Below are 57,671 nucleotides of genomic sequence, written 5' to 3' on the forward strand. Positions count from 1 at the left end.
TTGTAGTTCTTGTAACGGCTTATTCAGCATGTCTACTAAATCTCCGATAGTTTGTGTTTTGTCTTCTATAAATGTTTTTATTATTTTTTCTAAAACTTTTACCCCAAACTCATTAAAGTGTAGTATACTATCATACATAAGAAAGCACCATCCTTTTGTTAAATTTGTTTTCGCAAACTTATATTATCACAAAAGGGTGCTTTCTTTTTTTATTTTTTTCCTACAATAACTTTACGCTAACTAAAATGATTCTATATTATAAATCGCAATATTAAATGTCGCATTAAATTTGTTGAGTTATACCAGTATAATTTTGTAAATCGTATATGATGATACTATTATACATTAATGCTATTAAGAATATAATACACTGCCACTGCACTACATTCATTTCTTAATTGTAGTGCAAATACTAATGCTAAAACAAGGCATATAGTAACAGTAATAATCTATCATCAAACATCTTTGTTTGTATATCAGTGCCCTTAATAATATGCTATCTTTTATAAAATTTTTCAACTACACCTTGATTTCCATTTTATCAATAAAAAGCTATACTTTTTTTACTAAATATCCTTATACTCAATATATATGAAATGTGATTTTTATACAAACAAATGAACCGTCCCCTTGTTTGTACTATCGCTTGCTCTTATTACATCAATCAAGGTCTTTCTTTCTCTTTCACCTGAAATCACAGTAATAGTTTCAACCTTACTACTATATTTAATAGCTTGTTCATATTCTGAGTAATTTCTAACTACTAGGAATCTCTTCATCCCTTCTACCCCCTTATATAACTTATCTACCTTATTTGCCATAACTGAACTGACTCTTGATTAAAACTTTCTGAAATTACTCTTATACTATCTTTTACATCCTCATAAACATTTTGAGAAAACCTAGACATATCTTCATATACTGTAATCCCTGAGTAATTTTCCGACATGCTATAGACTACCTTATCTCCAAATACATAACATTTTCCATGAACTAATTTTTCATTGATGCTATTTAATACCCCAAATAAATAACTTTTACAATGTATCTCTAGGTGATTACATACTACTTCCATTTCAATTCGCTTCTTATCTATGTCAATTACACAGATATACTCATAATCAAAATCTATAGCCTTGGCTTGGATTGACAAAGAATCATAGAAACAACTATGAAAATCTCCCGTCCAATCTACTACTGTATGCATAGCTCCTAGAATCTCATAATCTCTATAATGTTTTGTCAAGCTACTAACATCCTTGTTATGTTTGATTATTTCTTCTAACCTCTTTGAATATCCCATTGTTTCATAACCTCCCATACATTATTAAAATTTCTCCTCTACCTTTATTAGTCCCTTAGCCTCCATATATGCATATATATGATTACATGTGTCAAATTTCTATTTTTTGATACATACAGTATTTGTGCATAAAAATAAGGCGCCTTAGTTACAAGACACCTTAATAAATCCTGCTTAATAGCAAGAAAATTTATTTGATTATAATGCTGCTAATATTTATTAACCACCAACCAACACCGCCACCAATAATGAATATTACAAACAATATAATTAAAGGTGTCGAAACTTTCTATCAACATCTATTATTATACTATCATCTCAATCATTTTTGCTGACCTATCCATAAATTGTAACATTATTGTAATATTAATAAATATATCTATAAAAAGTCAAAGAATAGAGATACCATTAAGTCTTAGCATATATATTCATGCACAATTAATTCCATATCGCCTAATAAGAATTATACGCAATAGTTGGACTACAAATTGGAATTTGTGAACTTCGTGTTATGCTCATAATAGTTAGTGCCTAAATTTCGAATGTTTCTTTTTATACAAAATATAAAATAGAGAATAAATAGGTATTACTAAAAGCAAAATCAAATAAAAATCACGAGTTGCTGAGTATGAGGTAGCATTAAATCCTGTAATCATAACATGACTTACAAAGTAAGAAACAGGAACAATTAGAATCTTTACTATAATAGCTTTAACCTTTTCTCTCTTTCTGAATATTAGAAAGAATACTACCAAAACAAATGTAATTAACATGTCAAGAGTAATATAGTAATTCAAAAACAATCGTGGCAAGGTAATAACACCGCCATTAGAAATTGGATTTTTACCATATATTACTTTATCCTCTTCTCCTCCGTTAGACACATAATAAATCGTGTTCACTTCTTCATTATTTGGGTTTACTGTAATGGTTTGGGATTTTGTAGCGTCAATAATTTCATTCCATGCTGTATTATAAATACTAATATTATATATTCCTTGCTCACTTTGTGTTAGTTCATATTCTCCAACAAAAGAAAGCGTTACACTGTTATTATTCTCATCTACAGTAATAATCTCAGATGATTGAGTATAGGGTATATATTCAGGTGCAGTTAGATATGCAAATGATAATATTACAACGATGGCTGAAATAGTTGCTGAGAGCATTGCAGTAAATACTCGTTTTTTCTTTATATCTAAACCTATTTTTTTCAGAAATGCTATGTCATCTTTTTCAGTTATAACAACTGTAGGTGTTTCTAAATCGGATTTTAATAATGAAAGTTCCTTTTTACAGTCATTACAATTCAGCAGATGTTCTTCAACAAGTTTCTTTGTGTCTTCGCTGACAATGTTATCAGCATATAAAGGCAAAATATCCTTTACAATGTTGCAATTTATTTTATTCACTATGATTTCCCTCCATTTGTTCTAATATTTGTTTTTTAGCTCGGTAATAAGTAACCCTCGCCCAACTTTCAGTTTTGGTAAAAATTAAGCTTATTTTGTTAAAAGATAGACTGCCGAAAAATCTTAACATAAAAACTTCTTTATAAGGTTCGCTCATATTGTGCAAAATTTTTAGTATCAAAATAGATTGTTCTTTTAATATCAAATTATCCAAAACATTAGTTTTACCATCCACATTGTCCTCAAGCTCGTAAGGCGAGAAAATTTTTTGGCGATTATACTCTGTATAATATGTGTTTCGTGCTATGGTAAAAAGCCAGGCTTTAATATCTTTTCGTCCGTCAAATGTATGAATGTTCTTTATCGCTTTTAAAAATGTGTCTTGTGTAATATCTTCGGCAACGGCTTTATTTTGTGATAAACCATACAGAAATGTATATACATCTTTGAAATACAATTTATATACTTGTTCAAATTCCAAAGTCAAATCCTCCTTTCACCTCACTAACTAATGAAATATGATTTCGTTACAAAGTTTTTAAAAAAAGTTGCCTACAAATGCAGACAACTATACTAAGGGGTATATAATCTTCTCTACAAATTCCTATTTATCAGTATGATAAACAATTATTTGTCCATAATTTTTTATTAATGAACATAAATCTACCAATGTGCTATAGCATCTAGAATATTTATTTCGTACTTTATATCAAATATGATTATTTATATTATATATCTTATCACAAACCCCCTTAAAATTAAAAAGGTACTTTTCCTGTCTTTAGTTCCTTGGTTATTCCTTTTTCCTTTTCTTTTCGTGTTGGTATGCCTAAAAATTGCTCTTTTACTTGATTTCTACATTGTTTTCTATTACTTATCTGTGATATTATAGGATTTATAAGCTTTGTCGAAGTATCTATATTCTCAAGATAAAAAATATTATTGCATATGGGGCACTTTAGTTCAATCCTACCAACTACCCCTCTTTTAATTAGTCCTATTGCTTTTTTACAATGAGAACAGTATATTGAATCAAAATCATTTCTATTTAGTGTTACTTTTTTATTGGAATTCATAATTATCTACCTCTTATAATATTAATAATCAACACCCGCTATAAATACATCCTCATTTGATGATTCATATTCTTCTTGCAGGTCAAGTTGGAGATATAATACTTTCTCATACCATGCCTTATAAATCTAACTTCTCTCCTAAGGTTTTAGCATCTTCTAAATCTATTTCATAGTTACATTTAAGTATTACTAGATGCAAAGTATCATCATATTGGTTTCTAATCATCATATCAGCCTTTTTAATTTCCTTTTCTATATATTCTACTTGTATCTCTAATAATTCTTGCTCTATATAAGGTTTCATATGTAATCCTTCTTTCTGGTCTTTTTTATTTATCTATCGCAACTTAAGTATCTTACCCTATATTAATACCTCTGTTTCTAATTATTTATGTCCACCTTATACTCATGTCTCATTTTCTACTTTATTTTAGATACATTTAAAAAGCTATCTCTTTTTCCTATAAAGAGATAGCTTTCATCTAAGCATATTATTTAGTTATTCTCTTTAACAACACACAGCACTCAATGTGCACCGTAAACCCAAACATATCCACAGGTTGGACTTCTTCTACTCTATACCCGTTTTGTGATAGGTATTTTAAATCTCTTGCTAGTGTTGCTGGGTTGCAGGATACATACACTACTTTTTTTGGCTGCATCTGTATTATTGTGTCTAGTACTGATTGTTCACAGCCTTTTCTTGGTGGGTCTAGTACTACTACGTCTGCTTTTATACCTTGTGAATATAGCCTAGGAAATATTTCTTCTGCTGCTGCTGCATAAAATTCTGCGTTGTTTATGTTGTTTAATTTTGCGTTTTCTTTTGCGTCTTGTATTGCTTCTTTTACTATTTCTATTCCGTATACTTTTTTTGCTTTTCTTGCTAGAAACAATGAAATCGTTCCTATTCCACAGTATATGTCAAATACCGTTTCTTCTCCTTTAAGCTCTGTATATTCTAATGCTTTTTGGTATAGTACTTTCGTCTGCATAGGATTTACTTGGAAGAATGATAGTGGTGATATTTTGAATTTTAAGTCTTCTATGTAATCAGTTATTTTGTCCTGTCCGTATAGTGTTATGCATTTTTCTCCTAGTATTACGTTACTCCTTTTGTTGTTTATGTTCTGAATTATACTCTTTACATTTGGTATTTTTTTGCACATTTCTATAAATTCTTTTTTGTTTGGCAGCTTTTCGCCTTTTGTTATTATTACTATCATTAAGTCTCCTGTTTTAAAGGATGTTTTCGTTAATATGTGCCTTACTATTCCTTTCCTTGTTCTTTGGTCATATGGTTTTATATTATATTTCTCCATATACTGCCTGAATACTTTTAAAACTTCGTCGTTTATATCATGCTGTATTATACAGCTTTCTGTATCTACTATCTGCTGACTTCCTCTTTTGTAAAAGCCTATTTTAAATTTGCCATTGCTATAACCTACAGGGAATTGCGCTTTGTTTCTGTATCTTGTTATTTGCTCCATTCCTAACGTGTCGTTAACCTTTACATCTTCTAATCCACCTATTCTCATTAAATCATTTTTTACTCTATTTGTTTTCATTTTTAGCTGTGCATTGTAGTCCATGTTTTGAAGCTGACATCCTCCGCAAATATCTGCTTTATCACATATTGGTTCTGTTCTATATTCTGAAGGTTTTATAATCTTTTCTACTTCTGCTACTGCATAGTTCTTTTTTATTAATACTATCTTTGCTAGTACTTCATCATTTGTTATTGCGCCGTTAACAAATACTGCAAAATTATCTATTCTACTAAAGCCTTGACCTAAATGGTTCATATCTATTATTTTTATTTCATGTAACTCATTAGTTTTTACTGGTATATCCAAATTATGTGCTCCTTCCAAAAAAAATATATAATTTGTGTTTATTTATGGCATATTCTGGTGTAAAATATATATAAGCTAGTCTTTATCCCTGATTATTCATATAACTTTGAATAATATGCTGTAAGTTTCTGAATTAGAAGATTTCAGTGAATTCGAAGGCATACCGAGTTGGTATGTCAAGAATTTAATGGATATCTTATAATCAGAAGGATGCAGTAGAGTATTTAATTTTCTATGAATAATCTGGGTTTATATAGAACATGTTTTTACTAAATTTTACATAGTTGTTTTATATCCCATTGGAAATTGTGAATTTTTGAAATCATTTCCATTATATAGTGGTAAAATTCTATCTTTCTATATATTTAATAAAAGCTCTTGTTCCTCTACAACATGTTTCATACTTATTTTTATACTTAAGTATATTTTAATTCACTGATAATATTTATACAAGATAATTAGGAGTGATTTGATTGTTTAGGTCAATTAAAAATATATTCATTATTATACTCATTGGTTTTCTAGGTACTGGAATTTCCATCAGATATAGTCCTATTGCATCTATTGATATAGACAATATTAATGAACCTTTGTCTAAAAGCTTTGTCTCACTTGAATGCGATTATATAAATCAAAAAATCATTAATCCTCATACTATATTTATTTCTTATAAATCTGAAGATATTGAAAAATTAAGTTTCTATGACGATTACATACTTAATGGTAAAATATACAAGAATGATAAGTTCTATAAATCTGTCAATTTTACTAAGGTAAATGGAAAGAAACCATTTGACATTGTTGTTTCTCCAGATAAACCATATCAGTTAAGTATTGATTTGTCTAAAGAAAAAATGATGCTTCCTGATGGAGAATATAAATTAGTTATTACTACTAATGCTATAGGTCATAAATATACTTGTAATTCAATTGATTTAAGTCTTAAATACAAAAGTACTTCTCCCTATGTAAAGGCCTTAAATAAAATACCTGATCAAAGTCTTAAAGCTATGACATTGTATTACTGTAGTAAAGATAATAGCATTGAACAATTAATCCCTATTACTAGGTTTAAAAGTGTAAAGCGAAATATATTTAATTCTACTTTAAAGGAACTGCAATTGCCGCCAAGTCTTAGTACCGGTCTTAGTAATATATCTCCTATAAGCAAATTTAATTATATTACCAATAAAAATGGTATCACATATATAGATTTACCATCAATAGAAACTATATACACTAATCCTAAAACAGCTGCAAAAGCTATGAATTCATTCATGAAAACTGTTGGAACACTACCCAATGTAGGAAGAATAAAGTTTTTAGTAGATTATAATAAGGCTGATACTTTTTTTAATGGCAAAAAAATAAATAATTCTATACAGTACAATATATACAACAAAGCTTATCTAGCTTATGATAGTGGTAAAAGATATTTTCTAGTTGATTGTGATGTTCTTTCTATAAATAATTCTGATGATATTAATACAAAAGCTCAAAAGATTTTTAAAACTATGCAGAATTATGAATATCATGGAATGTTAAATGTTATTCCTAAGAATGTTAAACTTGTTGATAGTTCTTTTAATGATAGTATACTTACTCTAAATTTTAGCAAAGAATTCTTAACAGCTCATGATGGAAATGAAAATTTAAAAACTATGATGATAGATTCTATATTGTTTTCTTTTACTAGTATTAAAGATGTAAAATATATTTCTGTTAAGGTTAATAATAATTCTATTGATAGTTTTAATGGATATAATTTTGAAAAGCCTATAGCTAGACCTTTGTATATTAATCCTGAAACATCTGATTGATAGTTACGAGTTTTGTCGCTTACTACTTTCTTCTTAATTAGTAAGCGCTTTTGTTTCTGCTAAAAAAAAACTCAGCTATCGCTGAGCGCAAAAAAATACCAAAATCAGTTGCCCTTTTTTTCAAAAACATATTTCTTAATTATAACCAATTATAATATATTTATTCTTATATTCAAAACTTTTTTTATTTATTTCGAAAAATTTTCTGAAACTCTCTTCATCATCTTTCTAATTGGTAAATCATAAGGACACCTTGGTTCACATGAACCGCACTCAATACAGTCATGTGCAGTCTTATCTAATCCATTAAATCTTTCTTTAGCCCAATCTTCTAAATCATATTTTGTAAGATATGCTTCTAGTATAAATTGTGATGGTATATCTATACCTTGTGGACAGGGTGCACAATAACCGCAGCGTCTACAAAACTCTGTTCCTAATTCTTTAGCTTCTGTCATTATTACTTGTCTTTCTTCGTCTGTTAAAGGTCTTAAATCATTAGCTACTGCTGTATTTGCTCTTATATGTTCTACTTTATCCATTCCTGGTATAACTGTTGAAACATTAGTATTTTCTAGTATATATCTTATTGAATATTCTACATTTCTTATTGCTCCACCAGCAACGGGCTTCATTACTATTACTCCTATGTTAAGTTCTTTTGCTCTTTTAAATATTCCCTCCGCTTGTGGTTCTACCGGATTATATGGAAATTGTATAGTTGCAAATTCGCCTGTTTCTACTGCATCTTCTAATATCGCTAATGTATGACTTGTTATTCCTATTGCTTTAATCTTACCTTGTGCTCTAGCCTCTTTTAATGCTCTTAATGCTCCACTTGATGACATTACTTGCTCATATGCTTCTACTGTCTTTACGTTATGCATTTGGTATAAATCTATTGTATCAATATTTAGTTTTTTAAGGCTAATATCTATATCCTTCTTCATTGCTTCATATGTTCTAGCTGGAGATTTGGTTGCTATATACCAATTTTCTCTACCAGTTTCTTTTATACCATATCCTATTAATTCTTCGCTTCTTCCATAAGCTCTTGCAGTGTCTATGAAATTTATTCCATTTTGTTTTGAGGCTTTTATTAGTTCTACTGCTTTTTTTTCATCAACTTTTTGAATAGGTATTCCTCCAAAACCAACAGCTGAAACATCAAAGTTTGTTCTTCCTAGTTTTCTCAATTGCATACTAATACCTCCAAAAATTTATATTACCTTTATCAAGCATTTTATTAAATTTTATTCTTATAAAATTCTTATATAAAACTCTTGTAAAAGGTATTACTAAACTAAATCCAGCTATGTCTGTAATTATTCCGGGAGTAATTAAGAATGCTCCTCCTACTAAAACACATAGTCCATCTATCAAATTTTCCGCTGGCATGTGACCACAACTTAATTCATATTTAATTTTTGATATTATTGCTTTCCCTTCACTTTTAGCTAAATATGCTCCAACTACCCCTGTGATTATCACTATTAGAAATGTCGTTAATGCACTCGTAGCTTCAGCAACCTTTAACAATATATAAAGCTCAGCCAAAGGCACTACTGTAAAAAGCAAAATGAGCTTACCTAACATTTTCAATCCTCCTAATTTAATTACTCTAATGATACAGACTTGATTAATTTATCCCATATATTCGGGAATTGTTTCTTTAAATTTATTGGTCTTAGTTTTTTATCAACAAATGCATGTTCTGTATGTCCTAAAGCTAATGTATTACCATTACATCTAACTTCATAATTTAAAACCACTCTTACTCCTCTTACTTTAGTTAATTTTGTTTTTATACATATTTCATCATCATATTTTGCCGGCTGTAGATATTTACATCCTACATCTATAACTGGTAACAATACTCCTATTTCTTCTAATTCTCTATAGTACACTCCTATTTCTCTTAAAAATTCAGTCCTGCCAATATCAAACCAAATAAAATAATTTGAATGGTAAACTATACCCATTTGATCTGTTTCTTCATATCTAACTCTAAACTTAGTCTCTTTAATCATATGTATATCCCCCATTAAAATTCTTTTTTTGAACAACTATTTCACCATAATATTATATCAATTTTTAGAGTAGATATCCATTGGATAAATATTTAAGTTTAGAAAGATTAGAATAAAATCTTCGATTATAACAACGGAAGCAATTACGTAGTAATTGTAACACACCGTTTCAACAAGGCGAAAAATTTCACATTGCCTTTCTTGCAAATCTAATCGGTGCCAGCCACCTATAGAGGTTAGAGGACATCTTGCGCCTTGTTATAACAACAGAAGCAATTGCGAAGTAATTGCTACACACCGTTTCAACAAGGCGAAAGATTTCACAATGTCTGTCTTGCAAGTCTAATCGGTACCCGCACCTATAGAGGTTAGAGGACATCTTGCGCCTTATTATAAACAAACTGGGATAAATCATATCCCAGTAATTAAATAAATAATAATATCTTTTTATAATATTCTTGCTGCTCCTTTAAATACTACTCCACCATTTCCATCTACTGTTACTAAATCTCCATCTTGTAATTTTTCTAAAGCATTATCTGCACCTACTATGACTGGTATTCCAAGGTTTAATCCTACTACTGCTGCATGTGAAGTAAGCCCGCCTTTTTCTGTTATTATAGCTGCCGCTTTTTCCATATATTTTACCATATCTTTATCTGTAGCTATACTAACTATAACATTTCCTTCTTCAAATTTTTCCTCTGCATCTTTTATATTTTGTATTTTGCAAACATTACCTATAGCAGAGCTTCTTCCGATTCCTGTTCCTTTAAATACTATCTCACCAACTGTGTGTATTTTAACTAAATTCGTACTTCCAGACACTCCAACTGGAACTCCAGCAGTTATAACAACTAAGTCTCCATTATTGATATATCCCTTTATTACTGCATTTGATACTGAATTTTCAATAATTTCATCTGTTGAATTACTTTCTTCTATCAGAATCGATTCAACTCCCCAAACCAAACATAGTTTTCTTCTAACTTTACTACTACTTGTTGCAGCTATTATTTGAGATTTAGGTCTAAATTTAGAAACTGCTCTTGCTGTATAACCAGAAGATGTTGCAGTTATTATAGCAGCTACTCCCAATTCTAAAGCTGTCGTACATGTAGCATGGCTTATTGCATTTGTTACTGATATAGTTCTATAAGCTTTCTTTTTTAATATTCTTTCATAATCTATTGTTGTTTCTATTTTCTTTGCTATATTTGACATAGTCTCAACTGCTTGAATTGGATATTTACCAGCTGCTGTCTCCCCTGATAACATTATTGCATCTGTTCCATCTAATATAGCATTTGCTACGTCTGTAACTTCAGCTCTTGTAGGTCTTGGATTTCTAATCATTGAATCAAGCATTTGTGTAGCTGTTATTACTGGTTTTCCTGCTTTATTACATTTCTTTATTATCATTTTTTGTACTAATGGTACATCTTCTGCTGGAATTTCTACTCCTAAGTCACCTCTAGCTACCATTATACCATCAGAAATTTCTATAATCTCGTCAATGTTATCTACGCCTTCTTGATTTTCTATCTTTGAAATAATTTCTATGTCAGATGCATTATTTGCTTCTAGTATTTCTCTTATTTTTAATACATCTGCTGACTTTCTAATGAATGAAGCAGCTATAAAATCTATATCATTTTTTATACCAAATTCAATATCATCTACATCTTTTTGAGTTATAGCGGGTAAATTAATTTTTACACCCGGTACATTAACACCTTTTTTATTTTTTATAACACCAGCATTTTTCACTACGCATAATATATCGGTAGAATTTGGTTTAGTAATAACCTCAAGTCCAACTAAACCGTCGTCTATTAGTATTGTATCCCCTACTTTAACATCATCTGTTAGCCCTTTATATGTTACAGCACATATTTGGTCATTTCCTAAAATGTCTCTTGTAGTAATCGTAAAATTTTGCCCTTCTTTTAATTCAACCACGCCATTTTCGAAATCTCCAGTCCTAATCTCAGGCCCTTTTGTGTCCAGCATAATGGCAATGGGAGTATTTTCATTTTTTCTTAATTTCTTAACCATGTCGATTCTACCTTGCTGTTCATCATGGCTGCCATGCGAAAAATTCAACCTAGCAACATTAAAGCCGCTTACAATCATACTTTTTAAAATTTCTTCCTTGTCTGTAGATGGTCCTAAAGTACATACTATCTTTGTTTTTTTCATTTAATCACTCCTATATAGAAAGTATTTTTGCAAGTTCATACATATCTTTATTAAATTTTTTATCAGTAGCTAATGCTTCATCAATATCCATTGCAAAAAGTTCATTTCCTTTAATTCCTATAACTTTTCCTGATTCATCTTTCATAAGAAGTTCTACAGCTTTTGCACCCATTCTACTAGCCATTATCCTGTCGTTTGTAGATGGACTTCCACCTCTTTGAATGTGACCAAGTACAGTTACTCTTGTTTCTATACCTGTTTTGTCTTCTATTTCTTTACCTAATTCAAAAGCATTTTGTGATCCTTCAGCAACTACACCTTCAGCTAAAACTATTATACTATGTAGTTTACCTCTATTTTTCCCTTGAAGAAGCTTTTTACATACCTCATCTATATCAAAACCTTCCTCTGGTAAAATAATACTTTCAGCTCCTCCTGCTAATCCAGCATATAAAGCAATATCACCACAATGTCTTCCCATTACTTCAATAATATTTGCTCTTCCATGTGATGTAGATGTATCTCTAATTTTACTTATTGCATCTAATACAGTATTAACAGTTGTATCGAATCCAATCGTAAAATCTGTATATGCAAGATCGTTATCTATTGTTCCAGGTAATCCTATAGTTGCAATTCCAGCTTCACTTAATTTTTTTGCTCCCCTAAATGAACCATCTCCGCCTATTACTACTAAACCTTCTATACCAAAAACATTTAATACATTAATTGCTTTTTTTCTACCTTCTTCAGTTCTAAATTCATCACATCTAGCACTTTTTAATATAGTACCTCCTCTATGAATTATATCTCCAACAGAAGACAGTGTCATTTCTGTTATATTTCCCTCTATTAATCCTTGATATCCTTTATTTATTCCCATAACTTTTAACCCATTGTATATTGCTGATCTAACAACAGCTCTTATAGCTGCGTTCATTCCTGGAGCATCTCCTCCACTAGTTAAAATGCCTATTTTTTTCATATATATACCCTCCTTACTTTTTTGCCCCTCATGGACATAACTTGTCCCACGTTGTTTTTAAAAAAACATTTATCAGTATATTTTATAAACCAAGCTCGTGAATAACATTTTGAACCTCTTCTGCTTCAAATTCAGGAGCTAATATCTTGTAAATAGTATTACTTTCATATTTACTAAATTGTTCAATTTTAACTACAAAGCCTTCTAATGTTAACTTCTTTTTTATGTCTTGAGCAGCCTCAAAACTATTTGCTAAATAAACTGCTGTCCACATTGCTTTGCCTCCCTATTTTATTATTGAGCAAGCTTTATATATAACTTTTATTATAACTGCTAATTTACAATAATAGTATATCCTATTACATATTCAATATTACTCATAATTACTTTAATTATAGCATATTTTTTTATGCAGTTAATATTTTTTTTATCAAATTCGATTATTTATATGATAATTTTACTTTAATACAACATTATCGCTTCCTAATAATGCTTTTAAGCTATCTAAACAATTAGATTCGTCTACATCTGCCCAATGTTGATTGTCTGCTTTTACTGTTTTTTTATCTTTTTCAATATATACAAAAACCGGTGTACTTCCATTATATCTTCTCAATATTCCTTTTATATCATTAAATATTTTTAAATCCATATTACTTGCAATTTTTAGATAAAGTTTTTGTTTTTTCATACCTACTAACGGTTTTATTCTATCTATAATAATTTTAGGGTCATCTGATTCATTTAAATTTAGTCTTCCTTGCATAATTACTACATTATCTTCTTTTATATGTTTTTCATATTTATCGAATATCTTTGGAAATACAATAGTTTCTATCGAACCGTACAAATCCTCTAATGTAACAAATGCCATCATATTATTGTTTTTAGTAATCATTTCTTTTGTATTAGTAATAATTCCTCCTAAAGTTACATTAATACCATCATTTAATAATGTACTCTGTTTGCCTTCTCCCAGATTTTCATTTGCCTCTCTTATTTCACTCGTATTAGTACTAGATATATTTTTTAATTCTTGTTCTATTTCAGATAATGGATGTCCACTTAAATAGACGCCTGCCATTTCCTTTTCCATTGATAACAAGTTTTTAGTATCAAATTCATTAATATTTGGCAAATTATCATCATTTACTGAAATACTACAATCAGTTATTTGATCAAAGATTGAGAATTGTCCTTCTATATTTTTCTTTCTATCATTATTGATATGAGCCATAATGCGTTCATGTACTGCCAAATATTGAGATCTGTTTCCTCCTAGTGAATCCATGGCTCCACTTCTTATTAAGCTTTCTACGGTTCTTTTATTTAATGATCCATCATCTACTCTAGAACAAAAATCAGTAAGACTCATGAATTTACCATTTGATCTTCTTTCTCTTATTATAGATTCTATAACTGAATTACCAACATTTTTTATTGCAGCTAGTCCAAAACGTATCTTACCTTTAAATACTGTAAAAGAAGCATAACTCTCGTTTATATCTGGTGGTAATATTTCAATATTAAGTCTCTTGCATTCCTGGATATATAGCGATATTGAATTTGTATTTCCCATAATACTGGTTAATAGTGCAGCCATAAATTCAATCGGGTAATAAAATTTAAGCCATGCTGTCTGGTATGCCAACAGTGCATATGCAGCTGAATGTGATTTATTAAATGCATATTTTGCAAAATCAATCATCAAGTCATATATTTTATTAGCTGTATCTTCATCTACCCCATTACTTATTGCACCACAAATTTCAACTTCTCCGTTTTCATCTTTTTTACCGTATATGAAATGTTTTCTTTCCTGTTCCATTACTTTCATTTTCTTCTTACTCATTGCTCTTCTAACAAGGTCAGACCTTCCCATAGAAAATCCACCAATATCTCTAACTATTTGCATAACTTGTTCTTGATATACCATACAACCATAAGTCACATTTAATATGTGTTCTAATTTGGGGTGTAAATATTTTATACTTTCTGGGTGGTTTTTATTTGCTATATATGTTGGTATTTGACTCATTGGTCCTGGTCTATATAGAGAGTTTGCAGCTATTATATTCTCTAAACAATCTGGTTTAAGCTCTTTTAAGAAATGTCTCATACCAGAACTTTCAAATTGAAATACTCCTAAGGTTTCACCTTTTGCAAACATTTTATATACATTTCCATCTTCATAATCGTCTTTAGTAAAACTAACTTTCACATTGTGATTAGCTTCAATTAGATCTATTGCATCTCTAATAACGGTCAGATTTCTCAAACCTAAAAAATCCATTTTTAATAAGCCTAATTCTTCAAGCTCTGTCATTGTATATTGGGTTGTTATGCAATCACCATTCTTGCTTAACGGCACATATTCATTTACTGGTAGCTTTGATATTACTACACCCGCTGCATGTGTAGATGTATGTCTAGGAAGACCTTCTACAGCTTTTGCTATATCTACAAGTCCTTTCACTTTTGTTTCACTATCATATGCTTGTTTAAATTTAGGACTCACTTCTAACGCCTTTGAAATATTCATACCTAATTCCATAGGTATAAGCTTAGCTACATAATCTACTTCACCATAGCTCATGTCAAGCGCCCTTCCTACGTCTCTTATAGCTCCTCTAGCAGCCATTGTACCGAACGTAACTATCTGAGCAACTCTATTAGCACCATACTTTCTTATAACATATTCAATAACTTCTTCTCTTCTTTCATAGCAAAAATCAATATCTATATCTGGCATAGATACTCTCTCAGGATTTAAAAATCTTTCAAATATTAGATTATACTTCATTGGATCAATATCTATTATTCCTAACACATAAGATACAACGCTTCCTGCAGCTGAACCTCTACCAGGTCCAACCATTATCCCATTATCTTTTGAAAATTTTATAAAATCCCATACTATTAAAAAATAGTCGACATAACCCATATTTTCTATAGTACTAATCTCGTACTCTAGTCTTTCCTTTAGTTCATCTGTAATTACATCATACTTCTCCTTTAAACCGTTATAACAAAGTTCTCTTAAATATTGCTTATTTGTATAACCCTCTGGTATTTCATATTGTGGCAAATGTAAAGTATTAAAATCAAATTTAACATTACATCTGTCAGCTATTGTTTTTGTGTTTTTATATGCTTCGTCAAGTTTAGGAAATAAAAGTCTCATTTCTTCTTCTGATTTTAAGTAAAACTCTTCTGTTGGAAATCTCATACGATCTTGCTCATTAACAGACTTACCTGTTTGTATGCATAGCAAAACATCGTGAACCTTTGCATCACTTTTTTCTATATAATGAACATCATTTGTAACTACCATTGGTATGTTTGTTTCTTCACTTAGCTTAATAAGTTGTTTATTTATCTTAGTTTGTTCTTCTATTCCATGATCTTGCAGTTCTAAATAATAATTATCCTTACCAAAGAAATCACTATATTTTAAAGCAATTTCTTTTGCCTTATCATAATTATCATTATTTAGGTGATATTGTACTTCTCCTGCTAAACATGCACTAAGTGCTATTATCCCGCCTTTATACTTTTCAAGTACACTAAAATCTATTCTTGGCTTGTAATAGAATCCATTTATATATCCTTCAGATACTATTTTCATTAAATTAATGTAACCCTCATTATTTTTTGCTAACAATACTAAGTGATACTGTCTTTTATCTTTAACAGGATCTTTATCAGTATATTTTCTTTTTGACACATATACTTCACATCCAATAATAGGCTTTATTCCTTTATTTTTTGCAGTTTTATAAAAATTCACTACACCAAACATATTACCATGGTCTGTTATAGCTATACTATCCATTCCCAGCTCTTTTACTTTATCTATAAGCTTATCTATTCTTGCGGCTCCATCCAACAAACTATATTCCGTATGAACATGAAGATGTGTAAAATCAGACATATTATTCCTATTCCTTTCTACTCTAAAATCAATACAATCATTTATCTTAGTTTAATTATAAAGTATTAATATTCATTTTACAATATAACTTATATAGATATTCTAATAGACAATTACAACATATTTTTACAACAATTTATTTGAATTTTTATTGTAAAAAACTTTATTATGTTCAAAAGCGGCTTAAGCCACTTTAAAAATGGTTACTCATATATTTTTTCTAATCGCATCTACTCTAAACAAACAGTAACCAATTGCTCTAGTAACTGTTTCAACCAATAAATTAACTAGGGCTCAATCTGAGGTTTCTTTGCAGGTAACTTTTAAGGAACAATTTTTTCAACGCTTCTATATTAAATGAAAAAAATTGGTTCTTTACAGGCGCCAGCAAAGATTCTCAGATTCGTGCCCCACTCCATTTGGTAATAAATCACCATTATGTAATAACTTCTTACTCACAACGCCTGCCCATAAAGAAATTAACCATTATATCCTATAGAAGCTACATGACATTTTTTGACCACGACATTGATGCCTATATTTTTTCATCTTTATATAATCAGAAAAATATAGGCATCTCCGAGTAAAAAAAATGTCTTGTATGGCTTCAACACAAAAACATTGAGTAACACTTCCCTCAAAGGTTTACCCTAGTTATTTTAACAATTTTTTGAGCTTTTGTTGCAGAATTTTTTATTATAAAAAAGAGAATTAAGTATTTTTAATATACTTTAATTCTCTTTGATTACTATCATTACACATCATTAAATGTTGCTACAATAGTTATGGTATTACTATTGATAAGATTAATTTCATAAGGTTCACTTAATTTTTTACCATCTGAATCATATACTATTTTCACTACAGGTCTTGTTGGAAAATTCTTAAAATTATTAACTACAAAACCTTTTTCTTTTGTATTGAGTATTATTCCTTTACCAATAGGATATAGTGCAATATTCTTTATAAATTTTCTAACTAGAGTATAATCAAACTGTATACCACCCATGGACATTAGATATTCAATAGCCATGCTAACTTCAACTCTTTTTCTATATACTCTATCTGTAGTAAGAGCATCATATACATCTGCTATAGATACAATCTTCACATATTCAGGTATTTCATCTCCTTTTAAACCTGTAGGATATCCTTTCCCATCATACCTTTCATGGTGCAAGAGTATTATTTCGCATACTTTATCATTAACACAATTTTGCCTTCTTATAGCTTTATATCCAAGGTTTGTATGTTCTTTGATTATATCATACTCTTTTTTAGTTAGTTGTGAAGGTTTATTTATAATTTCTTTAGGAATTAAAGCTTTCCCAACATCATGTAATATAGCTCCTGTTCCTAAATCCATAAGTTCATCTTTGCTATATCCTAAAGTTAATCCTGTTAATAAAGATAGTACTGCAACTTTTACACAATGTTCTAGGGTGTATTCATTTATAGCCCTTATTTCCATAATTTGTACGATTAGATTGTTATTATCAAACAAATCTTTTATTATTGTATTTAAAACACTTCTTATTTGCTCTATATCTATTTCCTGATAGTATGATATATTGTTCATAGTTGAATCCACTATACTAATAGCTTTTTGTATAGCTTCATCTTTTATTATATCATCTATTTCTATATCCCCTATTAAATCATTCTCTATATATATTCTCTTTATACCATGCTTTAATAATCTTTCAATGTAATTGTATTTTATCTTTGTTCCTTTGTTTATTAGTATTGTACCATTAGCAGTGAAAACCGTTTTAGCACAAACCATATCTTCTTTGATTTTATTAACCGTTAATAATCTCATGTAAGTTACCTCTAATTTTTTCAAATTGTTGGAACACAATTCATATGAGTAAAACCATTCATACTTATTAAATTTCTATAGATAAATATTGAAATCCTCTATAATTTTTATATTAATTTAATAAATAATCATAATTTAATATTTGGAATAAATACATACCTACTCATCATCAACATTATTTAAAAAATCAACTAATGTATCAATAGCTTCATTTTCATCATCACCACTAGCTATTATGGTAATTTCGTCACCATATGAAACTCCTAAAGCCATAATACCCATAATGCTTTTACCATTTATTTCCTTATTATCTCTTTTTATATATATATCACTTAAAAACTTACTTGCTCTTTGTACAAACAAAGCAGCTGGTCTAGCGTGTAAACCTACTTTATTCTTTACAACTATATTTGCTGATTTCATTTTTTCACCTCTCTCCTTAATTTATCTGCTATTCTTTCAATTCTTCTTAGTCGATGATTTACACCTGATTTCCCAATCGGCAATGTTAACATTTTCCCAAGCTCAACTAAAGTAGCATCCTTATTTTGTAATCTCAACTGAGCTATCTCAATTAAGTTTTCCGGAAGATTTTCAATGCCAATTGTATTTTGTATATATTCAATATTATTAACTTGCCTTAACGCAGCTTCAATAGTTTTATTTAAATTTGCTGTTTCACAATTAATAATCCTATTAACATTATTTCTAACGTCTTTAAACACTCGAATATTTTCTAAATTAAGAAGCGCAGTATGTGCTCCTATAATATTTAACAGATCAACGATTTTTTCAGATTCTTTTATGTATACTACATAATTTTCTTTACGTATAACTATTTTTGAATTCAAGTCATATAAGTTCATTATTTGTAGCAAATCTTTTGCGTGTTTTTCATTGCGAGTTACAAATTCTAAATGATAAGTTTTTTCCGGATCACTTAAAGAACCTCCACCTAAAAAAACTCCTCTAATATATGCTCTTTTACAGCAATCATTATGTATAATTTTTTTAGGTACATTATAATTTATGTCAAATAAGTTACTGCAATCTTTATCTACAATCCCTGTTTGTATCAAAATATTCTTTGCAATAACTTCATCATCAACCACTATTAAATAATTGTTATTCTTTTTAAGTTGTTTATTTTTTCTTACCATAACCTCTGTATGAGAATTAAAAAGAGTTTTAAGTATTATAAATAATCTTCGAGCAACGGCAGCATTTTCAGTAGATAGTTTTAAATTAATCTTTTTAAAGCCACTTAAACTTATACTACCACTCATTCTTACAAAACCTGCTATTTCAGCAATCTGACAACATTTTTTACTCAAAGGTATTCTCGCTATTTCATTTTTTGTCTTTGACGAAAATGACATTTGCATCTTCTCCTAACCAACATTATTCATAATTATTAATTCTCTAACATAATGTATATTATTTCTCTAACATTGTATTATTAAAACAATTAAGAAAAATATATTCTAAAAAAGAGTACACATTATTAATTTAACATATTATCATCTTTCTTTCAACTTATTATTAATCAAATATGTTAAAGTTAATTATAATACATTATTGGATTTATTGCCATAGTTTTAATAATAATATATACTATATATTATTAGTATAGGCTAATTATACTATATAAAATCATTTACGAAGGAAGTGTTTTTTAATGAGATTTGATAATGAATATATATTAAATTTTATGGAGAAATTACTAAATACACCTAGTCCTACAGGAGATACAGTCAAAGCAATAGATTTAGTTAAAAAGGAATTTGACAACATGGGAATTGATACATACAAGACTATAAAAGGTGCACTGGTTGCTACTATTAAGGGTAAGGATAATGATTATCAAAAAACTTTGTCAGGTCATGTAGATACATTAGGTGGTATGGTTAAGGAAATAAAATCTAATGGCAGAATAAAATTTACTAAAATTGGTGGATATGCTTTTAACTCTGTTGAAGGAGAATATATAACAATTAACACTATTAATAATAAGCAATATACAGGAACTATATTAATTAAAACAGCTTCTACTCATGTTTACGGTGAAAAAACTGGTAGTACTGAAAGAAATGAAGAAAATATGGAAATTAGATTAGATGAAATAGTAAAAAATGAAGAAGATGTTAAGAAGCTTGGTATAAATGTAGGTGATTTCATTTATTTTGATCCTAGAGTTAAAATAACTGATAGTGGATTTGTAAAATCAAGACACCTTGATGATAAAGCTGGTATTGCTGCTATCTTAGGAACTTGCAAATATTTAATTAATAACAAAATTTCTATTCCTCATACAGTAAATTTCTTTATAAGTAATTATGAAGAAGTAGGTCATGGTGCAGCGGGTTCTGTCCCTGAAAATACTAAGGAATTTGTTGCTGTTGATATGGCAGCTTTAGGAGATGGCCAAGCTTCAGATGAATACAATGTTACTATCTGTGCAAAAGACTCGAGCGGTCCTTATGATTTTGGACTTAGGAATAGATTAATCAAGCTTGCACAAGACAACAATATAGATTATAAGGTAGACATTTATCCTCATTATGGCTCAGATGCGAGTGCTGCTGTGAGAGCAGGTGGAAGATTTAAGCATGGGTTAATTGGACCAGGTGTTGATGCTTCTCATTCATTTGAAAGAACTCATGTGATTTCTTTAGAAAATACTACAAAGCTTTGCATAGCATATATCTTAGAAAAAATAGAAAATCAATAATCTATAAAGGTTATGACATAAAATTAGTCATAACCTTTGTTTTTGGTTTATTTCAATGCAATAAATATATCTACAATCATATCACTCATATCCTCTGAATTATTACGGTATAATTCAAAATCATATGTGTAAGCTCTATCTAAGTTCATATTCCAAATTTTCATCCAGCCTTCTCCAACAGCTTTTTGAACATTCCCTCTTACTGTGAATTTTGCATATTTGCCAGATGGTATTATTATTTGTGACATCTCTTCATTTAAACTATCTGATTTCTTTACTTCACAGCCAATCATGAAATTATAAGGCTTTGTATAATCTCCTTCATAATCATAGTAAATTCCCATAACATTTGGTACTGCTTTATCTAATATTTCATTGTAAATATTTTTAACATTAAATTGATTCCACATTTCAGCTATGTCTTTTACTGCTTCTCCATTATTAATAATTTTTTTTGATATACCTACAATTTTTTTCTCTTCTAAAGTTATTATTTCATAATTCATATTATTATCCTCCCTTATTTGTTATATCTTATGATAACAAACAAAAGTGAACAACTATATGTCATGTTTTCTAAAATTTTGATTGTTTTTCATTAAAAAAATCATGTGCATCTTCAAGTAAAGGATGAATTATGTTTGCAGTTTTGTATAAATAATTAATAAACACATGTACTCCTTGTTCTAATGATTCATCTAAACCTTCCTTGACTTCTTTTATATAAGGCGGTGTTCCACTTTGATCCCACATTATTTTATCTGCTATAAATACTACCATATCTAATTTTGTTGGATTAGCTTTTAATGTCGTATGACATGATATTGCATCTAATATTTCTTTGTCTTTTACTGCAAACATTAAATTAGCAATTTCTTTTGAAAGCCTCTGGTGAATTAAATTTGGAAGTTCTCTTTCTTCATTAAATATTTTCATATTCAACGATTCTGCAACTTCTATTTTCTTGTTATTAGGAATAACTGCACTTATGTCATGAAAAAAACCTGCTATCTCAGCTTTATTTTCATCAACCCCAAAAACAATAGCTAATTCTTTAGCTTTCAAACCTACTTGTTTTACATGTTCAGCTACTATATGTTTCTCATATTTTTCTAAAATCCTAACACTTTCTTCTAACATGTTGTTATCTTTTATTACATTTTCGCTAAGTTCTTTTAATAATTTATGCATTTTTTACCCCCTTGTTATATATATTTTAGTTAATTGCAAAACTCTACACTATACATAAATTCAATGTTTACAGCTATGAAGCAACCCAGTTTTTCCCCCATAAAACAGTTGTAAAAATACCAATATAGTTACTAGGAAACCATCTCATGTTTCTTTGAAAGCGTGCCTTCAAGAGTTTGTTTCTTCATCGCTCTTAAGTAAAGAACCAAAATCTACGATTTTGAGTGAATCACTTACTGCTAGGAACGCAGTGAGTAGTGAGCTTCTTATTCATTTCAAAACGGGCTCTTGCCCAGCCGTCAAAGATTATGAGATGGATCCCTCGCCCACAACTTATAAGCTAAAATAGTTAATGTTATGTACATATTATATTTAAATTTTGCTTTGCAACTAACTATTATATGTTTTTTCTTCTTAAATAAACAAAAATGCGAAACTCATCGCATCTTTGTCTAAATTTTTAGCCTTTAGTATATAAAATTTCTTTAACTATATAATAAACCATACTTTTTTTATAAATTTAATAGTTTTTTAACAAACTTAATATTAATTTACTTAACTTATCAGCATCATGCCTAATATAATTCTTCTTTATATCAACCAAATAATCTTGAATTAGTGTTATACCCAAATCTTTTAATTGTTCATTATCTTTTTCTGTTAGTATTACAGGCTTAGCTCCGTCCTTTTTATAGTATTTTAATAATACTTGATTCGGTATATTCTCAGAGTTAGCTATTACGTAATCAATAATATTAAATTGAGAATGATTTAAAATACCTTTAACATGCTTTGTTACTGTATAATTATCTGTTTCACCAGGTTGTGTCATTACATTTGAGATATAAACACATTTTGCTTTAGATTTATCTATTGCCTTTGTTATCCCTTCGATTAGCAAATTGGGTATAATACTTGTAAAAAGACTTCCCGGTCCAAGTACTACAATATCTGCATCATGTATTGCTGTTATAGCTTCCTCAGATGGCTTGCATATCTCAGGCTCTATATACATCTGCTCAATATATACTTCATTTTCCATGCAGTACTCAGGTATATATGATTCTCCTTTTATTATAACATCATTATTTAAACGTGCTTTTAGTCTAACATCTTCTAATGTCATTGGCAGAACTTTCCCTGTTACTGCTAAAACGTTATTCATTTCTTTGATAGCTAATTCAAAGTTTCCGCATATTCCATTCATTGCTGCTATAAAAAGGTTACCAAAGCTTTGATTCTTTAAATTACCTTCTGTAAATCTATATTGTAATAGCTTTTCCATCATTGGTTCTGTGTTTGCTAATGCTAATAAACAACTCCTAATATCCCCGGGTGCTAACATTCCTAAATCTTCTCTTAAAATTCCTGAACTACCACCATCATCAGCTACGGTAACTATTGCAGTTATGTTTTTAGTATAATTTTTTAACCCTCTCAACAATACCGAAAGACCTGTACCACCACCTATTACAACTATCTTAGGCTGTTCTTGCATGTTAAATTCCTCCCTATATTAGGCATATTCAAAAAATAAACTAATCATTTTACTCGTTCTTTTGAATATTTTCGTTGTTACTCAATCACTTACATACAGTCAGTATGCGCGTAATTAAGTGCCTAGAAAATAATCAAAATCACTTCGTAATTTGACTTGTTTATTTTTTTCATATGCCTTAAACTAATACTTAAGCCTTTCTTTTATAGCTGTCTCTATGGTTTATTGCTACTTTATGACCATTACTTTTTAGATATTCGTACAAATAATTAGCAATTGTAACAGATCTATGCTTGCCACCAGTACACCCTATAGCTATCATCAATTGCATCTTTCCTTCTTTTATATAAAAAGGTATTAGAAAATCTATCATATCTGTAAGTTTATCAACGAATACCTTTGTCTCATTCCACTTCATTACATAGTCTTTCACTTTTTGATCATTACCTGTCATTGGACGCAATTCATCTACGTAATGTGGATTAGGTAAAAATCTTACATCAAATACCAAATCTGCATCGATAACAATTCCGTACTTATACCCAAATGATGAAATTGATACAATAAAATTATCTACTTCTTTTCCTTCTAAAAACAATTTCTTTATTTCTTCTTTTAACATGCCCGTTGTAAAATTACTAGTATTTATAATATAGTCTGATTTCTTTTTGACTTCTTCAAGTAAATTTCTTTCTTTGTTAATACCTTCTATAATGCTGCCCTGAGGATTTAATGGGTGTGGTCTTCTAAGCTCTTTATACCTATGAACTAAAACACTATCGTCACAGTCCAAAAACAATATTTTATATTCGTAACCATCTGCTTTTAATTCATCCAGATTCTCGAATAAATCGTTGAAAAATTTGCCACCTCTTATATCTACAACTAATGCTACTTCTTTTATTCTGTCTTTTGATTGTATATATAAATCAATAAACTTAGGTATTAATGATGGAGGTAGGTTGTCCATACAATAATACCCTATATCCTCCATTATCTTCATAGCTTGACTTTTCCCAGCTCCTGATAGTCCTGTTATTATAACAAATTGCATTTAATCACTCCTTAGTCAGTCTTTCTAGCATTTATTATCTTATCAACATCCAAATTTGCTGCAATCACCCTTTTTACTGATTCATCAAAATTTCCTACTCTACTGGGATGATGTGCATCACTGCCTAAAACAAATTTAACATCATATTTTGCAGCCTTTTTAATATTTTCGACAGTTAAATGTCCATGTTTAGAATTAATTTCAAGAGCTACTTTCTTTTCAGCTGCTCCTTTTGCTAAAAGGTCTATGTCAACATCAAGTTTTGCTCCCGGATGCGTTATGAAATCTATAGGATATTTATCCATAGCCATTAAAAGTGCTTTTGTATTTAGCTGTTTCATTTTTTCATTTATCCCTTTAAAAGTCTTCGCAAATGTATTTAATATAAATACTCTATAATTATCTTTTATATTATTCATTAAAACTCCATAGTGAAAACCAACTGCTATTATGTCAAAATAATTAATCATTTCATCATCTATATCAATGTCACCATTATAACTCACAATATTAGATTCTACCCCTAATAAGATTTCTATTTCTTGATATTTTTTATTATATTCATCTATTTCTTTCCTCATCTGCTTAAGTTTACTCTTATCTAGTCCAAATCCAATATGCCCCGGTCCATGGTCACAAATAGCGATTCTGCTTAATCCTTTACTAATTGCACTTTTAACATTATCTTCAATAGTACCTTTACCATGACTGTATATTGTATGTGTATGGTAATCAGCAAATATCTTCATATTACAATTCTCCTATTATTTTGACTTCTGTTTCAAGCATTACTCCAAATTTATCATTAACAGTTTTTTGAACTATTTTTATGAGATTCATTACATCTTCTGCTGTTGCATTACCTAAATTTACTATAAATCCACAATGTTTATCTGAAACTTGGGCATCTTTAAATCTCATTCCTTTTAATCCTGCTTCTTGTATTAATCTTGATGCATAATCGCCCTCAGGTCTTTTAAATGTGCTTCCTGCACTTGGTAAATGAAGTGGCTGCTTAGTAGTTCTTTTTACTGTTAACTCATCCATGTATACTTTTATTTCTTCATAATTACCTTTTTCTAATTCAAGTTCTACTTCTAAAACTATTAAATTATCATCTTGAGCCTTACTATTTCTATACCCAAAATTCAATTCATCATTATTATATATATATAAATTCCCTTTATTATCAACACATTTTACTTTTGTTACTATTTGACTCATCTCAAATCCATATGCACCTGCATTCATAGCTACAGCTCCACCTATAGATCCTGGTATACCACTTCCGCCTTCCATGCCGGTAAGTGAGCTTTTAAGCGCTATTTTAGCTACTGTTGATAGCAATGCTCCACACTGGACTTTTATATTATTACCATTTACTTTAATATCACTAATATTTTCAGCAAGCTTTATAACTACTCCTCTTATCCCTTTATCTGTAACTAATAAATTTGTTCCATTTCCAACTATGCAAAACTCAATCCCTAACTCATTACATACTTTTAAAACTAAAATTACATCTTCTATCTTCTTAGGTAAGACTAGCACATCTGCATTCCCACCAATCCTAAAATATGTATGTTTTTTCATTGGTTCATCAAGTAAAACTTCTCCACAAAAATCTCTATTCAATAATACTTCTTTTATATCTGATACTTTCAAACAATCAACTCCCGTATATATATTAACCTATTATATATTATTAACCAAATAATGTCTATGTTCTACCTAGATACTAAAAGTATATCTTTTTTTAATAATACTTACAAGGTGTTTAAATTAATAAATTATGTATGAAAATTTTCTACAAATGAAATTTTTTTAGCAAAAGTCAAAAAAAACTTCTTACAAATTTTGTTTGTAAGAAGTTTCCCTAATACCTACTTTAATATTTATATTTAATAAATGTATACATGTCTTTCATATGGAATAGGTTTTTTTATTGTACCATAAAATTCTTCTCTACTGCTAAAATCATATCCACTTGTAATTTCATGATAGTAACCATCTTCAAACGGTAATAATTCACGCATAACTTCTGGTATTTTATAATAGTCATCATTGTAATGATGAGGAGCACAGAAAGTGTGATATTGTAAGAACCTACCATCTGCTAACCAAACAGAGATATCAAACTCATAACTTAATCCATCAGGAACTGCAGGACTAGTTACGATTATATCAGTAACTTTTGTTTTTTTGTCATAAGTTTTATAAGGCACATAGTCTATAACAACTTCATATATATCATGGCAAAAACCTGAATATATGTTACAATACCTTGCATCAGCTGGTGCTCCTACTGGGAATGCGTAAGAAGTACCTTTTGAAATAGAATAAGATGAACTACTTGCATTATTCGTTGCAAGCGTTGTACTTACTGATGTATTAACCGAACTATTAACCGCCTTAAAACTAGCTGATGTACTGGTAGTTGTACTCCACTGTACAGAAGTGCTTCTTGTATCAGTATGAGTTTCTGTTACTGTTTTTGTTTGTCCAGGATATAAGCTTAATAAAAACTCTGATTGTACTAAAGTAAGGTCAGTAGATGTACGTTTAATATGCCTTATTCTCTGCTTGTATTTATTACCATTGCTGTCTGTTTTAATTTCATATCCTGCTGTAGAATTCTCATCATAAGGTATGCCTATGTAAATATCTTCACTTTTTAACGAAGAATTTAATGGCCTTAGAAAAGAATCTGGTGAACTAGCATAAACCGAAAATGAAGAAATAACTAATAACATCATTAAAATAATTGCACACACTTTTTTCATCCTAAAACCCCCTATATGTATTATAAACAACAATTTACAATAATAATATATTGTTTAATTATATTATTATTTTTGTAATTTTGTTATTTCTTGTATATATTATATCGTTTTTGTAATAATTTTGCAACATCTTTTTCATAATATTTAATAAAAGTGTATTATTTAAAATATATAGCTATTGTTTTTATATATGTATTTATGTGTTAATTTTTGGTTTTGTAGAGATAAAAAAATAACCATTTATTATAGTAAATGGTCTTAATATTTAGTACGTAAAATTTAAACTGTCCTACGTTTCAATATATTAATGTCTACCTCATGCCTACCTGTTATATTTTTCAGAACTTCTACACTTTCTTTTATTTCTTTAGCATCTTTTGAAATATTCTTTACAGCTGTTTCAATTACATCAGTTTTATTTTTTATTAGCATATGCATACTGTGAAGTAGTTTTTCATACTGCTCTTTATGTGAAGTTTATATTTCTGCAATTATATCTATCTTATTTTCTATAAATTCAAGTTTAGTAGAATTGTCATTTACTTTTTTCTCAAGTCTTGATTGCCCCTCAAGCAGTTTTGAAAGCATGTTTTTCATCTCATTATCCAACTTTATCAACTCAAATTTGTATCCTAAATTTTGTACTGCTTATATAAAATTGTAATTTAATTACATTTTTATTGTAATATTCATTTTATTAACTTGCAAGTAACATATATTTATCTTATTGTATGTCAAAGCACCCATTGAAACTATTAATTTTCATTTTATGTATAACTTCTAATACATTTGTAACTTTTATTTCCTCTAAAGTATTAATGTTAATAACATGTATTTCCCTACTATGATCTATAACTTCATTTGCTTTTGCTAATATCACTATCAATTCATCTGTTTTATCCATGTTTAAATCAGCTATTATAAGCTTTGGAGCAGTGCCTGATACATTGGTCCAATTAAATACTCTCTCTTTATCGCCAATCTTTAATATCATGTCTTTTAATAATCCATCTTCTTCATTTTTATAGTATAGATATACATCTGCAATATCAATTTGTGATATCAAATTTCTATCATCAAACACTATTTCTCTATCATCTGTAATAAAAACATCCTTTCTTATATGTATTGCTGGTCGGACTCCTGATTGAGATGTTACTCCTATATAATAACATATATCAACATCTGCATTTAAACCTTTTGAATTAATTAACCACCAATCAAATAATGTAACATTTTGTGAAAAAAAATCATTATATTTATCAAACTCACTTTTGCTCAAGAGTCCTATTTTGTCTCTCACTGTCTTTTCTTCTTCTTTATATTTTTCACCACAGTTCCAAGTCCAGTCCTGTATTAATGCTCTTTCTTTTTCTGGAATCTTGTTTAAAAAATCTTCATTTAAATACTTTCTTATTGAACTATTTTCATAATCTTCGCATGAATTTTTATCCCACTGTCTATTACCATCATTTTCACTCATAATTAACAATCCATTTGATGGATTTAATACAATCCACTGCCTGCCAGCAAAAAATACAGCATCTCCAAATTTAAGTGTAGAAAACGACTTTGCTTTTCTAAGGTAAACTGTTCTATAATCTGATACTTTATTTAAATCATATTTGTCTCTTGCCATAACATAATAAGTATCTTCTTTTAATCCAGTAAATTCATATGAATCGTGCCATGTCAAACCTCTATCTATACTGTATTCATAATTATTGCTTCCTCCATAAGCGAATATTTTGATCGTTCCATCACTTACAAAACTATGTTCTTCTAAAATAGTGATGTTTTCAAAAAAAACACTTCCATCTTCTGATATACATAAATCACTATTTAAATGTATAACAGGTCGAACATTTAATTTTTTACTAACAGTTTCACCAAAATAAAGAAAGCATCCACACCGTCTTCTATTTAAGCTTGAAACTTCTTTTTCTGAACCATTTCCAATTGGAGTCATAGTCCATCCCCAGTAATACTTGTTTGCACACTCTAAATATGATTCACTCATTATAGTTTCTTGAAGTGTACTAAGGCATTTATATGTTAATAATCCTACCTTATCTATAACTTCCTTACTATATTCATCATTACCCTTACCACATTTCCATCCACTATCTTCAATTAATGATTGATCCTCTTTAGATATCTTATTTAAAAAATTATGATTAAGGTACCATCTTATTAAACTATACTTATATTCATTATTAGTATAATTCCATGGTCTATCTCCATCGTTATAGCTTAAAACATATGTTTCATAACCTATTTTATACCATCGTTTTTCACCGAATGTTATGTCATCACCTATTTTTACATCACTAAGATGCTTATACTCTTTTGTTTCTGCTTTATTATCCTTTGCACATGCTTTATTATTTATTGAAAATTCGCCAAACATATTATAATGCATTGGAGTTGCAAATAACTGCAAAACAATAATTCCAGCTATTAACATTGTTATTTTCTTAACTGCACTATATCTTTTCATATTTACCTCCATTAGATTTATACATTTTAAATGCTTCTATACTTATCCTTTTCAATTTTATTGAATATTCAATTTGTAGTATCTATTTCATCTAAAGTCTTAATATTAATCACATGAACCTCTTTTTCAATAACACCAAATTTGTTATTCTTATATAATGTAATAACGAATTCATAAGTTTTATCATCATCTATATCAACTAGGATAAGCTCTGGTACATATGCTCTATTTGATACATTTTCCCAATTAAGATATTTTTCTTTATCCCCTATTTTTAAAATCATTTTATTTATTAATCCATTTTCTTCATCTTTACTGTATAAATATATATCTGCACTTTCTATCTGTGCTATCAAATTCCTATCATCAAAAACGATTTCTCTGTCTTCAGTTACATACAAATCTCGTCTAATATGTATTACAGGACGAACTCCTAATTTTAATCCAGAAGGATACTCATTTACTTCAGGGTATTTTGAATCCTCATCCTCACATATCGCTAGATCAGGATTAATCAACCACCAATTAAATTTATTTATTCCATACTTTGATAATAAATCTTCACTATACATGTCATATTCACTCTTACTTAGTAAACCTATTTTATCGGTTACAAATTTATCCTCGCCACAATTCCATCTCCAATCCTGTATCAACAATTGATCTTTTTGAGAAATTTTATTTGAAAATTCTTTATTTAGATACTTTCGTACTGAGCTGTTTTCATAATCACTCGACCAATTTTTATCCCACTGCCTGTTACCATCGTTTTCACTCATCATTAATAATCCATTTGATGGATTTAATACTATCCACTGTTTATCTGCAAAAAATACTGCATCTTTAAATTTAAGAACTGAATAAAGCTTTGCTTTTTTAAGCTCTACAGTCCTTATATTAGACTCTTTGTTTTTGTCTACTTTATCCCTTGCTTTGACTGTGTATATTCCTTCTTTTAATCTAGTAAATTCATTTGATTCACTCCAACTCATACCATTATCTATGCTATATTCATAGCTACCGCTTCCTCCAAAAGCAGATAGCTTGATAATTCCATTATCTATCACCATATTATGTTCTTCATTAATGCTAATATCTTTAGAAAAAACTGTGCCATCCTTAGTTATAAATAATCCTTCATTTAAATGAATTACTGGACGAACTTCTTGTTTTGTTTCAACTTCTGTATCCTCAGAATAATATTTTTCATAACGATTATTCCATACAAAAGCTTTAACTTTATCATTACAAAAACCAAGCCCATATTCATACATATTTCTTAATGTAATCAACCATCCATAATAGTATTTACCATACTTTTTTGAATCTTCTCCAAGTTTTAATAGATTATCTAGTTCATCAATAAAAGTATCTATTTCTTCATATGTTAATAACCCTACCTTATCTGATACTTGCTTATCATCCTCATTATCCTTAAAACCACAGTTCCATGTCCAATCTTGTATCAAAGCTTGATCTTCTTTAGGAATTTTATTTAAAAAACCTTTATTGAGATATCTCCTTATTAAACTATATTTGTAATCATTATTTGCATAATTCCATGCTCTATCTCCATCATTATGACTTAAAACTATTCCACCATTTTGCGGATTATACACATACCACTCCATTCCTCCAAATTTTATTTTATTTCCAACTTTCATACTCGAAAAAGGCTTACTATTCTTGATAACTGCTTTAGTGTTTTTCGCAAAAGCTTCATTGTTGTTTACTAAAAAACTAGATGAATCATATGGTGTTGTTAATGCAAACAACTGTATTGCTACTATAGCTACCAAAGCAGTTACTATTCTTTTTAATTTGATATCGTTCATATTCTACATTTATACCTCCTTTGAATTTTCCTACTATTTTCAATATTTACATTTATTATTTCTATGAAAAATATGTATTTCCTTTTTATAATCATTAACATTTTTTAATAATTTTCTACAAAAAAAAACAGCAGCTCAAGGCTGCTGTTTTTTTTATATTCTAGTATTGCATTTCTGCCATACGTTTGTAAGTTTCAAATCTTTCTTTAGCTTCTTTTTCAGCTTTTTCAAACATTTGTCCAGCTATTTCTGGGAATGTCTTCTCAAGTGATGTATATCTTACTTCACTTCTTAAGAATGCTTGGAAATCTCCTGTTGGCTCTTTAGAATCAAGTGTAAATGGATTCTTTCCTGCATCTTTTAACTCTGGGTTAAATCTATATAAATGCCAGTAACCAGCTTCAACTGCAAGTTTCTCTTGCTCTTGTGTTTTACCCATACCAGCTTTTATACCATGGTTGATACATGGAGCGTAAGCTATGATTAATGAAGGTCCTTTGTAGCTTTCAGCTTCAGTTAATGCCTTCATGAATTGGTTCTTGTTAGATCCCATTGCTACTTGTGCTACATATACATATCCATAAGATGTTGCCATCAATCCTAAGTCTTTTTTCTTAACTTTCTTACCAGAAGCAGCAAACTTAGCAACAGCAGCTGTTGGTGTAGCTTTTGAAGACTGACCACCTGTATTAGAATATACTTCTGTATCGTATACTATTACATTTATATCTTCACCTGATGCCAATACATGATCTAATCCGCCATAACCGATATCATATGACCAACCATCTCCACCAGAAATCCATAATGATTTTTTAACTAAGAAATCTGCTTTATCAGCTATGTCTTTTAATAATTTATTAGCTTTGTCATCTCCTAAATCTTTAGAGAACCAAACAGCTAATTTAGCTTTTGCTTCTTTTGACTTGTCAGGATCATCTTTTCCTTCTAGCCATAATTTCAACGCATCTTTTAATTCAGCTGGAATATTTAATTCAACTAATTCTTTAGCTTTCGTTTCAATAAAGTCTTTCATATGCTTAACAGCTAATAACATACCATATCCAAACTCAGCATTATCTTCAAATAATGAGTTAGCCCATGCAGGTCCTTGACCTTTAGCATTTTTACAATATGGAGTAGTTGGTGCAGAACCTCCCCAAATTGATGAACAACCTGTAGCATTTGCAACTAACATTCTTTCACCGAATAATTGAGTTATTACTTTCATGTATGGAGTTTCTCCACAACCAGCACAAGCTCCTGAGAATTCAAATAATGGTTGTGCGAATTGACTACCTTTAACATTTTCTTTAGTCATTAAATCATCTTTTACAGTTACTTTATTAACTGCATAATCCCAATTAGCAACTTCTTTTTCTGTTTGAGATTCTATTGGCTTCATGATTAATGCTTTATTCTTAGAAGGACATATATCAGCACAGTTTCCGCAACCAGTACAATCTAGTGCACTAACTTGCATACGATATTGTAATCCTTCAAGACCTTTACCAATAGCTTTCTTAGTTTCAAAACCTTCAGGTGCATTTTTAACTTCTTCTTCTGTTAATAATATTGGTCTGATTGCAGCATGTGGACAAATGAATGCACATTGGTTACACTGTATACAATTATCAATTTGCCACTCTGGAACTGTAACAGCTATACCACGTTTTTCAAAAGCTGCACTTCCGTTTTCAAATGTACCATCTTCTCTTCCGTCGAAAGCACTTACAGGAAGGTTATCTCCTTCTTGTCTGTTCATTGGTCTTAATATATTTTTTATAAAATCAGGTTCTTTTACTTCTTTTGCATCTTCTACTTTTGCATCTGCCCATGAAGCTGGAACATCTATTTTAACTAATGCATCAATACCTTTATCAACTGCTGCATTATTCATATCAACAATTTTTTGACCTTTTTTGCCATAAGATTTAACTATTGCTTCTTTTAAATACTCTAAAGCTTTGTCTAATTCTATAACATCAGCAAGTTTGAAGAATGCTGCCTGCATAATCATATTTGTTCTATTTCCAAGTCCGATTTCTTGTGCAATTTGAGTTGCATTGATAGTATAGAATTCAATATCATTTTGAGCTATGTATCTCTTCAAATCTGGAGACATTTTCTCATCTAATTGATCTTGAGCCCATAGTGTATTTAATAAGAATTTACCACCTTTTTTCAAACCTTTAAGAATATCATATTTGCCAACATAAGATTGTTGTGAACATGATGCAAAATCTGCTTCACTAATTAAATATGTTGATTTGATTGGTTGCTTACCAAATCTTAAGTGAGATACTGTAACTCCACCTGATTTTTTAGAGTCATATGAAAAATATCCTTGAGCATACATATCAGTTTTGTCACCGATAATTTTAATAGCGTTTTTGTTTGCTCCAACTGTACCATCAGAACCAAGTCCCCAGAATTTACATCTGATTGTTCCTTTTGGCGCTGTAACAATATTTTCTTTAATCTCTAAAGAAGTATGAGTTACATCATCATTAATACCAACAGTAAATCCATTCTTTGGCTCAGCTTGTTTAAGATTATCATAAACTGCTTTTATTTGTGATGGTGTAGTGTCTTTTGAACCTAATCCGTAACGTCCGCCTACGATAACAGGTCTTTCTGCTTTATCATAGAACAATGTACAGATATCTTGATATAATGGTTCTCCTAATGATCCTGGTTCTTTAGTTCTATCTAATGCAGCTATTTTTTTAACTGTCTTAGGTAAAACATCAAAGAAATATTTTGCAGAGAATGGTCTATATAAACGAACTTTTATTAAACCAACTTTTTCTCCTTTAGCATTTAAGTAATCTATAGTTTCTTCAATAGTATCTGTTACTGAACCCATAGCTACTATAATATTTTCAGCATCTTCTGCTCCATAGTAGTTAAATGGTTTATATTCTCTTCCAGTAATTTCGCTCATATTCTTCATGTATCCTGCAACTATATCAGGGATGTCTGTGTAGAATTTGTTTGATGCTTCCTTAGCTTGGAAATAAATATCAGGGTTTTGAGCTGTACCTCTAGTTACAGGATGCTCTGGATTCAATGCATTATCTCTAAATCTATTAACAGCTTCAAAATCAGTTAATTTTGCGAATTCTTTATAATCAATTAATTCAATTTTTTGAATTTCATGAGATGTTCTAAATCCGTCAAAGAAATGTACAAATGGTACTCTTGTCTTAATAGATGTTAAGTGAGCAACTCCTCCGATGTCCATAACTTCTTGAACACTACCTGATGCAAGCATTGCAAAACCAGTTTGTCTAGTAGCCATTACATCAGAATGATCTCCAAAGATTGATAAAGCATGACCTGCTATTGCACGTGCACTAACATGGAATACACCTGGTAATAATTCACCAGCTATTTTATACATGTTAGGTATCATTAATAATAATCCTTGTGATGCTGTAAATGTAGTAGTTAGAGCACCAGCAGCTAATGAACCGTGTACTGCACCAGAAGCTCCACCCTCAGATTGTAATTCAGATACTTGTACCTTTTGTCCAAATATGTTTTTTCTTCCGTGAGCTGCCCATTCATCTATATGTTCAGCCATTGGAGAAGATGGTGTTATTGGAAATATTGCAGCAACATCTGTAAAAGCATAAGCAACGTAAGCTGCAGCTGTATTTCCATCCATTGTTTTCATAACCTTTGCCATGTCGTTTCCTCCTCATTTATAATTGATAATTCTTATTGATTGTTAACATATATACTAAGTATAATCAACAGTTTTAACAAAGTCAATATGATACAATTTTTTGTAAACATCAAAAAAAGTTGTAATGCCTTTAAACCTGTTAATACTGGATAATAACAGCATTTCACCTTGAAAGAACAGTAATAAAAAAAATTTTATATTATTGTACTATATTTCATTTTTCCCAATGTAATAAAAATTATTTTATCCAAGTCTAAAAATTTTAACTTACGTTTGTTATTTACTTAACAAATCTATCTTTCCCCTTTAATTTTAGATAATCTTTAAGTTTTTGTACTGAAGTATTCATTATTAGTTTCTCTGGCATATTTATATCTTCTAATACCTTTTTTACTTCATCAAAGTTACCAACATCAAGAGCAAAATGAGAGTCACTACCAATTATTATTGGTATATTATATTCTTTGCATAATTGAGCGATTTTTATACAATTATCCTTACTTCCTATCCTACTCTTTTTAAATGAACTGTTATTAATTTCAACTAATATCCCTGTTTCCTTTGCTGCTTGTACAAATTTTAATGTATCTATCTCAAATTGAGGATTACCTGGATGTACTATAACATCAACATATTTGTTTTTCATTGCATTTATTAATGTGTTAGTATTTTGTTCTCTTGTATCTGGAGCTAAACATGGTTTATGAAACCCAGCTAATACTATATCTAAATTTTTAAGTATTTCTTCTGGTACATCCAATCCACCATTTTTATCAATAATATTCGCTTCTACTCCCTTTAATATTTCAACTCCATATAACTCATCAGGAAGCACTTTTGTATTTGCTATATGATACATATGTGGTCCTCCTGGCAAAGTTGGACCATGATCTGTTATTCCAACCATTTTAAGTCCTTTATTACTTGCTTCTTTAACTATCTCCATAACAGTACTATAAGCATGGCCACTTGATATAGTATGAGTATGTGTATCTAAAACAAATTTCATAAAAATATCTCCTTTGCAATTCAAACCCAGATTATTTATAAAAAATTATGAGCAGTGAACTAAAATCTATGATTTTATGTGAATCGCTTACTCCTATGAAAAGCGGAATAGGAGATTCATTAATAAGTATTCCTTCTGGTTATAAGATACCCATTAAATGGCGGGCATACCAACTCGGTATGCCTTCGAAGGTTAACTTATATGTACCTCAGACTACGTCTGAATAAGCGATTCACACTAAATTAAAAATTAGGTTCTCTGCTCATAATTCAGAAACTTACAGCATATTATTTGCGCGTTATATGAATAATCAGGGTTAATTATATTTTTTTATTTATTAGTTAATTCATTTATTAATCTTTTGTTAAATTCTACTGCTGCATTATATCCCATGTGTTTTTGTCTATGATTCATTGCAGCAACTTCTAAAATCATAGCTACATTTCTGCCAGGTTTAATAGGTAATGTTAATTTAGTGAGCTTCGTGTTTAATATTTCCATATACTCATCATCTAACCCAAGCCTATCATATTCTTTATTTTTATTCCAATATTCTAATTCTACTATAAGATCTATAGTTTTTGAATTTCTAATAGATCCTACTCCATATAGTCTTTTTACATCTAAAATACCTATGCCTCTAATCTCTATTAAATGCTTAATAATCTCTGGTGCTCTACCTTTGAGTATTCCTTCATCTTCTTGCTTGATTTCAACAGCATCATCTGCTACTAACCTGTGACCTCTTTTAATTAATTCTAAAGCAGTTTCGCTTTTACCAACACCACTTTTACCTAATATTAACATGCCTATACCATATACTTCCACTAACACTCCATGCATTGTTATACATGGTGCTAATATATCCTCTAGATAATTTGTTAACTTGCTTATAAACTTGGTCGTAGGCATATCAGTTCTTAGAAAAGCTGTATTATGTTTCTTAGCTATATCTATTGCCTTTGAAGTAAAATTTAACCCTCTTGTCATTATAAGGGCTGGTATAGGATAACTCATAAGTTTTTCTAATCTTTGAAATTTTAATTCATTTTCAAATTCATTTAAATAATACCACTCTGCATTGCCCATTACTTGAATTCTGTCGTAGGAAAAATATTTGTAATATCCTGCTATTTGTAATCCTGGTCTATTTATATCACTTTTTGTAATTTTAGTTTCTATATTTTCTCCTTTATATAGTATTTCTAAATTTAGATCTTTAATTAATTTATTTAAATCAACTTCACCCATATTTTCCTCCTATTGCTGTTATTTAATATGCACTTGATGATGGCATAACTGCTGCAGCTATGACATATGCGAGTATACCTCCTATTCCAAGACTAAAAATCGTGAGTAAAACCCATAGTAATCTTATTATTGTTGAATCAATACTAAAATATTCTGCTATACCTCCACAAACTCCAGATACCTTTTTATCACGACTTGCTAAATATAATTTTTTACTCATATATATTCCCTCCTTTAATAATTTCTTTTCTGCCTAAAAAAATTATAAACCTCTTTTGCAGCTTTGGTATTCATACCTTTTGCATTAGCTAATTCATCGACGGATGCTTTTCTAATATTATCTATACTGCCAAATGAAGCTAACAATGACTTCTTTCTTTTTTCTCCTATACCACTTATATCATCAAGTATAGACTTAAACATTTCTTTGCCCCTTAAATTTCTATGATAACTGATAGCAAATCTATGAGCCTCATTTTGTATTTCTGTAATTAATTTAAAAACTTCACTTGATTTTTCTATGCAGATTTCTTTATTTTCATAAATTATACCTCTTGTATTATGATAATCATCTTTTACTAAGCCGCATACAGGTATATCTATATTTAAAGCTTTAAAAACTTTTTTGGCTACATTAATCTGACCTTTTCCTCCATCTACCATTATTAAATCTGGATATATTGAAAATGTTCCTTTTTTAATATCTTTTATGCTTTTTTTCTCTTTTTCTCCTCTAGAAAACCTTCTATATAAAACTTCGTACATACTATCATAATCATTAGGGCCTTCTACTGTTTTTATTTTAAATCTCTTATAGTTACTTGTTTTCTTGATTCCATTTTCAAAAACAATCATTGAAGCAACAGATTGTGTTCCCTGTATATTGGATATATCATAAGCTTCTATTCTACCTGGTGCTTCTTCAAATTTTAATAATTCTGCCAGTTCGTTTATGCCTTCTTTATTTGATTTGAACTTTTTAAGCATCTTTTCGCTATTTTGTTTTAATACTTGTATAGCATTGACTTTAACAAGCTTCATGAGTTGATTTTTTTCTCCTCTTTTTGGAGTTTTTATCGAAACCTTTTGTTCCTTTTTTTCTGATAACCAAACTTCAATTATATCTTGCTCATCAATATCTTCTTGCACTAAAATTTCTTTTGGTATATACCATGCACCTGTATAAAATTGCTTTATAAATGAATTTAATATTTCGCTGTCTGTATTATCTTGTATATTACTTAATAAATAGTGTTCTCTTCCTATTATCTTTCCTTCCCTAACAAAAAATAACTGTATACAAGCTTCATGTTCATTTTTAGCTAATCCTATTATATCCTTATCTTCTAAATCAGATGATAATACTTTTTGTTTCTCGAACATATGCTCAATTAATGCTAGTTTGTCTCTATATTTTGCTGCTTGTTCAAAATCTAAATTTGCAGCCGCCTGCTTCATATTTTTTTTAAGCATATCTATTAAAGCCCTTTTTTTACCACTTAAAAACACAAGTATTTCATCAATCATTTTCATATAATCCTCATGAGAAATTTTACCTGCGCAAGGAGCCAAGCATTTTTTTATGTGATAATTTAAACATGGTCTATTATTTAGTTTATCTTTAGTAAGCCTTTGCCTACAGTTTCTAATTGGAAATACTTTATTTATTATCTCTAATGTTACATTAACCGCTCCAGCATTTGTATATGGTCCAAAATATCTCGCTTTGTCCTTTTTAACTGTCCTCGTTTTAAATATTCTCGGATATTCTTCATTAGTTGTTACTTTAATATAAGGGTACTGTTTATCATCCTTTAATAAAATATTATATCTAGGTCTATATTCTTTTATAAAATTTGATTCAAGTATTAGTGCTTCAACTTCATTGTCTGTAAGTATATATTCAAATTCGCTTATTTTACTAACCATAACACATACTTTGAGTAACATATTTTTTGATGATTGAAAATATTGTCTAACTCTCTTTTTTAATGATATTGCTTTACCAACATATATTATTTCATTTTTATCATCCTTCATTAAATATACACCCGGATGGTCCGGTAATTTTTTAAGTTCTTGCTTTATATCAAACATACTAATCACCTTTTTATAAATAAAAATTTAACTCTATCGATTATACTTATTTTATACAATTTAAGATTATTGATTTAGTTTTAAAAACTAAAAAAGGCTTATTTACTAAACATATTAATTCTTTGTCATAATAATAATATCATATTTGAAGTATATATTAAATTTTTATATAATACAAATGAATAAGATTTTAGGAGGTTTTTTATGTTTAAAAAAACACTTTATTTTTTTCTAGCAATTACAATTACTTTATTATTTTTTACTCTAGTAGGAGGACTGATATTATCTACAAGTGAAGTTGTTTCAGAAAATATATTTGTTAACATTATTATTCCATCAACCTACTCACTAGCTTTATTAATTTTTGCAGTAAGTCTTTGTATTATTAGAAACATGGATACAAAAAAAATCATTACTCAGAATACTACTTTTTTTGTTATTAAATCAGTTAAGTTTAATCTTTATAAAAAAATATGGTTCTACTTAGTTATTACATTGATATACTTCATTCCTTTTTTAAGAGGAATTTCTTTGAAAAATCTTAATCTTACAAGAATTATCGCTTTTATTATAACAATTATCCTTTTTGAATTATTACTTAACTTTTCAAGCAAATCCGTAAAAATACACTTTTTAAGGAATGGTATTGTTATAAATGGTTTTGATTTAAGATTTGAACCACCAATAAACGCTATACAGATATGTAATGACACAGGTTCTTACAGTTACAATAATATAGAGAATTATTTTATTTTTCCTGACCATATAGAAGTATATTTAATTCTTAATCAAGGTAAATTATCTTTTAAAGCAGATTCAGAAACTATAAGAATGTTTACAGGTATAATGCAACAGAAAAAAATACCTATGAAGAAATTTTAGATAAAACTCCTATTTACTTTGTTCCTAGAAGTAAGCGAGAGTTGTACCTCATATTCATTCATATGAGTAAGCGACTCACATAAAATCATAGATTTTAGTTCCCTGCTCAAAATTAAATATTTAGGTTTTTGCTTATAAATAAAGCTCGGCTATTCACCGAGCTTTATGCTTCAAAATGTTATAATTATTCCTCTTATGTTATCGTCTTTATCCAAAACAGCACCTATACAATCTCCACATTTTAAATCCTTTATATCTAAATTCATCATTTTGTCATTTCGCTTTAAAATAATAACTATATCATCTTTTAAAACTAATGGAGATATTACTTCTCTACTGTTATCATCAAAATGTTGTTCAATACTTATTGTTTTTTTATCATAATCAACTTTTGTTATTAAACCATAAACAAAATATTCACCTTTTTTATAGTTACATTCTTCAAAATCTTTGTATGTTGTAAGTGCCACATGTTTATTCTCTTGATTCCATACTACATCTCCTATTAATTCAAATATATCTCGCACTGGAACATACAGTTTCCCATTTATCAAATATTTGTCCTTAATGTCTATAGGCTTTGCATTTATACTTAAACTAATTTTATTATCTTTCTCTATAGATACTTTCTCACTTTTTATACCATAAGCCCCATATGAGAATAATGCTAATATGAATATAAAAGCCAATGTTGTCTTTATTTTTTTATTAATCATAGTATACCTCCTAATATCATCCTTAATCGAATGCTATTAGGATTATAAACATTTTAGGTTGCTTCTATTCGTTAAAAAAAGCAAAAACTCTATAATTCATCCAATGGTTTGTTAAATATTTGAACTAAAAATAGCAACAACGTCGCAATACCAAATATTAAATATATATTATCAAGCGAAATAAATAATATAATAAATCCTACTATAGCACCACCGATAGGCGTCATAGATAAAGCAAGTGCATTGATTAGAGATATCGAACGTGGTAAATACTCACCTTCTATTTTGGTCATAATTCCAACTTTGATAGGCAAATTCAAGATTGGTATTGCTGTTCCCATTAGTATACATGAACTAATCAACGCAGGATAAAGATAGTTAGATTGATTTATTTTGCCTAACTGTGACAAAGCTACATATCCTATAGAAATCAACAAACCTGAAAGTACTATCATTTTTTTGCCAGATAATCGTTTTTTCAGTATAGGAGCAATAAATCCCCCTAGCATCATTGCTATTAAAAAAGTTACTGACATAATAGACAATACAACTGGTTTTTTCTCTAATATTGTATCAACATATGCTACTTGCAATGAATTGAAAGGCACTAAAAATAAGTTGAATATTCCAGCAAAAATACATATATTGAACACAGTCTTGTCTTTTACAACATATTTAAAACCATCTATTAAATCTTTAGAATATTGGTTGACAGCTTTTTTTACTTTTTGTAACTCCTCTTTTTCTACTTTTATAAACGAAATCATAATTCCACTAACTAAGAAAGTACCCGCGTCAATAGCTATAGCACAACCAACTCCCAATGTTCCTATAATTACACCTGCAGCTCCATATCCTACCAATTCCATGAGTGTAGCTCCCATTGAATCAGCTGACACAGCGTAATCATACTTCTTGGCTGGAACTAGTTTCTTGAAGAGTGGCATAGCAGCTGGTGATCTAAATGCCTCAAATGTTGAGTTCAAGAATGTAAATACAAATAAATGCCAAGTCTCCAAATTTCCAGTCATAAATAAAATAGCTGTGCCTAGCACAATTAATCCTCTTGCATAATCACATAAATATACAACTTTTTTCTTGTCCCAATAACTTACTACTACCCCTGTGAATATGTTAAAAACAAATGATGGTATTCCGTTAACTGCAAATAATGTAGCAAGCATTGCCGCTGAGCCAGTCAATTTAAATACCATCCAACCATAAGCTATAACGTCAATTGAATCACCAAATCTGGAAATCATTTTCGATATTAGATATTTTATGAATTCTTTTTCTCTAATAATATCTTTGTATCCAATTTTCTCTTCAACACTAGCGTTATTATTCTCTTTCACTTTTAGCCTCCTTTATTTTTAATAAGCTAACATGTTTTTTTAACCCTGATTATTTATATAACGTTAAACAATATGCTGTAAGTTTTTGAATTAGAAGCTTTCAGTGAATTAGAAGGCATACCGAGTTGGTATGTCGAGAATTTAATGGATAGCTTCTAATCATGAGCAGAGAACTAAAATCTGTGATTTTATGTGAATCGCTTATTCATTCGAAGAATGAGGTTCATTCATAAAAGGTATTTAATTTTCTATGAATAATCTGGGTTTAATTATGTCCTATATAATAAGGTATGATATTTAATATCACACCTTATTAACATTATTTAATTCTAATGATTATGTAAATATTTTAAACCTCTCCTTAAAATTACTTCACTACTTCTTCAAATTCTATTGTCACCTTGCCATTTTACAATAAAAATCTTCTTTTCCGCCCCCTTTCAATTTAAAACTCATAAAATATTCAAGCATGTATTTCACCAGTTTTACTTAAAAACTTATATTTTACTCAATTATCAACTAAATTCATCTTAATCACAATAAAATAATTTCACACTTTATTTAAAATATCATTTAATTCAATTCCCACTAATATATTTATAATAGTTATATACTATCATAAATATTTGTGAATGTGTAAGTTTTTGTTAATTTATTGTTCAATTGTAATCATAATACTTTATTTTGCCTTTATATTAGCTAGAATTAAATAATTTTCTTTACTTCCTATCTATTTGGTTGCTTTATTCAAAAAAAATTTCTTTCTGGTATATTCTAAAGACATATCTCTTTTCTAAAACAAACCTGATTTTAGATTTATTTTCAACTTTACACTATGCTCTCTTATAATTATTTTATTATTCATGCAAAATTCCATAAAAAAAGAAACACTCTTATAATTTTGTTCGTACAAAATCAACTTAGAGTGCTTCTTCTAAAAAATATTATTAACATAACAAGCTATGCTTTTGTATAGTCCTTAACTTACTAAATTCAGTATTATCTAATTTTACTTACCATTTATTACTTTACTTAAAAACTGTCCTGTATATGACTTTTTAACTTTAATTATTTCTTCAGGAGTACCTTTTGCTACTATATTTCCACCTTCGTCTCCACCTTCTGGTCCTAAATCTAATATATAATCAGCTCTTTTTATAACATCTAAATTGTGTTCTATCACTATAACCGTGTTGCCATTTTCAACTAATTTATCTAAAACCTTTATAAGCTTGTGTACATCAGCTATATGCAAACCTGTTGTTGGTTCATCTAATATATATAGTGTTCTTCCTGTACTTCTTTTACTTAGCTCTGACGCAAGTTTAATCCTCTGAGCTTCTCCTCCTGATAGTTGAGTAGATGGCTGTCCTAGTTTTATATACCCTAAACCAACTTCGTACATTGTTTGTAACTTCCTTTTGATTTTTGGTATACTATCAAAAAACTCTACTCCCTCTTCTACTGTCATATCTAATATATCAGAAATAGTTTTGCCCTTATATTTTACTTCTAATGTTTCTCTATTATATCGCTTTCCTTTACATACTTCACATGGTACATATACATCAGGTAAAAAATGCATAGATATTTTAACTATTCCATCACCTTTACATGCTTCACAACGTCCACCTTTTACATTAAAACTAAATCTGCCTTTTGCATAACCTCTCATCTTAGCTTCCTTAGTCATAGTAAATAAATCTCTTATATGATCAAACACTCCTGTATAAGTTGCTGGGTTAGACCTCGGTGTTCTACCTATAGGTGATTGATCTATGTCTATAATTTTATCTATATTCTCTAATCCTTTTATCGTTTTGTGTAATCCTGGTTTTACTTTACTGCGATTTAATTCCTTAGTTATTCCTTTGTATAGTATTTCATTAACTAAGCTACTCTTTCCTGAACCTGATACTCCAGTTACACATGTGAATAATCCTACTGGAAATTTAACATTAATATTTTTAAGGTTATTTTCCTTTGCTCCTTTTATTTCTATCCATTTACCATTTGTTTTTCTTCTTTCACTAGGTACTGTTATTTTTTTCTTTCCGCTTAGATATTGTCCGGTTATAGAATCATCTACTGCAATTATATCTTCTATTGTACCTTGTGCTACTACTTCTCCACCATGAACACCTGCTCCCGGTCCTATATCTACTATATGATCTGCACATTTCATTGTATCTTCATCATGTTCAACTACTAATAGTGTATTCCCTAAATTTGTTAAATTTCTTAAAGTTTTCAAAAGCATATCATTATCTCTTTGGTGAAGCCCAATGCTTGGTTCATCTAATACATATAAAACTCCTACTAAACTAGATCCAATTTGTGTTGCTAGTCTAATTCTTTGAGATTCTCCTCCTGAAAGTGTACCTGCACTTCTTGAAAGCGATAAATATCCTAAACCTACATCCTTTAAAAAGGTTAACCTCTTCATAATTTCTTTTACTATTTGATCTGCTATAAACATTTTCATTTCACTTAATTTAAGATTCTCAAAAAACTCTATACACTTTATAACAGATAACTGTGTTAGTTCTATTATGTTTTTATCTCCTACTGTAACAGCGAGGCTCTCAGGCTTCAATCTATTACCTTTACAAGCTTCACAAGGAATAATACTCATATATTCTTCAATTTTATCTCTCATATAATCTGAATTAGTTTCGTTATATCTTCTTTCTAGATTTACTATAACACCTTCAAAAACTCCCGTATGAGTTCTTTGTCCACTAAATTTGCTATCAAATATAAAAGATATTTTTCTATCCCCAGTACCATATAAGATTTCTTCTATAAACTTCTTAGGTGCATTTTTTATTGGCTCGTCTAAACTAAAATTGTTATCCTTTGCTATAGTTCTAATAATTTTATAATAATAAGTATCTTCACCTGTTCTACTATATGGTTCTATAGCTCCCTCATTTATTGATAACTCTTTATTTGGTATTATTAAATTTTCATCTACCTTCTTATGAATTCCAAGTCCATTACAAACAGGACACATACCGAATGGACTGTTAAAAGAAAACATTCGAGGAGCTAGTTCATCCATTGCTACACCACAGTCTACACAAGCAAATTTAGTACTAAATAAAAATTCTTCTTTATCTATAACATCTATTATTACTAATCCGTTTGCAAGTTCCATAGCTGTTTCTATTGATTCTGTCAGTCTTTTTGCTATTCCCTCTTTTATTATTAATCTGTCTATTACTACTTCTATGGAATGTTTTTTGTTTTTGTCTAGCTGTATATCATCATTTATGTCATATATAGTCCCATTTACTCTAACTCTTACATAACCCTGTTTTCTTATATCGTCTAACGTCTTTTTATGTGTTCCTTTTCTTCCTCTTACTATAGGTGATAATACTTGTATTTTAGTTCTATCTTCAAAAGCTAAAACTTGATCTACTATTTGATCTATTGTTTGTGATGTAATCTCTTTTCCACACTTTGGACAATGTGGTGTCCCTACTCTAGCAAATAACAGCCTTAAATAGTCATATATCTCTGTTACTGTTCCTACTGTTGATCTTGGGTTTCTATTTGTTGTCTTTTGATCTATAGATATTGCTGGTGAAAGACCCGCTATATACTCAACATGTGGTTTTTCCATTTGACCAAGAAATTGTCTGGCATAGGAAGAAAGACTCTCTACATATCTTCTTTGCCCTTCAGCGTAAATAGTATCAAATGCTAAAGATGATTTTCCTGAACCACTTAATCCTGTTAATACTATGAACTTATTTCTTGGCAATTCTATATCAATATTTTTAAGGTTATGCTCTTTAGCTCCTTTTATAATAAGCTTTTCCACCTGCGTTCATTCCTTTCCCTTGCTATAGGGACTAGAATCTAGTCCCTTACATTCTTAAGTTCTTCTATTTTATCTCTTAACTCAGCAGCTTTCTCAAACTCTAGTTTTTCAGCTGCTTTAATCATATCCGCCTCAAGCCTGATTATCAAATCTTTTATATCTTTAGCACTCATATCATTATCTGGATTCACGTTGTATTCTTCGATATCTTCCGCTACCTTTGTTGCTTCTATTACATCTCTTACTGATTTTTTTATAGTCATTGGAGTTATATCATGCTCTTTATTATATAGTTTTTGTAAACTCCTTCTTCTATTAGTTTCATTGATAGCCACACCCATAGAACGAGTTATTTTGTCCGCATACATAATAACCTTACCATTTGAGTTTCTAGCAGCTCTACCTATTGTCTGTATCATAGATGTCTCTGACCTGAGAAAGCCTTCTTTATCAGCATCTAGGATAGCTACAAGCGAAACCTCTGGCAGGTCTAGTCCTTCTCTTAATAAATTTATTCCAACTAAAACATCATGCTTTCCTAATCTAAAATCTCTTATAATCTCCATTCTTTCTATTGTTTTTATCTCTGAGTGTAAATACGTTACTTTTATATTTAAATCTTTAAAGTATGAAGTCAAATCTTCAGACATTTTTTTCGTTAAGGTAGTTATCAAAACCCTCTCGTTCTTATCTACTCTAATATTTATTTCTTTGACTAGATCGTCAATTTGATTCTTAGTAGGTCTAACTATGATCTCTGGATCTAATAACCCTGTAGGTCTGATTATCTGCTCTACTATATTATCAGAAGTCTCCTTTTCATAGTTGCTCGGTGTAGCACTTACGTATACTACATAATTCATATGTTTTTCAAATTCTTCAAATTTTAAGGGTCTATTATCAAGCGCTGAAGGTAATCTAAATCCGTAATCTACTAAATTTTGTTTTCTGGAGTGATCTCCGCCATACATAGCTCTTACCTGTGGCAATGTAACGTGTGATTCATCTATTATCATTAAATAATCATCAGGAAAATAATCTAATAGTGTATATGGCTTACTACCTGCTTCTCTTGCACTAATATGTCTTGAGTAGTTTTCTATGCCTTGACAATATCCCATTTCTTTTAACATTTCTATATCATAATTTGTTCTCTGTTCTAATCTCTGAGCTTCTAAAAGCTTATCTTGACTTCTTAAAACACTAAGTCTTTCTTCAAGCTCTAATTCTATTGATTTTATCGATCTATCAATTTTTTCTTTTGTAGTAGCATAATGAGAAGCAGGAAATATTGATATATGATTTCTAAGTCCTATAATTTCTCCTGTAAGTGAATTAATTTCTGTTATTCTGTCTATTTCATCCCCAAAAAATTCTACTCTTATTGCATTTTCTGATGAAGAAGCCGGAAAAATCTCAACAGTATCTCCTCTTACTCTAAATACTCCTCTTGTAAAATTAACATCATTTCTTACATATTGTATATCTATTAGCTTTTCTATAATCTCGTCTCGATCTTTTATCATGCCCGGCCTTAAAGAAATCATCAAATTTTCATAATCAAACGGGTCTCCTAAACCATAAATACATGAAACACTCGCAACTATTATTACATCTTTTCTTTCGAATAATGCTGAAGTTGCAGAGTGTCTTAGTTTTTCTATTTCTTCATTTATAGATGAATCCTTTTCTATAAAAGTGTCAGTCCCGGGTATATAAGCTTCAGGCTGATAATAATCATAAAAACTTACAAAATACTCAACTGCGCTATCTGGAAAAAACTCTTTGAATTCGCTAGCTAGTTGCGCTGCTAATGTCTTATTATGAGCTATAACGATAGTAGGTTTTTGAACTTCTTGTATAATATTTGCCATAGTAAATGTTTTACCTGAGCCTGTTACACCTAACAAGGTTTGCTTTTTTACACCGTTTAAAATTGACTGACTGAGATCTTTTATTGCTTTAGGTTGGTCTCCACGTGGAGTATAATCTGAAACAATAGAGAATTGACCCATAATATCACCTCTATAATTGTTTTGAAATCTTTTTGCTTTTTATTTGTCCATTTACTAATCTTTCAAGTTGTAACTCCTACTCACTTCGTTCCTAGCAGTAGCGATTCACACCAAATCAAAGATTTGAGTTCTCTACTTAGGAACGTTTGTTCGTAAATATTATATATTACTTATATATATATGTCAACATAATTAAATCCTGATTATTCATATAACTTTGAATAGTGTGCTGTATAATTCTGAATTAGAAGATTCCAGTGAATTCGAAGGCATACAGTTGGTATGTCGAGAATTTAATAGACATCTTATAATCAGAAAGATGCAGTAGAATATTTGATTTTCTATGAATAATCTGGGTTTACCTTAAAACAAATTAGTTCTATTTTTGAAAATATCCTATAAACCTTTGTAAAATACCGCTTTGTCCTTCAATATCCATTGTATAATGTGCATTGTCTGTTAAAATAAGTAATTCCATTTTTTTATCTTTTATATTCTTATATGTCTTTTTTACCACTTTATTTCCCTTGAATTTTATATATATAATTTCTAATTTATCATTACAATATTTCATTGCTTCTATTATTTGATTTTTGGTTATCACTCTCATATTGTTAATCATTACCAATTCGTCACCAATACTAAGTCCTAACTCTTTTCCTAAACCATTTGGTAAAACATCCAGTATTCTAACTCCCTTTTCACTTAACGTAAAAGAAGGTTCTGCTTTGTTTTGATCTTTCTGTCTTTTTAATATTATTAGCTCATGCATTAATGGACTTGATACCATTGCTAGAAACAAGAATATTGGATTTATATATGACAAAGCTATTAAAAGAATTAATATCATACTAAAAAAAACAAGACTTTTAGCAGCAGTTTTTGCTGCTATTTTTGGACTGTCTGTAATTGATAAATCGGTATATCCTAATATTGCTGCTATAGGCAAAAATATTGTCTCTGTAAAGCCTCCATAGGAAGCTACCTGCAAAGCTTGTGGTATTATAAAAAATGGAACACACCAGTATCTATATAGGCTAAAGCCACCTATCAGTTTATTTTCTCTTTCTAAGAATAAAGGCAGATACGATTTATAACCGTCAAAATAAATTAATATACCCTCTGCAAAATGCAAAATAGCTATAGTCAAAAGTACGCTTCTATATGATTGTAAGCCTGTATCTAAAAATATACCAATAATACATGCCCCTGCACCTGAATAAGCAATACATGCATATCTGGGTTTAACAAGGAAAAATAATATTGATAATACAAATGCATATTTGAAGCATGTTACGTTAAATTCTATATCAAATAAATCAAACATTATACTAATAAATACCCCAACTGCTAATCCTTTAATCAGTGCTATGAAAAAATGCTTTATATAGCTTTCTTTGACTCTACCTAGTAATCGCATCTCCTTTTTTTCTAGCCTATTGTACTGATAGAATACTAATATTGACATCAATATGTATATAGGATTAAATACTAATTTAAATATATAGCTTATTAATGATGATAAAATGTTCATATTAAATCTCCTTTTTAATGAGTTATTAAGTATTTTTTCCTTGTTTTGTTATATTAAACATTTTATTCATCACTTATACCTATGTAAACACTTACTTGTTCTTTGTAGAAGTAAAAGTTTTCTAAACAATAATTAATTTTAAGCATATAAAAATAAAGAACCTCATAGAAATATATTAATTCTGGCTTCAACTCAAAAACATTGAGCTACGCTTCCCTCAAAGACTTGCCTGACTATTTGTTGAAATTTTTCATATTTAATATAGTCAAGCTTTGTAGGTCATATATCTCACTACTTTTTGATTCAGCGATGTAAGAGATTTTTCTAACTCGGAGAAGGGCATATTTTTTCGATTTTAATAAGGTTAAAATATACCCTTCAAATGTCGTTTACGAAAAATCTCTTACCCGCTTCTATTTATTTTTTGGTATTTTCTTTAAAGTCAAGCTTTGTAAGCGTTTCAATGAAAATACTCATTTATTTTTCCTTACTCATTGGTGTAGGATCTCTCTAAGAATCTTCTACGGCTCCGTAAAGAGCTTATTTCTAAATAAATAAGAAACTCACTACTCACTACGTTCCTATGAGTAAGTGATTCACTCAAAATCTTAGATTTTGGTTCTCTACTTAAAAGCGTTGAGGAAACAAGCTCTTAAAGTCGCTCTCCGAAGAAACCTTAGAGAAATCCTAGTTACTTACTGGTTATAACTAAAAAATCTTTTTCCTGTGAAAATACAAACTTAAAGGAATCAAGCAGATATTTTATCGCTTTAATTCAAAAAGTTTCAAGTAAAACCTTCGAAGCTCCAACCTAATATGACCCCAAATACCTACTACAATAACTATTACTACCAATATACTTGCCCTCTCCATTTGGTAATGAAGCACCATCATGTAATAACTTCGTACTCACAAAGGCTTACCCTAAAGAAAACAAACTATTATATCCTTTAGAAGTCTACATGACATTTTTTAACCACGACATTGATGGTTATATTTTTTCATCTTCATCTAATCATAAAAATATAGCCATCTCCGAGTAAGAAAAAATGTCTTGTATGGCTTCAACTCAAAAACATTGATCCACACTTCCCTCAAAGGCTTACCTTAGCTATTTTAACTATTTTTTGAACTCTCATTACAAAATTAGAGTTTTTTTATTATATAAAAAACCTGCTTTGATTATTTCATCAAGACAGGTTGCTTTTAAAAATTTCATATGTAAATGTTTTTATAGAAAAAAGGTTTATTTGAAAGTTAATCTAATCTCCAATAATATTTAATCATTTCTTTAACTTCTTTTGTTTTTGTTTCTTCATACAACTGTTCTATAATTTTTTCAAAGTCAATTTGGTCATATTCTATTTCTTTATCACTTAAAGATAATTTGTCTCTTATATTTTCTAAGTCTAGCGAAAAATTCTTTATATCTTTCTCTGTAGGCATATCTTCACTGCTATTACCTAGTATTTTTATTTGCCAATCATATAAATACTCTCTATAAGCATCAAAATAATTCCCTATTTTCATTACATCATAATTTCTTTTAGGTATCATTGCTGAGATAAATTCTAAATCCTTACGTGTTTTCTCTAATTTCATCATCCTTCTATAACCATTATAGCTAACAGCATCATTAAAATCACCTATACAGTTTACTGAATATAACTTTAAATAGTAAAGATTATAACTATTGTTCATATCTATAATATCTAAGCTTTGCTTAAATTTTACTCCTAAAATACAATTAACCACTATTGATATAGCTAATGCAATACTTACATCGTCCTCGTTTCTTTATGATATTTAAATAAACTCTCTCCCCTATATCTGGATTTATTATTTTATCAGGTTCTTCTATTCTTTTTTCCATATAATAAACTCCTATTTACACGTTAAGTTATAAATCATTATCTTAACTATTTTATTTAAACCAAACTTTAAAATGTTCTTTGATATCTTCTGATTTTGTTTCATCAATTAATTGATCAACAATTCCATTAAAATCAATTTGTTCGTATGACAAACTATTATTTCCACAGTCTATAGCTAAATCAAATTTATTACTAATATTTCTAAAATCATCTAAATAGTTGTTTATTTTTATTTCATTTGGTATATTTTCAGTTCTATTAGATACAATACTACTAATCCAGTCATCTAATTCTAGAATATAAATATCAAAAAAACGCCTTGTTTTCGAATATTCATTATTATACGTCGAACGCATATTATCTGAAATAGCTTCCAGCTGATTACGTGTTTTTTCTAAAAACAACATCCTTTGATATCCATTACATTCAATAGCCTTTTCGAAGTAATAACAAGAATCAAAAATATGATTTTCTATCGCATTAAGCTTACGACTATTGTTAATTTCTATAATTTCTGAACTTTGTTTCGCTTCCACACCTAAAAGACAATTAGCTATTACTGATGTAATTAATGCAATACTCAAAATTACTATCCATCGTCCTCGTTTCTTTATTAAATTTAGATAAAATTTCTCTCCTATATCACGATTTACTATATTTGATAGCTTATTATCAGACCTACTTTCCATTGTAATATCTCCCTATTATTTATACTAAAAGCTCCATCACAAATTTCATTATATAATCATTTGTATATTTTGTAAACTGTATCCACACTAACCTTGGTTTGTTAAAATTTCTTTATTTTTTATTTTAGACAACAAAAAACCTATATCGTCTTATCAGCTAACACACCGATAACATACGATATAGGTTTCTTTCTAATTTATCTTTTTATCTAGGCACATTCATATGCCTTAATTATTATAAAACAAACTGTTTGATGCAAACTCAGGATCACATGTTACATCTATTCCTAATTTTCTAAAAGTCTGCTCATCACTTGTGCTTAAAATATTTGTTGAATGAGCCTGACAGCCTTTTAGCATTGGTAATTTTTCCATTGCTACTTGAGCCATTGTATTTGTTGCAGCACATATACTAAGTGCAATTAGTATTTCTTCACATGTTAATGCTGTAGTTTTGCTTACAAATGTTTTGGATTTAAGGTTAATAATTGGTTCAAGTATAACTGGTGATATTAAATGAATCTCGTCTGTAATATTAGCAAGATATTTTATTGAATTTAAAATCACTGCCGCTGCTGCATCCATAGTGCTTGAGCTTTTGCCTGTTAGTATTTTTCCATCAGGTAGTTCAAGAGCTACTGCTGGACATTGCTCGTTTTTGCATGATTTTTCTTTTAATTTAGCACTTCTTTCTCTAGCAGGAATAACTACCTTACGATCCTCTGCTTTTAGGTTAAGCTCTTCCATGATAAGTTTTGCTCTTTGGTAAGTATCTAAATCAGCATAGCCTTTTTTATACTCACAACCTGTATTAAAAAATCTTCTGATGATTTCTTGTTTAGAAGCTTCTTTAACTACATCATCATCAATAATACCAAAACCAACACGATTAACGCCCATATCTGTTGGTGATTTATAAACAGCTTCTTCTCCTGTAATTTTTTCAATTATTCTTTTTAGTACAGGAAATGTCTCTATGTCACGATTGTAATTTACTACTACCTCATTATACGCATCCAAGTGAAATGAATCAATCATATTAACATCTTTTAAATCAACTGTTGCTGCCTCATAAGCTATATTTAGCGGGTGTTTGAGAGGTACATTCCAAACAGGGAATGTTTCAAACTTAGAATATCCTGCCACTTTTCCAAGCTTATATTCATGATAAAGCTGGCTTAAACAAGTAGCAAGTTTACCACTTCCTGGTCCCGGAGCAGTTACAACTACTATTGGTTTTGAGGTTTCTATGTAAGGATTTTTTCCATAGCCCTCATCACTAACAATGATATCTACATCTGTAGGATATCCCTTTGTTGCACTATGAGTATATACCTTAATTCCTCTTCTCTCCAGTTTATTCATAAACACTGTTGCTGCTGGTTGATTATCATATCTGGTAATAACAACACTATTAACATCTAACTCATAATATCTAAGATCATCTATCAATCTTAGTACATCCAAATCGTAAGTTATACCAAAATCTCCACGAATTTTGTTTCTTTCTATATCTCCTGCATAAACACAAATAACAACTTCTACCTTTTCTTTTAACTTATGGAGTAACTTGATTTTCGCATTTTCATCAAAACCAGGTAGTACTCTTTTTGCATGTAAGTCATATAATAGTTTTCCTCCAAACTCCAAATAAAGTTTGTCGTAATCATTCACTCTCTCGAGTATGAATTTTGATTGTTCTTCTAAGTATTTTTTGTGATCAAAACCTATCTTCATATTAACCCTCACTTATCCTTTTATTATTCCTTGACTATTTTAACATAAAATGAACTTAATTATAATAGCATTATGCTTTTTTTTATGTTGGATCAAACTTAATTTTATTATAAGAATTTTATAATCTCATATATAATTATAACTTTTATTTGTTAATTTGTATCAATTAATATATTTCTTTTTTAAGAAAATCTTAAGAATTATATAAACCATTTATTAAGAAACAAGCGATATAATTTACACAAAGCTAATTTTGAAAGGTTGTGATACAATTATGACTATAAATAATTTCAGAGGTGATACTTAAATGAATGTGCTTATATGTGATGATGATAAGGAAATTGTTGAAGCTATATCTATTTACCTTAAAAATGAGGGATATAATATTTTAAAATCCTATAATGGATTAGAAGCATTGAAAATATTAGAAAATACTGAAATCCATCTAATAATCATGGATATTATGATGCCTCAAATGGACGGTATGAGGGCAACAAATAAAATCAGAGAAAATAAAAACATTCCAGTAATTATGCTTTCTGCAAAGCATGAAGATATAGATAAAATAATGGGTCTTAATATGGGTGCTGATGATTATATTACCAAACCTTTTAATCCACTGGAGCTTATTGCTAGGGTTAAATCCCAATTAAGAAGATATACAACTCTTGGCAGCTTTACTCCTAAGACTGGAATATATAAAACTGGTGAATTAATTGTTAATGATGAAAGTAAAGAGGTAACATTAGATGGAGAATATGTGAAGTTAACACCTATAGAATATAAGATACTTACGTTTTTAACGAAAAATGCAGGGAAAGTCTTTTCTATTGACAAAATTTACGAAAACGTATGGGATGAGCCTGCATATAACCCAGAAAATACTGTATCTGTTCACATTAGACGAATAAGAGAAAAAATCGAAATAAATCCAAAAGAGCCAAAATATTTAAAGGTGGTGTGGGGAATTGGATATAAAGTTGAAAAATATAAAGAATAATAAATTTGTTAAAATAACAATTTTTCTATTAGCTGTTGCTTTATCAACTAGCTGTTTATCAATTTTTGCTTATTTAAATAAACATACAAATAGTTCTTTTGAAGCTATTTATGAGGAAGATTATTTGCAAAGCGACTCTTTTAGGAGTACATTCACTGATTTAACATACGATTTAGAAAGACTATTAAAATATTATAAAAACGAAGAATATATAAAAAATAGTGGAACTATTGATAATAAAATAAAGGACAGTACAAATGATTATTGTACTTATTCATGGGAACTTAATAATAAGTATAGCAATTTTAAAGATAATTTTTATAGAAGTAGATCTATTGAGTATGATAGTGTATCCGAAGAAGAGATAATCACCCTGTTTGAAAAAAAATACACTAATGAAATACAGATGTATAAAAACAAATATATAGATAAAGAATTAAATAATTATTATAAATCATTAAAACAAATAAATGGCATTGACGGATTATATTATCATATGTCAAGTGGAGAATATGAACACTCTAATGTTACAAATTCTGCAAAAGAATTTTTTAAATCACAACCTGTCTATGTATTATTTGATGATAAAGGCTATGATACTTTACCTCAATTAGAATATATTTATACTTATCATTGTTTACAATCCCTTAGTTATTATCCTCAGGATGTAATGTATGCAGCATTAAGCAATGAATTTTTAAATCCTATAATAACTAAATGGAATAACGATAGGAATATGTTAACAACTGGATTTGCTATTATTTCTATTTTATTATTATTTTTTATTATCTGCATGTTCTATCTAATTTATACTGCTGGAAAACATGGTATTGATAATAAAATTCATTTATTGGCAATTGATAAATTATATGTTGATGTAAATATTATTGCTTCTATGTGCATTATTTGCCCTAGTTTTATTTTTGCTTTTGAATCTTTTGATGAACTTGGTTATAAGTTTTTTATACCACTATCAGTTTTATTAAGTATTGTAGCTATTAATTTAATACTATCTATAATTAAACATATTAAAAATAGGACTATTTTTAGTCATAACTTAATATATAAACTATTGTCATTAATATTCATATTCATAAAGAGAAATTTAAGAAATTTACTAAATAGTTTTCCAATAGCTTTTAAGATGCTTCCTACTCCAAAAAAAGCCAATGATTTAAGAAACATCATAAAAGGTGTAGATTATATTAAAAATGGTGACTTAGATTATTCTATAATAACAAAAAGTAAAGGTATTTATGGAACTCTTGCTAGTGATATTAATAATATTTCAGATGGACTTAAAGCAGCGGTTCAAAACGAACTTAAAAGTGAACGATTAAAAACAGAATTAATCACTAATGTATCTCATGATATAAGAACACCTCTTACTTCTATAATAACATATGTAGACATACTGAAAAAAGAAGGCTTAGACTCAAAAGATGCACAAAAATATTTAGATGTCTTAGATCTAAAAGCTTTAAGGTTAAAAACTTTAACTGATGATTTATTTGAAGTTTCAAAAGCATCAAGCGGTAATATCCCTGTTGATTTTGATAAGGTTGATATAACTGAACTGCTTAAACAAGTAATGGGTGAGCTTAGTAAAAAAATTGAATCTTCTGGATTAGATTTTAAATTTAATTATCCTAAAGAAAAAGTATTTATTTTGGGCGATGGTAAGCTGTTATGGCGTGTAATTGAAAACCTTATGGGTAATGTATTTAAATATGCTCTTAATAACTCAAGGGTCTATATTGATATACTTAATTTAAAAAATCATGCTTCTGTTGTTATAAAAAATATATCTGCTTATGAACTTAATATGGATACAAATGAATTGATGGAACGATTTAAGCGTGGTGATGAATCCAGAAGTAGTGAAGGAAGCGGTCTAGGATTATCTATTGCAAAAAATCTTGTAGAATTACAAAATGGTCAATTTCATATA

The 57,671-nt window shown here is 29.2% G+C and carries 48 protein-coding genes (1 of these 48 running past the window's edge); 6 read left to right on the forward strand and 42 right to left on the reverse strand.

All coding sequences use genetic code 11. The features are described 5' to 3' along the window. Window positions 1–605 precede the first annotated feature (605 nt). From AYC61_RS20910 to rlmD, 7 genes are all read right to left on the reverse strand, one after another. Window positions 606–779, reverse strand: a complete 174-nt coding sequence (locus AYC61_RS20910) for a hypothetical protein (RefSeq protein WP_156456295.1) — start codon at window positions 777–779, stop codon at window positions 606–608. Window positions 780–805: 26 nt separating this feature from the next. Next, entirely contained in the window at window positions 806–1,303 is a 498-nt protein-coding gene (locus tag AYC61_RS01600; protein ID WP_156456296.1) for a hypothetical protein, read from the reverse strand. A gap of 524 nt (window positions 1,304–1,827) precedes the next feature. After that, a complete protein-coding gene (locus tag AYC61_RS01605; protein WP_066495836.1) occupies window positions 1,828–2,715 on the reverse strand; it encodes a zf-HC2 domain-containing protein in 888 nt (295 codons plus the stop codon). After that, the gene (locus tag AYC61_RS01610) at window positions 2,708–3,196 is read right to left on the reverse strand and encodes an RNA polymerase sigma factor (protein ID WP_066495839.1); all 489 of its coding nucleotides are present in this window, start codon (window positions 3,194–3,196) and stop codon (window positions 2,708–2,710) included. The genes AYC61_RS01605 and AYC61_RS01610 overlap by 8 nt, the downstream gene beginning before the upstream one ends. Window positions 3,197–3,473: 277 nt before the next feature. Next, complete coding sequence (locus AYC61_RS01615) at window positions 3,474–3,791, reverse strand: hypothetical protein (RefSeq protein ID WP_066495842.1); 318 nt, start codon at window positions 3,789–3,791, stop codon at window positions 3,474–3,476. A gap of 118 nt (window positions 3,792–3,909) precedes the next feature. After that, window positions 3,910–4,095: a hypothetical protein gene (locus tag AYC61_RS01620; RefSeq protein ID WP_066495846.1), complete on the reverse strand. Its 186-nt coding sequence runs from the start codon at window positions 4,093–4,095 to the stop codon at window positions 3,910–3,912. A gap of 187 nt (window positions 4,096–4,282) precedes the next feature. Continuing rightward, window positions 4,283–5,650 (reverse strand): 23S rRNA (uracil(1939)-C(5))-methyltransferase RlmD, encoded by a 1,368-nt coding sequence (rlmD, locus tag AYC61_RS01625; RefSeq protein ID WP_066495856.1) that lies wholly within the window; start codon window positions 5,648–5,650, stop codon window positions 4,283–4,285. A gap of 473 nt (window positions 5,651–6,123) precedes the next feature. Between rlmD and AYC61_RS01630 the strand changes: the two genes are divergently transcribed. Further along, on the forward strand, window positions 6,124–7,470 hold the full coding sequence (locus AYC61_RS01630; protein WP_066495858.1) for a GerMN domain-containing protein: 1,347 nt from the start codon (window positions 6,124–6,126) through the stop codon (window positions 7,468–7,470). Between the two features lie 188 nt (window positions 7,471–7,658). On the opposite strand, the gene AYC61_RS01635 is transcribed toward AYC61_RS01630, so the two are convergent. The 10 genes from AYC61_RS01635 to whiA all read right to left on the reverse strand — a co-directional run bounded on the left by AYC61_RS01635 (window position 7,659) and on the right by whiA (window position 19,822). Next, a complete protein-coding gene (locus tag AYC61_RS01635) occupies window positions 7,659–8,672 on the reverse strand; it encodes an aldo/keto reductase (protein ID WP_066495860.1) in 1,014 nt (337 codons plus the stop codon). A 1-nt stretch (window position 8,673) separates the two neighbouring features. Further along, window positions 8,674–9,066 (reverse strand): FxsA family protein, encoded by a 393-nt coding sequence (locus AYC61_RS01640; RefSeq protein ID WP_066495862.1) that lies wholly within the window; start codon window positions 9,064–9,066, stop codon window positions 8,674–8,676. Window positions 9,067–9,086: 20 nt separating this feature from the next. Beyond that, window positions 9,087–9,500 carry an acyl-CoA thioesterase gene (locus tag AYC61_RS01645; RefSeq protein ID WP_202906780.1) on the reverse strand — a complete coding sequence of 138 codons (414 nt, stop codon included), beginning with the start codon at window positions 9,498–9,500 and terminating at the stop codon, window positions 9,087–9,089. 447 nt (window positions 9,501–9,947) lie between these two features. Beyond that, window positions 9,948–11,702, reverse strand: a complete 1,755-nt coding sequence (gene pyk / locus AYC61_RS01650) for a pyruvate kinase (protein WP_066495872.1) — start codon at window positions 11,700–11,702, stop codon at window positions 9,948–9,950. A 10-nt stretch (window positions 11,703–11,712) separates the two neighbouring features. Then, window positions 11,713–12,687, reverse strand: a complete 975-nt coding sequence (gene pfkA / locus AYC61_RS01655; protein ID WP_066495874.1) for a 6-phosphofructokinase — start codon at window positions 12,685–12,687, stop codon at window positions 11,713–11,715. Window positions 12,688–12,769: 82 nt separating this feature from the next. Continuing rightward, window positions 12,770–12,961, reverse strand: coding sequence for a hypothetical protein (locus tag AYC61_RS01660; protein WP_066495875.1), 192 nt, complete (start codon window positions 12,959–12,961; stop codon window positions 12,770–12,772). A gap of 183 nt (window positions 12,962–13,144) precedes the next feature. After that, entirely contained in the window at window positions 13,145–16,621 is a 3,477-nt protein-coding gene (locus tag AYC61_RS01665; RefSeq protein WP_066495884.1) for a DNA polymerase III subunit alpha, read from the reverse strand. A 754-nt stretch (window positions 16,622–17,375) separates the two neighbouring features. After that, complete coding sequence (locus AYC61_RS01670) at window positions 17,376–18,443, reverse strand: HD-GYP domain-containing protein (protein WP_066495886.1); 1,068 nt, start codon at window positions 18,441–18,443, stop codon at window positions 17,376–17,378. Between the two features lie 159 nt (window positions 18,444–18,602). Continuing rightward, on the reverse strand, window positions 18,603–18,866 hold the full coding sequence (locus AYC61_RS01675) for an HPr family phosphocarrier protein (protein ID WP_066495888.1): 264 nt from the start codon (window positions 18,864–18,866) through the stop codon (window positions 18,603–18,605). Beyond that, entirely contained in the window at window positions 18,863–19,822 is a 960-nt protein-coding gene (whiA, locus tag AYC61_RS01680; protein WP_066495889.1) for a DNA-binding protein WhiA, read from the reverse strand. The genes AYC61_RS01675 and whiA overlap by 4 nt, the downstream gene beginning before the upstream one ends. Before the next feature lie 299 nt (window positions 19,823–20,121). On the opposite strand from whiA, the gene AYC61_RS01685 reads away from it, so the two are divergent. Then, complete coding sequence (locus AYC61_RS01685; protein ID WP_066495891.1) at window positions 20,122–21,174, forward strand: M42 family metallopeptidase; 1,053 nt, start codon at window positions 20,122–20,124, stop codon at window positions 21,172–21,174. Window positions 21,175–21,221: 47 nt separating this feature from the next. On the opposite strand, the gene AYC61_RS01690 is transcribed toward AYC61_RS01685, so the two are convergent. From AYC61_RS01690 to AYC61_RS01740, 13 genes are all read right to left on the reverse strand, one after another. After that, window positions 21,222–21,680 carry a GyrI-like domain-containing protein gene (locus tag AYC61_RS01690; protein WP_066495895.1) on the reverse strand — a complete coding sequence of 153 codons (459 nt, stop codon included), beginning with the start codon at window positions 21,678–21,680 and terminating at the stop codon, window positions 21,222–21,224. A gap of 70 nt (window positions 21,681–21,750) precedes the next feature. Next, window positions 21,751–22,365 carry a bis(5'-nucleosyl)-tetraphosphatase (symmetrical) YqeK gene (gene yqeK / locus AYC61_RS01695; RefSeq protein ID WP_082759731.1) on the reverse strand — a complete coding sequence of 205 codons (615 nt, stop codon included), beginning with the start codon at window positions 22,363–22,365 and terminating at the stop codon, window positions 21,751–21,753. A 520-nt stretch (window positions 22,366–22,885) separates the two neighbouring features. Next, entirely contained in the window at window positions 22,886–23,863 is a 978-nt protein-coding gene (locus tag AYC61_RS01700; RefSeq protein WP_082759732.1) for a gluconeogenesis factor YvcK family protein, read from the reverse strand. Window positions 23,864–24,053: 190 nt separating this feature from the next. After that, entirely contained in the window at window positions 24,054–24,917 is an 864-nt protein-coding gene (rapZ, locus tag AYC61_RS01705; protein WP_066495899.1) for an RNase adapter RapZ, read from the reverse strand. A gap of 11 nt (window positions 24,918–24,928) precedes the next feature. Then, entirely contained in the window at window positions 24,929–25,666 is a 738-nt protein-coding gene (locus tag AYC61_RS01710; RefSeq protein ID WP_066495902.1) for a PHP domain-containing protein, read from the reverse strand. A 1-nt stretch (window position 25,667) separates the two neighbouring features. Continuing rightward, window positions 25,668–26,582, reverse strand: a complete 915-nt coding sequence (gene murB, locus AYC61_RS01715) for a UDP-N-acetylmuramate dehydrogenase (RefSeq protein ID WP_066495905.1) — start codon at window positions 26,580–26,582, stop codon at window positions 25,668–25,670. Window positions 26,583–26,818: 236 nt separating this feature from the next. Continuing rightward, window positions 26,819–27,700, reverse strand: coding sequence for a hypothetical protein (locus tag AYC61_RS01720; RefSeq protein ID WP_066495906.1), 882 nt, complete (start codon window positions 27,698–27,700; stop codon window positions 26,819–26,821). 279 nt (window positions 27,701–27,979) lie between these two features. Then, on the reverse strand, window positions 27,980–28,132 hold the full coding sequence (locus tag AYC61_RS20915) for a hypothetical protein (RefSeq protein ID WP_156456297.1): 153 nt from the start codon (window positions 28,130–28,132) through the stop codon (window positions 27,980–27,982). A 45-nt stretch (window positions 28,133–28,177) separates the two neighbouring features. Continuing rightward, a complete protein-coding gene (locus AYC61_RS21945; RefSeq protein ID WP_275935206.1) occupies window positions 28,178–28,309 on the reverse strand; it encodes a hypothetical protein in 132 nt (43 codons plus the stop codon). 115 nt (window positions 28,310–28,424) lie between these two features. Next, on the reverse strand, window positions 28,425–30,200 hold the full coding sequence (locus AYC61_RS01725; RefSeq protein ID WP_066495908.1) for a DUF6273 domain-containing protein: 1,776 nt from the start codon (window positions 30,198–30,200) through the stop codon (window positions 28,425–28,427). A 68-nt stretch (window positions 30,201–30,268) separates the two neighbouring features. Next, complete coding sequence (locus AYC61_RS01730) at window positions 30,269–32,035, reverse strand: DUF6273 domain-containing protein (RefSeq protein ID WP_066495912.1); 1,767 nt, start codon at window positions 32,033–32,035, stop codon at window positions 30,269–30,271. 160 nt (window positions 32,036–32,195) lie between these two features. Beyond that, a complete protein-coding gene (gene nifJ / locus AYC61_RS01735) occupies window positions 32,196–35,729 on the reverse strand; it encodes a pyruvate:ferredoxin (flavodoxin) oxidoreductase (protein WP_066495915.1) in 3,534 nt (1,177 codons plus the stop codon). A gap of 280 nt (window positions 35,730–36,009) precedes the next feature. Then, window positions 36,010–36,738, reverse strand: a complete 729-nt coding sequence (locus AYC61_RS01740) for a phosphatase (protein ID WP_066495917.1) — start codon at window positions 36,736–36,738, stop codon at window positions 36,010–36,012. Between the two features lie 47 nt (window positions 36,739–36,785). On the opposite strand from AYC61_RS01740, the gene AYC61_RS20925 reads away from it, so the two are divergent. Then, window positions 36,786–36,965, forward strand: coding sequence for a hypothetical protein (locus AYC61_RS20925; RefSeq protein ID WP_162265423.1), 180 nt, complete (start codon window positions 36,786–36,788; stop codon window positions 36,963–36,965). Between the two features lie 103 nt (window positions 36,966–37,068). Here AYC61_RS20925 and hprK read toward each other — a convergent pair whose 3' ends face one another. The 3 genes from hprK to uvrC are packed head-to-tail and all read right to left on the reverse strand — an operon-like array spanning window position 37,069 to window position 40,086. Next, window positions 37,069–37,989, reverse strand: coding sequence for an HPr(Ser) kinase/phosphatase (gene hprK, locus AYC61_RS01745; protein ID WP_066495920.1), 921 nt, complete (start codon window positions 37,987–37,989; stop codon window positions 37,069–37,071). A gap of 22 nt (window positions 37,990–38,011) precedes the next feature. Further along, on the reverse strand, window positions 38,012–38,209 hold the full coding sequence (locus AYC61_RS01750; RefSeq protein ID WP_066495922.1) for a PspC domain-containing protein: 198 nt from the start codon (window positions 38,207–38,209) through the stop codon (window positions 38,012–38,014). A gap of 14 nt (window positions 38,210–38,223) precedes the next feature. Next, the gene (gene uvrC / locus AYC61_RS01755; protein ID WP_066495924.1) at window positions 38,224–40,086 is read right to left on the reverse strand and encodes an excinuclease ABC subunit UvrC; all 1,863 of its coding nucleotides are present in this window, start codon (window positions 40,084–40,086) and stop codon (window positions 38,224–38,226) included. Window positions 40,087–40,290: 204 nt separating this feature from the next. Here uvrC and AYC61_RS01760 point away from each other — a divergent pair, with 204 nt between their 5' ends. Continuing rightward, complete coding sequence (locus AYC61_RS01760) at window positions 40,291–40,968, forward strand: hypothetical protein (RefSeq protein WP_066495925.1); 678 nt, start codon at window positions 40,291–40,293, stop codon at window positions 40,966–40,968. A gap of 170 nt (window positions 40,969–41,138) precedes the next feature. Here the strand turns inward: AYC61_RS01760 and AYC61_RS01765 are convergent, their stop codons facing one another. The 9 genes from AYC61_RS01765 to AYC61_RS01800 form a co-directional block, all read right to left on the reverse strand. Then, complete coding sequence (locus AYC61_RS01765; protein WP_066495930.1) at window positions 41,139–41,684, reverse strand: stalk domain-containing protein; 546 nt, start codon at window positions 41,682–41,684, stop codon at window positions 41,139–41,141. An 89-nt stretch (window positions 41,685–41,773) separates the two neighbouring features. Continuing rightward, window positions 41,774–43,039 carry an MFS transporter gene (locus tag AYC61_RS01770; protein ID WP_066495932.1) on the reverse strand — a complete coding sequence of 422 codons (1,266 nt, stop codon included), beginning with the start codon at window positions 43,037–43,039 and terminating at the stop codon, window positions 41,774–41,776. Between the two features lie 1,009 nt (window positions 43,040–44,048). Continuing rightward, window positions 44,049–46,871 (reverse strand): excinuclease ABC subunit UvrA, encoded by a 2,823-nt coding sequence (gene uvrA, locus AYC61_RS01775; protein ID WP_066495934.1) that lies wholly within the window; start codon window positions 46,869–46,871, stop codon window positions 44,049–44,051. Window positions 46,872–46,909: 38 nt separating this feature from the next. Then, window positions 46,910–48,886 (reverse strand): excinuclease ABC subunit UvrB, encoded by a 1,977-nt coding sequence (uvrB, locus tag AYC61_RS01780; protein WP_066495935.1) that lies wholly within the window; start codon window positions 48,884–48,886, stop codon window positions 46,910–46,912. 379 nt (window positions 48,887–49,265) lie between these two features. Then, window positions 49,266–50,420, reverse strand: a complete 1,155-nt coding sequence (locus tag AYC61_RS01785; protein ID WP_066495938.1) for a PDZ domain-containing protein — start codon at window positions 50,418–50,420, stop codon at window positions 49,266–49,268. 1,257 nt (window positions 50,421–51,677) lie between these two features. After that, window positions 51,678–52,175, reverse strand: a complete 498-nt coding sequence (locus tag AYC61_RS01790) for a hypothetical protein (RefSeq protein ID WP_066495940.1) — start codon at window positions 52,173–52,175, stop codon at window positions 51,678–51,680. Beyond that, window positions 52,168–52,293 carry a hypothetical protein gene (locus tag AYC61_RS21950; protein WP_275935207.1) on the reverse strand — a complete coding sequence of 42 codons (126 nt, stop codon included), beginning with the start codon at window positions 52,291–52,293 and terminating at the stop codon, window positions 52,168–52,170. Before AYC61_RS21950 ends, AYC61_RS01790 begins: the two co-directional genes overlap by 8 nt. Before the next feature lie 51 nt (window positions 52,294–52,344). Further along, complete coding sequence (locus tag AYC61_RS01795) at window positions 52,345–52,983, reverse strand: hypothetical protein (RefSeq protein ID WP_066495942.1); 639 nt, start codon at window positions 52,981–52,983, stop codon at window positions 52,345–52,347. 228 nt (window positions 52,984–53,211) lie between these two features. After that, window positions 53,212–54,720: a DUF1846 domain-containing protein gene (locus AYC61_RS01800; protein WP_066495952.1), complete on the reverse strand. Its 1,509-nt coding sequence runs from the start codon at window positions 54,718–54,720 to the stop codon at window positions 53,212–53,214. A gap of 307 nt (window positions 54,721–55,027) precedes the next feature. Here AYC61_RS01800 and AYC61_RS01805 point away from each other — a divergent pair, with 307 nt between their 5' ends. Both AYC61_RS01805 and AYC61_RS01810 read left to right on the forward strand, forming a co-directional pair. Next, window positions 55,028–55,720 carry a response regulator transcription factor gene (locus tag AYC61_RS01805; protein WP_066495953.1) on the forward strand — a complete coding sequence of 231 codons (693 nt, stop codon included), beginning with the start codon at window positions 55,028–55,030 and terminating at the stop codon, window positions 55,718–55,720. Further along, window positions 55,689–57,671: the 5' portion of a sensor histidine kinase gene (locus AYC61_RS01810; RefSeq protein WP_066495955.1), read on the forward strand. It continues 60 nt past the right edge of the window; 1,983 of the gene's 2,043 nt are visible here — the first part of the coding sequence; it begins with the start codon at window positions 55,689–55,691; its stop codon lies off the right edge, out of view. The genes AYC61_RS01805 and AYC61_RS01810 overlap by 32 nt, the downstream gene beginning before the upstream one ends.

Source organism: Abyssisolibacter fermentans, assembly GCF_001559865.1.
Taxonomy (GTDB): domain Bacteria; phylum Bacillota; class Clostridia; order Tissierellales; family MCWD3; genus Abyssisolibacter; species Abyssisolibacter fermentans.

Coding starts and splice junctions, on each gene's coding strand:
- AYC61_RS01740 (WP_066495917.1), bottom strand. CDS start 36,738: ATGAAATTTGTTTTAGATACACATACTCATACTATATCAAGTGGCCAT.
- AYC61_RS01710 (WP_066495902.1), bottom strand. CDS start 25,666: ATGAAGATATTTGCTGATTACCATACACATACAATATACAGTCATGGT.
- AYC61_RS20925 (WP_162265423.1), top strand. CDS start 36,786: ATGAGCAGTGAACTAAAATCTATGATTTTATGTGAATCGCTTACTCCT.
- AYC61_RS01765 (WP_066495930.1), bottom strand. CDS start 41,684: ATGATTAATAAAAAAATAAAGACAACATTGGCTTTTATATTCATATTA.
- AYC61_RS01640 (WP_066495862.1), bottom strand. CDS start 9,066: ATGTTAGGTAAGCTCATTTTGCTTTTTACAGTAGTGCCTTTGGCTGAG.
- AYC61_RS20915 (WP_156456297.1), bottom strand. CDS start 28,132: ATGCTAATAAAAAATAAAACTGATGTAATTGAAACAGCTGTAAAGAAT.
- AYC61_RS01635 (WP_066495860.1), bottom strand. CDS start 8,672: ATGCAATTGAGAAAACTAGGAAGAACAAACTTTGATGTTTCAGCTGTT.
- AYC61_RS01760 (WP_066495925.1), top strand. CDS start 40,291: ATGTTTAAAAAAACACTTTATTTTTTTCTAGCAATTACAATTACTTTA.
- AYC61_RS01690 (WP_066495895.1), bottom strand. CDS start 21,680: ATGAATTATGAAATAATAACTTTAGAAGAGAAAAAAATTGTAGGTATA.
- AYC61_RS20910 (WP_156456295.1), bottom strand. CDS start 779: ATGAAGAGATTCCTAGTAGTTAGAAATTACTCAGAATATGAACAAGCT.
- AYC61_RS01675 (WP_066495888.1), bottom strand. CDS start 18,866: ATGAAATCAGCAAATATAGTTGTAAAGAATAAAGTAGGTTTACACGCT.
- AYC61_RS01620 (WP_066495846.1), bottom strand. CDS start 4,095: ATGAAACCTTATATAGAGCAAGAATTATTAGAGATACAAGTAGAATAT.
- AYC61_RS21950 (WP_275935207.1), bottom strand. CDS start 52,293: ATGGAAAAAAGAATAGAAGAACCTGATAAAATAATAAATCCAGATATA.
- AYC61_RS01750 (WP_066495922.1), bottom strand. CDS start 38,209: ATGAGTAAAAAATTATATTTAGCAAGTCGTGATAAAAAGGTATCTGGA.
- AYC61_RS01600 (WP_156456296.1), bottom strand. CDS start 1,303: ATGGGATATTCAAAGAGGTTAGAAGAAATAATCAAACATAACAAGGAT.
- AYC61_RS01785 (WP_066495938.1), bottom strand. CDS start 50,420: ATGAACATTTTATCATCATTAATAAGCTATATATTTAAATTAGTATTT.
- AYC61_RS01615 (WP_066495842.1), bottom strand. CDS start 3,791: ATGAATTCCAATAAAAAAGTAACACTAAATAGAAATGATTTTGATTCA.
- AYC61_RS01685 (WP_066495891.1), top strand. CDS start 20,122: ATGAGATTTGATAATGAATATATATTAAATTTTATGGAGAAATTACTA.
- uvrB (WP_066495935.1), bottom strand. CDS start 48,886: ATGGGTCAATTCTCTATTGTTTCAGATTATACTCCACGTGGAGACCAA.
- AYC61_RS01645 (WP_202906780.1), bottom strand. CDS start 9,500: ATGATTAAAGAGACTAAGTTTAGAGTTAGATATGAAGAAACAGATCAA.
- pyk (WP_066495872.1), bottom strand. CDS start 11,702: ATGAAAAAAACAAAGATAGTATGTACTTTAGGACCATCTACAGACAAG.
- AYC61_RS01800 (WP_066495952.1), bottom strand. CDS start 54,720: ATGAAGATAGGTTTTGATCACAAAAAATACTTAGAAGAACAATCAAAA.
- AYC61_RS01665 (WP_066495884.1), bottom strand. CDS start 16,621: ATGTCTGATTTTACACATCTTCATGTTCATACGGAATATAGTTTGTTG.
- pfkA (WP_066495874.1), bottom strand. CDS start 12,687: ATGAAAAAAATAGGCATTTTAACTAGTGGAGGAGATGCTCCAGGAATG.
- AYC61_RS01805 (WP_066495953.1), top strand. CDS start 55,028: ATGAATGTGCTTATATGTGATGATGATAAGGAAATTGTTGAAGCTATA.
- AYC61_RS01795 (WP_066495942.1), bottom strand. CDS start 52,983: ATGGAAAGTAGGTCTGATAATAAGCTATCAAATATAGTAAATCGTGAT.
- yqeK (WP_082759731.1), bottom strand. CDS start 22,365: ATGCATAAATTATTAAAAGAACTTAGCGAAAATGTAATAAAAGATAAC.
- whiA (WP_066495889.1), bottom strand. CDS start 19,822: ATGTCATTTTCGTCAAAGACAAAAAATGAAATAGCGAGAATACCTTTG.
- AYC61_RS01725 (WP_066495908.1), bottom strand. CDS start 30,200: ATGAAAAGATATAGTGCAGTTAAGAAAATAACAATGTTAATAGCTGGA.
- uvrC (WP_066495924.1), bottom strand. CDS start 40,086: ATGTTTGATATAAAGCAAGAACTTAAAAAATTACCGGACCATCCGGGT.
- AYC61_RS01730 (WP_066495912.1), bottom strand. CDS start 32,035: ATGAACGATATCAAATTAAAAAGAATAGTAACTGCTTTGGTAGCTATA.
- hprK (WP_066495920.1), bottom strand. CDS start 37,989: ATGGGTGAAGTTGATTTAAATAAATTAATTAAAGATCTAAATTTAGAA.
- AYC61_RS01670 (WP_066495886.1), bottom strand. CDS start 18,443: ATGAGATTATTAACGGTTAATAAAATCAAAGAAGATATGGTTTGTGCT.
- rapZ (WP_066495899.1), bottom strand. CDS start 24,917: ATGCAATTTGTTATAATAACAGGACTATCAGGAGCTGGGAAAAGTCAA.
- nifJ (WP_066495915.1), bottom strand. CDS start 35,729: ATGGCAAAGGTTATGAAAACAATGGATGGAAATACAGCTGCAGCTTAC.
- AYC61_RS01700 (WP_082759732.1), bottom strand. CDS start 23,863: ATGCAAGAACAGCCTAAGATAGTTGTAATAGGTGGTGGTACAGGTCTT.
- AYC61_RS01660 (WP_066495875.1), bottom strand. CDS start 12,961: ATGTGGACAGCAGTTTATTTAGCAAATAGTTTTGAGGCTGCTCAAGAC.
- AYC61_RS01720 (WP_066495906.1), bottom strand. CDS start 27,700: ATGAAAAAAGTGTGTGCAATTATTTTAATGATGTTATTAGTTATTTCT.